Raw genomic sequence first — 56904 nt, 5'->3', positions numbered from 1 at the left:
TGCTGACGGTTTTGTTGCTCAGCAGCATGACGTCGCCAATCTCCTTGTTGCTCATGCCCACGGATAGTCGTTGCAAAATAGTCAGCTCCCGATCGGAAAGGCTCTGTATAAGCTCTAGATCCGTGGCGGTGGTATCACTGCGACGTACCGAACTGGTGGCCAGGTTGGGAAAGAATGTGTAACCGTCCATCACGGCCTTGATGGCTTTGACCAACTCGCCCATATCATTGGTCTTGGAGATGTATCCAGCCGCTCCGGCCTTCATGCAGCGCATTGAGTAAAACAGCGGTGACTGCGAAGTCAGCACCAGAATCTTGCTGGGCAGGCGTAAAGCACTGATGCGCGAAATCACTTCGAGTCCGTCAAGCTTGGGCATGGCAATATCTAGGATGATCAGCTCAGGCGTATGCTCGCGTGCCATTTGCACAGCGTCGGCACCGTTGTCCGCTTCAGCCACCACCTCGAAATTTTCCTGTTTCAACAGCATTTTAACTGCGGAACGAATGAACGGGTGATCGTCCACAACTATTGCTTTAAGCATAAAAACCTCTTTAGGACACGCCAGCGAGCGACTACGTCAAGGTCATGCGCCATGATGGACAAGTACTCAGACAGTAGTCGATATAAGAAACATCACAAAGACCAGAGCGAAGAAAAACTCTTCAGAGTTGAGCCGGTTAACAGGTCGTTATCCACGAACGCGGCGGCGTTCCTCCAGCCATCGCAGAAGCTCATGGCCCTTCATCGGTCGCGCCAAGTAATAACCTTGACCAATTTCACAACCGAGGTCATCAACTCTGTTCAGAATTTCCAGACTGCTGATGCCCTCGATAACCAGGCTCATACCCAGTGATCGCGCCAGAGATTGAGTGGTAGCAACCATCACCCGATTACGTTGGTGATCCGGGCGGTGGACGAACTTGCCGTCCAGCTTGATCTGATTGAAAGGTAACTGACACAACAATTTCAACGAAGAGAAGCCGACGCCAAAATTGTCGATTGATAGTTTGCAACCTAACAGGCGCAAGCGCAGCAAGTTTTCTTGAGTGGCAGGAGCAGTGTCCAGCAAGCCATTTTCGGCCAGTTCAAACATCAACATAGAGCCTTCGAATTCCTGGCGTTCAAGTGTCTGCTTGATATGTTCGACGAGTCCGTTGCCCACGAGTTGAGAGGCATGAAGATTAAAAGCCAGCTCAAGATTGACTCCCTCATTACGCAGAACTCCCATCAGACTCAATCCCTGCTCCAGCAGCTGTTTGAATATCTGATCAATAAGGTCATACGCCACTACGGCAGCCAGAAAGTCGGAGGGCAGCAAAACCCCCCGCGATGGATGCTCCCAGCGCGCGAGTGCTTCGACTCCAATCACCGCGCCCGTATCCAACTGAAATTGCGGTTGGAACCAGGCACGGAATTCCCCTAGCGCCAGACCTTGGCGCACCTCGTCTTCGCTGGGTAACTCCTTGTGCTGAGTGCTCAACGATGAGTCGGTTCGGGTAGGACTGTAACGCTGTAGCAGGCGATAAAGAGATCGTTGCTGAATCGGACGGCTTAACACGCCCAGCAATTGAAGCCCCGCCAGCGATTGCATCTGCCCCAGCGCACGATGCAGTTCCGGTTGCAATTCGCTGCACAGCACCACAGCACGTACCATGCCGCTCTGACTAGCGCCGCGTAAAAAACCGAGGCAATCCAGCCCACGGTTTCCCAAGTCGCACATCACGATGTCGACACCGCCATGCAGATGTATCTGAATCATTGCCTGATCGCAATCTGTGGCCTCCACTACGTTACGCACGCCTAGACGTTGCAACATCTTGACCAGCACGTTGCGCACAAAACCTTGATTTTCCAGCACCAGAATTCGTGGAAAGACCATCGTCAAACCATCGCTTAATCGACCCGAGAGGGCGAATCTTAGCGAGTGGCTTTGCTACATCGCGAAGGATTCGGCCGACAGCCTTGTAGGAAAATTCCCAGCGACTTGATCTTGGCAATATTCTGAATCGGAGAGCTCGATACGAATTTGATGGCAAAAGCGCCGAATTTGGTAGTGCCTGCTATAACTTCCTCAAGTTTCAAAGATTGTTGACGACCTAGATTCTATAATCCTGGAGCGTAAAACATGAGCAGAAGATGTCTGGCAGCCGTACTCAGCCTTTGCTTCACATCTAACGGAACCTGCTTGGCGGCATCGCCAGTATCGCAGGGCATTATCCATTTCACTGGCAGCATTACCGAACCAAGTTGTGTCGCTCAATTACTCGCTGGCGCCGTCGTGGATCTGCAAGGCTGTCCATCGACCAGCCACGGCCCGAATCTCGACGCCAAGCATGTAACGCCTCCTCTTACAGTTGTTGCGGTTGGCCAAACACAAGTAAACGTCAAGCTACTGCCTGGCAGCGGTCGAAGTGAACGGAACTACGAGAGGCAATATCAACTGGTTGACGAATATGATTCGCCGGTGCGCTCGGGAAAATACGTCGTTACCATGATCCTGCCCTGATATTGAGAAGGCACAACGGCTGAAAGTCCGGCTGGAAACATGAAAGCCGTCAATCGCGCGCGGTCCTATTCTAGACGAGCCCTTGTATCAAAAAGCTCGGCAATCATGCGTCAGGGCTGTTATGGCCAAACGCGATAGCAGGTGATTGCGTTTGGCGAAATAAACCAGATAGACCAACGCTTTCGTTTAGCCGCCGATCAAAAGCGCGCCTCGTATGTACTGATCGTCTTGATGCTCAGCAGCATTGCCTCGTTGAACTGCTGTTGCTCAACCGTTAACGAGCTACTGCAGGATCATCAAGTCGCGGCGGGGCAGCGTCTGAATGAGATTCAGCTCAAGGACATTTAAATTGCTGCGCCGTACCAAGCTGATGGCAAGATTGGGAAAGAAGATATTGCCCTTCGGGACTGTCTTAAACGCTTTACCAGCTAGTTGATGTCATTGGTCTTGGAGATCAACCACGCTGCGTCAGCTTTCATGCAACGTATCGAAGGGCTCTGCGCCGATTGTGGGGCCAGTACCAGAGTTTTTGAAAGCAGGCTCAAGTACTGATACGCGAAATAACTTCGAAGTCGTCCAGTCTTGGACATGCCTATGACCAGCACGACCACACCAGAGGCGTGCTAGCGAGCTATTTGCAGCGCATTGACGCCATTATCCGGTTCAGCAACGACGTCGAAGCTTTCCTGCTTGAGCAGCATTCAACCGAAGATCGAATAAACGGATAATTATCCACAATCGTTGCCTTAGGCATAAGTCTCTCTGTAGATATCCCTTGCCCAGTTACCCCAGCATGCGTCGCGCGCTGCTAATTCAGTAATAGATGACCTGCACCACCATTATCGCTTCAAACGGCCCGACTTTAGGGTCGCCCAGCGAAACAACCGAGGCACTGAAAGGCACATCGATATGACTGACGTCGGCCGGAAAATTGGCCAGCGGAAACGGTTCGTTGATCGGTACCAGGTTGTTCTGCGCATCCCTCACCTGAATAGCGAACTGGCTATCCCCCGCCGGCAAAATGTTGTACTCGCCCTGCTGACTGGCGGTGACGAAGGTCGCGCCGATGTTGATTGCGCTGCTGCATTTCTTCTCCAGGGCCAGGCTGAATGGCTTGGTCGGGTTGGGTGGCGAAAACCCGGTGGCGGTTTTCTGGATCACGCCGAAGTCGACGATGCCCGGTTCCGGGGTCACGGTGACATCGACCGTACACGCGGTGCCGACGATGTTCTGCAATCCGCTCAGTTGAAAGCGGAAGTTGCCGAAAGGGTTGCTCGGGCCGCCATTGAGTCCGTACAGGCCGTCAAACTGAAACACGTCGTAGGTGTCCTGGGACGGACGCTGCAGCGGCAGCAGACCTCTTTTGCGGATCACCACTTGAAACGCGATGCTTGGGGTCACGCGTGAACAGGCCAACATGTCGGCATCATTGGCCGCGCCAGGGCAGCCACGGGATATATAGCCACTGTTGACGCCCTGCGTCGGGTTGGCGCTCCAGTCGCCGTCCCACGAGGTGACCTGGCGGTACACCAGGCCGAACTCGATGCCCCAAGGCGTGGCGTCGAGGCCGGCCGGGTTGCCATAGAAATAGATCGGATCGTCTTCCTGAAAGTGAATGTCGTGCACCTTCCAGCAATCGGCGGGCACCACGTGGGTTTTCGAGCGCCAGATGATCGTGCCATCCGGCACGGTGTCAGGCACCGAGACCGGGCCGATGTACTCGCTCAGGTAGCTGCCGCCCTGCGACGACTTGCACACCAGTGCCCAGGACGCCTGGGAAAACGCCAGCAGCAACGCGACCACGCCCAGTCTGAGCAACGCGCGGTATGTCATGGCTTCACGGCCTTGCACACATTGGCTGCGCAGGTGAACAGCGAGTCGGTCTGGCCGCCGAAGTCATTCATGTTCGAAACCCGCAGTTCGCTGAAGCTGGTATTGCTCAGGGCAATCCGGGCGCCGCTGAAGGGTGCGATCATCAGCGTATCGATGGGCATTTTGGTCTGGTCCGGGCCGGTCAGCAGACCGACCACGGTGATGTGAAACGGCGAAGGATTGTCCACCAACAATTGCTTGCCGACCGGGTCGATTTTCAAGTTCATGCGCAATGCGAGATCTTCGCCGCGCTCACGCTTGGCGGCTGCCGGGCGGTAGAACAACTTGATCTTCGATTGCAGCGCAATCTGCATCGAATTCACCGCTTCGGTCTTCGGTGGAATCTCGCGCACGTTGAGATAGAACACCGACTCACGGTCGGTGGGCAACGCCACATCCGGCAGTTTGACGATGCGCAGCACGCTACTTTCATTAGGCTCTATGCGCTGCAACGGCGGCAACACCATGAACGGTGAACTGACCTTTTTGCTGTTCTGGTCTTCGATCCACGACTGCACCACGAACGGCAATTGCGGGTTCTTGTTGCTGAGTGTGACGCTCACCGACGGTGCGCTTTCTTCAAAAATGACCCGCGTGCGATCCGGCACCACGGCCGCGTTGGCGAGCAGTGGAACAGACAACCCGACCAGCAGGCTCAGGCGGTTGAATAAAGGCTGGATCTTGAAAACTGACATATGGGTTCTCCACAAAAATCAAGGAACAGGCATCGATCGATGCCCGGATTACAGGCACCGCACGGGCTTGGCGACATTGCTCAGCACGTCTTCTTCCGGCAAAACAGCCAGCGTGCAGCTCCTGGCTTCGTCCCAGCGTGCAACCAGTCGCGCGCCGCTTTTTGCGCCGAGCAAATAGGTCACGCCCGCCTCGCCGACGATTGCGACTTCCTTGTTCGTGTCCTTGTCCTGAACTGATGCGCCAAACGGCACCGGCTGACCGTTGGCCTGAGTCAACGCTACGAGGGCGTTGTGGCCCTGGCCGGTGGCGAAGTTGACATAGCCGATTGCGCCCTCGGTCAAAGCCAGGCGCTGAATCGGGTTGGTCACTTCGGTATTGAGCGGCAACTTCTCCATGTTGACCCGGGCCTCGTAGGCCTGAAACGAAGGCAAGCCATCCATTACCGCGTAGCCATCCTTGTTGGTCCGCGCCTGGCCGGTGAAGGCCACGTCCGGCACGCCGTCGGTGGACACCAGCAATCGCGTGTCGCCATTGGAACCATTTCCATGGGCCGACACGCCGTAACGGGTCACGACCAGCGAGCTGTCAAGTTCGCCGGTCAGCGAGCGATAGGTGCTGCCATCGGTGGTCGCGGAGGCGTTGGCGCGATAAGTCGAGGCACGTTTGCCGACGTAGGCATTCACGTATTTGTTGTCGCCCACGCCGCCATACAGTTGATAATTCACGCCCTGCCCGTCGTCATGGCTGTAACCGGCATTGGCCGATGCTCCACCGGAGCCAGAACGCTGGAAGTTGCTCGACAACATCGAATTGCCGCCCAACGGAATGCTCACCCCGAGATAGATCTGCGAGTCGTTGCGCTGCGCATTCTGGGTCTGGTACGCCGACAGATTGACGTTGATGTTCTTGACGTTGCCCACGGAAAAGCTGCGCGCCAGCGACAAGCCAAAACGGTCGGACGGCGCCGCGTCCCAATAGGTAGAGTGATCGTAGGAAAAACTCGTGGACAACCAGCCGAAATGCTTGGCCAGCGTCACCGAATAGCGCTGCTTGCCCGAGTTCAGGGCATAGGAATCGGGATCGCCGACGAACTGCGAGAAGTTGGTAAACGTTCGGTCGGAAAAACGGTAACCGAGGAAGCGCAGATCGGTGCCAATGCCATCGAAATGTTTGGAATAGTTGATGCGGTACGAGTTGCCCACCGCCGTCTCGCCGGTCCAGCGCAACTTGGCGCGCGAGTTGGTGATATCGGCTGAGAGCGCACCGAAAACTCCGAGGTCTTTGCCGACGCCAAACGCGTTCGACAGGTAGTCGCTGGCCGCCAGCACACCGCCGTAAAGCGTCCAGTCGTGGGGTAAGCCGTACGCCATTTCCGAAGCGACGAACCCAGGTTCGGTGCCGCCACTGCCTGTGAGTCGCGGCTGACCTGCCGAAACCTTGTAACGCAACTCGCCTTCGCGCGACAGAAATGGCACCGCCGCCGTGGACACGGTAAACGTCTGCTCGCTGCCGTCCTCTTCGCGCACAGTCACGTCGAGCGTACCCTGCACGCTGCTGTTGAGGTCCTGAATGCTGAACGCGCCCGGCGTCACGGTGGTCGAGTACAACACCCGGCCCTGTTGCGAAACCGTGACCGTCGCGTTGGTGCGCGCCAGGCCGCTGATCAAAGGCGCATAGCCACGCAGGTTGGGCGGCAACATGCGGTCGTCACTGCTCAGGGTCGCGCCGCGCAGCGCGAAAGTATCGAACACGTCGGAGTTCAAATAGTCTTCGCCGACGGACAATTTCGAACGGATCGCCGGCAACGCACGGTAGGCGTATAGACGATTGAGCTGGAAGGCCTTGTCGTTGATACCGCGATTCTGCTCGCCGGAATTGTGTTGGGCCTGATAGTCGGCGCGAACCCGCCAAGCGTCAATGTTCAGCCCGGCGGTGCCGTAACTCTGCAATGAACGCGAGTCGCCCGAGGCAGCGCTGGACTGGCGATCGTTGGCAATCAGCCGGTAATCCAGCAGCGCGCCATCGAGGCCGTCGCTCCAGGCAGCCGGAGGAATGTAATTGGGGTCGTCGTACTCGAAGGAGGCTTGCGGCAGACTGATCGACAGACGACCGAGGTTTTTCAGGTATTTGATCGTGGCGTTGTCGATGGCGCGCAAGTCCACGCACTGGCCACCGGCGAGGCGCGGCAAGCCTTTGAACAAGTCCGGTTTCAGGCCAAACATGGTCACCAGTTCTTCGTCCAGGCACGCGTAACTTTCCTGCGGGTTGTCGCCAGGTTTGAATTCGATGGAGCGAGTTCCGAAATAACGTTGATTAACCACAATATCCAGCAAGTATTTGCCCGGCACTGTGTATTGCGCATGGGTGAACTGGCCGAGGCTGATATCGTCATTTTGATCAATGTTCAGAAACTCGGTATTGAATTCCAGCGCAGACGAATAACGCGCGCAGGAGAACAATACGCAAGACACCAATAGTTTGCGGCAGTACACGGAAAGTACCCTTCAATCAGCAACGTAACGGACAAGAAAAAAGGGGCTCTCGCCCCTTTTCCTTACAACACTCGATACGGGCGTATCAGTTGTAAGCCACGGTGAAGTTGGCAACGCTGTCTGCTTCACCGGTGGTCACGGTCGCGGCGGTGGCTTCATACATGGCCGCGAAGGTGACGGTGTTGTTGCCGTTCTGCAGGACAACCGGTGCAACTTGCTCCTTGCCGTTGTCGAGCATTTCGCCGGCGCTGGCCTGCAAGCGAATACCAACGTTTTGTGCCAGACCCGTGGTGGCGAACAGTGCCGGAACTGCTGGGTCCTGGACGCCGCTGAAGGTGAAGCGGGCGTTTTTCTGGGTAGCGGTATCGCAGTCGGTCAGGATGATGTCGAACTTGGTCGGCGTCGAACGATCACCGATCGCCTTGAACTGGTTCGATGGCACCTGGCCCAGGGACACGGTCTGGTCCAGGGAGCTTGCGTCGATACCGCAAGCGCCGGAAACGATTTCACCGATGAAGCGCACAGTCCCCGGGTTGCCGCTCGCCGGCGTGGCGGCGTTGGCGAAGGAAGCAAGGCCCATGACAACAGTTGCAGCGGTAACAGCGACAATCTTCTTCATTTAATCCATCTCTTGGGATAATTATTGATCAGGCCGAGAGATCCGACTTGCAGACTATTGATTACCAGCCACTAAACTCACTGTTGATATTCAGTGACTCTCGAACAACTGCCAGCTCCCCTTCCATATGCTCGGCAGTTGTCGAAAAAGTTGTGTGGTAATAAATGATCAAGCAAGTTGCTTCTCTCTGCTCCGGGAAAAATAATGCGCGACACCCAGAAATAGAAATGTAAGAAATTTCCGCCCGAACTGTAGGACCTTTCCTACCAGACGATCTAGCCAAAAAGCCACTGCGATAAATTCTCGTTCCCAAGAGGTCCCTGCTCCTTGCGAAACTGCATCCGCCGTCTGCACTAGACAGTGCTCGTTCAAAATCCGGAGATTACCCTTGCGCGGGCTCAGCGGACGGGGCACAACGAAGTTGGTCGCTTCGAATTGAGCTGAGACGTGGCTGTACACATGAAGCCGCTACTGTTGGTGGCGAGCAGCAACGGCAGTCTTGCTCGGATCGGCAGTATCGCGGGTCAACGCTTCAATGGCCAGCACATCGACCTGCTTGCTTGCTGTTGAGAGACAGGACCAGCCAGCCGTTTTCTTACGCCCGGTCAATGTAGGTTGTTGACCGTCCGACGTGCGCGGCGAAGGCGCTTTCGAAAAGTTATGCAAATGCGTGTCTAAGCCCGTCTTTTCAGCGACTTTTCAATGAATCCTTTCAAGATTTCAATGATTGAAATTTCAGTAAGCTGGCGGGCCTACCACTAACACGATCCCGCGGGTTTCCGACCCCGTACCCTTCGAAAGTCCCCAGGGTCCCCGGCGGTTTTCTGCCCGGTCCGGTCGGTCGACTCAACATTCGAGTGCCATGCCCTGCCCCCATCCCGTTGGAAAGACGGACATCCCTGCGAAGGTTTCAGCTAGAGAGATTCCGCGAGTTCGATAACCCGTGTAGGGGGCGGCCCTCGGGGAGGACCCGTGAAATCTGCGCCCCGTCCGGCCTCCCCGCGTCATGCCTTCGGTTCCGCCTCGCTCAGATCGAGCCGCTTAGCTACCCAGCGTTCGTACAAGCCGATGGCGACATCGGCGCCGGCCATCGCTGTTAGGCAACCCAAGGCGCCCGCCGTCCAGATCGACAGGCCCGCGCTGAACAGCAACATCATTGCTGACACGCCGCAGACGATGCAGGCGCCGGACCGAAGTGCGAGGCGGCGCAACAATGCCCAGCCTCGTGCCCCATCCTTGTCAGCGCGCCACATCTCGCCGGACACACCGCCAACCAGGGACAGGGCAATCACCATCCAGATCGGCATCTCTGCCAGTGCCTGTTGCTCGTTCGTCATTGCCCTGCCCCTTAAACAAAAAGACCCGGCGCGATGGCCGGGTCAGGTGGTGGGTGGCCTGCCGCGCTTTGCGGTCGCACCCATCGAAGATGGCCCCTTTTTACAGGTCGATTCTGGTGGCAGCAAGACCGTTTTAATGCCATCCGGTGAATGTGTGGGTGATGCCCGGTGAACGGCTGACGAATGTCGGCGAATATCTATCCCGGCTGGCCTTTGCTGTTGTGGCGTCCCATGCGTCCCACTTCTCTAAAACAAGGTGGGACGTCTGAAAGCCCCGCAGATTGGGGCTTTGCCCCACCGTCCTACTTTTATCTCTCTTTTCTCGTGTATAGAGAGAATATTTAAAAGCACGCGTGCGCGTGAACACGCGCATTGATGCCCGCTACGCATACACGGGCGGGAGGCATGAAAAAGGTGGGACGGTGGGACAGCCCAACAACGACGCGGCCTGCAGCCGTCCCACCACTGCTAAAATCAGTGGGACGGCCGCAGGTCGGTGGGACGGTGTAAGCCAGAGGAATGCCCGCGATCAAGCCGCTTCCCCCAGCAGGAAGTGCTCGACCACGATGTGAGCGTCATGCAGGCGCTGGTAGTAGAGGTTGCGTGTGCAGCCACTCTCAGCCAGACGCGCAGTCAAAGGTGCATCAGGCTGGAAGTAATGCACCCGGACCACCGTCATCAACTCGGGATCGAGACGTTTCTTGACGATGCGCTCGATGTCCAGAGAGGCTTCCAGCGGCACCCTGCTCCCGCGCCTGCCGCGCACGAGTTGACCACCGCTCTCCATCATCATGGCAACCATGTTACCGCCCGAGTAACCGGCGGCGACCTCATCGCTGTGCAGTTCCTGCGCCCATTGTTTGAGGGCCATATCGATCGCCTTAATCATCGAAGCACGGCTCCTTGAACTCGGTATGTTCCAGCGCAGGCACCCTGCCCCAATCCTCCGGTTTCTTGTACGCCCAAGGCCGCTGCCGGCTCTTGGTCAAAGCTCCCAGGCGGAAACGTCGCCAGCCCAGCCGGTGCATGATCGCACCGACCCGCATCTGTTCCGGTTTGCCCCAATGACCAGGATCGAGCTTGAGTGCCTGACTCATGATCTCGCTGCCGGTGGCGGTCTCGCCGATCTGCGACTCCTCCAGCCAGGTCAGAATGGGTCCTTCCCATTCATCGACGACAAATCGTTGATCCTGAGCTTCGGCAAACATCGGCGCTTCGTCCGGAGTTACCCACCAGAGGCCACCCGCCTCGTAGCTGAAGACCGCCTCAGCCCAGAGCTGGTCGCGGATCTCACGTAGCAACGGCAGGTCGACCTTCGTACAGGCCACCGGCCAATAACGACGGTTGCCGGTGGCATCCTTGAGGTATTCGTCCTGGTTGGTGGTGCCGACGAAGACACACTGGCGTGGCACGTCCATGGTTCTGCGGCCGTAGCTCTCGCGGTAAGTGTCGGTGGACGCGGAGAAGAACTGCTTGGCCTTGGTGCTCTCGGCTTTGTTGAAGCTGTCCAGCTCACCGAGCTCAACGATCCATTTACCGCGAATCGCCTGAAAGCCGTCCTTGTCGCCCAGGGCAAACGGGGTGTCCATAAACCAATCGCCACCGAGAATGCTCATGGCGGTCGACTTACCAGCGCCCTGTGCGCCTTCGAGGATCATCACCGAGTCAGCTTTGCAGCCAGGTTTCATCACCCGAGCCACGGCGGAGATCAACCAGCGTTTGCCGACTTTGGCGGTGTAGTCGCACGCGGGCACACCCATCACATCAGTGAGCCAGGCTTCGAGGCGAGGCACGCGATCCCATTCCAGCTTTTTCAGATACTCGCGCACCGGATGAAACGCGTGGTCATGTGCCACGACGCTCACCGCCTCGATAACGTGCGAAGACTTCACACGCAAGTTGTACTGCTGCGCGAGCCACTTCATCACCCGCATGTCGTCGATGTCAGCCCACTCACCGGTACCGCCACCATAGGGTGCCGCACGAAGCTTGACGATCTTCGAGCTGAAAGCGCTGTAGCTGATGACCCCAGCCCAACGCTCGTCATTGGCCAGTATCAATTCGACGTTCTGCATGTGCGCGATCAGGGCGCCGCTTTCACTGCGAGCAAGCTGGTCTTTCCAGCCACCGGCCGCTGGTGGACGCACCACTGCCAGTACCTGACGACGAACTGCGTCGAGACCTTCGGCTACGTGCAGGTCGTTGAAGTCAGTCCACTTGTCGTGACGCTCGACCGAGAAGATCGGCGCAACCACCTGGGCACCGACAATCAGGGCGGCATTGTTGGCCTTCTCTTCACCCGGGTTCCAGGCATCGCCGTTGGGCTTGGTGGTTTTCCAGTCGTCATCGCGGCAAATAATCAGCGGGCAACCGGCAAAACGCTCACGCATGGCCTTGCATACGGCCAGCAGGTTACCGGCGTCGAAGGCGACGGCCACGGTGAGCGAGGTCGCCATGTGCAGGCTGGCACCGGTGGCATAACCCTCACAGACCAGCACCGGCTCACCTGGCTCCGGATACGAGCCAAGCAGGTGGAACGCGCCCTCCTTTGCCATGCCGTAAGGCCAGTAGGATTTGTCGCGGCCGGTGTCCTCTTGCTTGCTGGGGAAAATGACCTGCAGACCCAGGAGCTGGTTGTGCGCATCGCTCATCGGCACCAACACGGCGCCGGTGCGTGGCGCGTAACGGACCTTGATGCCAACGATCTGTTTACGGTCCAGGTAGTCGCTGCGCCCGGTGGTCGGCATGCGCTCGAACAAACTTTGCGCTCTCTTCGCGGCCCGCCGCGCAGCGTTATTCGCGATTTCGGCGGCGCGGCGCTTGGCTTCTTCCTGGCGGGCACGCATCACTTCACGTTCTTCCGGCGACATGCGACCGGCCTTGACCTTGATCTTCTGTGTCTCGCCCGAACGCCAGTCACCGAAGGCGCCGAATATCAGCGTGTCGCACTTCTCCGTGCGCTGCTCGTGAACCACGTACCAGCCGTTCTTTTCCTTGCCCTTGTCCTGCGATGTCTTGCAGCGCGTCAGCTTGCCGAACACCAGCGGTTGCGCTGGCTCCAGACCGTAATCGGCGAATTGGCCCAATACCTCATCGAGCATGCTGAATCCCCCGCTCAGAGAGGGACTGGCAGCTGATGCATTGCGAGCAACCCGGTTGAGCCAGGCGGCGTGCTTCCGGGATCGGGTCGTCGCAGGCTTCACAGAACAGCAAGGAATGGGCAGCGCTTTCGGCTTTGGAAGCGCTGCGCGCCGCCATGGCCTGATCGATGCGTTCCTGCACCAGGTCGTTAGCGAAATCGGCGATGTCAGCCACGATCAGCACCTCGCGTCGTCTGGTTGACGTAGGTGGCGCGGTTGAACAACCCGAGCAGCCCTTGAATGCCCCGGAACACCTGCAGGCGAATCGCAGCCAGTTCCTGATCAGTCACCACACCGTCGCCGATGCTCTTGGCCCACGTCTCGGCCAGATCAGCGACCTGGCGGAAGTATTCGGCGATGCCCGTCGTGAGGGTTTCCGGCATGTCATTAGTGTAGGTGTCGGCCAGTTCCTGCCAGACCGTGTCGCCGACCAGTGCATGCACCGCATCGAGAATGCGGCGATCCTTGGTCAGTTCGAGAATCTCGCCGAATTCCTGAATGTTGATGGAGTGGCTCGGGTGGGTCGGCGACAGTTTGTGCTGCAGTGTGGTCGAGTTACGACCGGTCGTGGCTGCGATGGCAGCAGCCCCGCCCGGATAATCGCGGGCAGCGTGATACAACGCTAAATCGAGCGGCAGGATTTCCCGCTGCGCCCGTTCCAGAGAACTCAGAGCAATTCGGCTCATGGCATTAATCCTAAAAGTTGCCAGTGCCGCGCGACAGAAGTTGGTGATACATTTGTCGCGTGGCTTGGTAAGGCCCAAAAGCCGGCGAGGTTCTCAAGACCAACACCGGCACCGTGCCGGGGCGAACAATCCGTTGCTCACCCCTGGCGCAACAGCTGCCAGCTCTGTGATAAGAACGGCAGCAACACCAAGGCTTCCGAGCCTTGGTAACGCGATGAAGGTCGGCGGCATGTGGTGTGCTCGCCTTTCGACATCGCGACCCGGCAGCATGTGGTGATGCTGTCGGGAGGAACAGGGCGACCTTAGGGTCGCCTTTTTTCTATGCCGTTTTATGCGGCGTAGATTTTCGAGGAAATACCTCGTCAAGAGTGCAAGATGCACCAAGCTCATTGAGCGAGCTTACGATCTCTCTACTCTCGGCGAGGCCGGGAGTCCGGCGACACGCTTCATAATTACTAATACGTGCCTGTGTCCAACCTAGTGCGTGTACCAAATCTCGTTGTTTGATGCCGGCCAGCTCCCGAAAGTGAGCGATTAGATTCATAACGTTCTCCAGTGACCCGGCACGCATCTTAAACACGATCCGCAGACATTTCAACACGTAAAGTGCTGATAAAAGATTTCACTGCGTGGTAAAAAAAGCATATGAACACACTCGGCTTACGAATCAGGCAGTACCGCAAAGCTAAGGGCATTAGCCAACAAGCTTTGGCGTTAGCATGCGGCTGGGAATCTCAATCTCGTATCGGCAATTACGAGAAAGGTGCCCGTCAACCAAACCTTCAAGACTTGGAAAAAATTGCACTCGCATTAGGCGTGCCATTTGCCGAACTGGTCGCAGGCGGAGATCATCCGGTCTCACCTGTCTCGGCCATTTCAGTGAGCCCGCAAGGTTATTCAGCCTCACGCCCTGTTAGGTCTGGAAACGCAGATCAGTCTGTCAGTAGCAGTATTGGATTGGCCAAGGACGGAAGAGTACCGGTGGTAGGAAATGCGCAGTTAGGAGATGAAGGCTATTTTGAAGCGCTTGATTTTCCGCCTGGACACGGCGACGGCTATCTGAATATCCACAGCGATGACCCCGATGCATATGGGCTTCGTGTTTCGGGTGACAGCATGATGCCTCGTATAAAGCATGGCGAATTTGTACTAATCGAGCCCAATAAAAGTTTCTACAGTGGTGATGAGGTCATGGTTCGGACGTCAGCCGGGCGCACTATGATTAAAGAGTTCATCTATCTGCGGGATGGCATGTACCGTTTAGATAGCGTGAATACTGATCATGAGATCATTCATTTGCCCGAGCATGAGGTAGAGGACATCCATCTTGTCGGCGGAATCCTCAAATCATCACGATTCATGCACAGCACTATCACGCCTTAATCACAATATGTATTGACACCAGCAAGCACGATGCGTGATATTTGCCTCACTCTTTATCACAGAGCGAGGCAATACCTATGCGCACCACCGCATCTCTGCATGTCCATCCGGCATGCGTCAGCAAACGCAAATTGATCGAACAGCTGCAGCTCTCCACGGGCTGCCTGGTCGTCATTCATAACAGCAAACCCAAGCTTGTTGCCAAGACCTGCCAGTCCTCTCCTGTTGATCCGAACGGCGGAGGGCACGCGGCATGATCAAGTACAAGATCGACAACCGCACCCTGCATTTGCTCAGCGCCCAGGTCAACCTGACCGAAACCTTCAACCACGTCTTGCGCACAGCGCCGAAGCGCGAGTGCCTAGCATTCCGTCTCAAGGCTGAACGGGGCACAGTGGAAAGCACTTTTGTCATCGAACTGGGCAGCGAACGCCACACGCTAACCCTGCCGAACGACAAGAAGATGCACCTCAAACTGGCCGACTTCATCGAAGAGATTGCCAACGGCCCGCTTGATACGAGCAACACAGGCGATCTGGCGCATCGCCCGCATGCCGATCGCCACTATGGTCGCTTCGAAGTCCAAGACAAGCAGCGGGTATTTGAGCTGATCCGCACCGGTGGTGTGTTGAGCCTCGACATGGGCTTCGACGTGCCCCTGCACGTCACTGTTCATCGGCCGCACACCCTCTCCTGCATCACCGCCATCCTCAGCATTGGCAATAAGAGTCCGCGTACCCGGTGTTTTACCGCGTGCGGTACCGATGTCGAGATCTACGGCAAGGTCAGCGAATCCATCAGCCAAATTGCTGCAGCGGCCACTCCTGCTGCACACGCAGCTTAAGGAGGACGCCGTGGAACGCACCCTCGCCCAAACAGCAACTCATCTCGGCCTGACCCGTCCCCAGCTCATCGCACGCATGCGGGAAAAAGGGCTGCTCAAGGGAAACCTGCCGGCAGACCTTAAACGCGATGGTGAGTATCTGCGGATCAAAGACAGCCCTTGGTACGACGAGAAATACGGCATGCAGTACAGCCAGTCGACCAGGGTCAAGCAATCCGGCATCCGCTGGCTAGCCGAGCAGTTGGACATTGATCTTCCCGCTCTTCCGGCAAACCGCCGTGACGTGGCCTAGGGAATACGCCCGCCAGATCGTCGCCATGCGTACACGCGAGGAGCGCAACGCCGCGCTCCTCGAAGTACCCGAACATCTGCGCGAGCTCACGAGACGCCACTGCCTGAACGCTTGGAATCATCCGAAAAGGAACAGAAATGATGAACAACGACCTTCTTGATTACCTATTGAAATCTTTACTGATACTGCCTCATGCAGATCGGACACCTCAGAACGTAAGAAACGTACTTAACCTGGCTGCTGAAGCCGCAGGCGGCACACCGCTACAGTCAGGCGAAGTCACAATCACTCCCAATCCAGCAGCGACGTTAATTCGGATTGAAGAAGTATCGAAGATTGTCGGACTAGCACGCTCGACGCTCTATAAGTTCTTAAGCGATCCCGACAATGACTTCCCGCGCCCGGTAAAGCTATCAGCAGCAACCGGAAAGGGCGCGTCCGTGGCATGGGTACTGGCAGAAGTACAACAATGGGCTCGTTCCCGACTGGCATTTCGCTGTGAATATGAAGCTCGAAAAGAGGCAAGAGCATGACTGCCAATCAGAGCGAGTTGCGCCTCATCTCTGCGCCCGAAACAGCCACCGTCGAAATGCTCTACCGCACCTTCGGGAATGTGCTGATCCCTCTGGAAAAAATACGGGAGGCCTATTTTCGCAATTTGAACTCTCAGCTATTTGTGACTGAGATCCACAACGGCAGGATTCAGCTTCCGATCACCACGGTCGACGCGAGCCGCAAGGCACTCAAATACATCCACATTCGGCACATGGCCTCGTTGATCGACATCAACGCCTACAAGGCTGATGAAGACATGCAGCGACAGCAGAACAGTCAACGCCATGTTGCGCCTACACCGCTGACGGCTTTCACCACTGGCCAACAACAATCCCAGGAGCACACCACATGATGACCCCAATACAAATCGGTGCACTCGTCATCCTGACAGTTCTGGCCGCCCTGTTGCTTTGGGGCGGTTACATCATGGGCCGCAGTGATGGTATGGAGACAGGTCTGCGCGAGGGTGAAGACATCCAGCGCGCCGCGAGCGCCAAAACCATCCGCGAGCTTCAAGCCTCCCTGCAGTTCATCCGGGCCGATCACACGCGTCTGGCACACACCTGCAAACGACTTGAAGCAGGTCCGCTGTTCGGCCCGGCCGAGCACCAGACGCTGATCGGCATCGGCGAGCTGCTGCGGATCGCCGCTGAGACCTTCAGCGCCTTTCGTACTGGCAAGAAACTCGAGCGTGATGCTTGGTCCCTGCGCGAACAGGTGCTTGCAATGACTCCGCAACCGCAGCCAGAAATCGAAGACAGCCTAGCCGGAAAACCACTCGCCATAGCCGAGAAAGTCACTGTGGAGGCTGCGTGAATGAGCTGGCTCTTTTCGCAGGCGCTGGTGGCGGAATACTCGGCGGCCACCTCCTCGGCTGGCGCACCATCTGCGCCGTTGAGCGTGATGCCTACGCCGCACAGATTCTGGCGCAACGACAAACCGATGGACTGCTCCCGCCTTTCCCGATTTGGTCTGACGTGTGCAGTTTTGACGGGCGACCATGGCGAGGCCTTGTTGACGTGGTTTCGGGAGGATTTCCTTGTCAGGACATCTCGGTTGCAGGCAACGGCCTCGGTATCGCCGGCGCCCGCTCCGGACTGTGGCGGCAGATGGCATGAATTACCGATGAGGTACGACCGCGCTACGTCGAACTGGAGAACTCACCATTGCTTGTGGGAAGAGGACTTGCCGTGGTGCTCGGTGACCTTGCCGAAATGGGGTATGACGCGCGATGGGGTGTTATCGGAGCGGCTGACCTCTGTGCCCCTCATCAGCGGGATCGGATCTGGCTCATCGCAGAAGACACGCGTCAGGCGGTGGCCAACACCGGTGGCGAGCATGGCAAAGGGATCCTCCCCTGCCGCACTGACTCGCCGATCCGGGGCCGACCGCTCGAACGATCGCTTGGATCACGCCGTGATGGCAATGGATGGTGGTCATCTGAACCCGGAATGGGCCGAGTGGCTGATGGGATGGCCCATCGGGTGGACCGACTTAAGGCCATTGGCAACGGACAGGTTCCAGTCGTGGCAGCAAGCGCATTCGAAGCGCTCCGTACACGCATAAGCGAGGGCAAATTTTATGACAAATAGCACGTTGGAAACGGTGCCTCATCCCGACGTTGATAAGGTTTCTGAGGAGGCTATGGCCCATATCTTGGGCATCTCCTTTAGGGCTCTTGCGACTCGTCGCGCACGCAAACAGATACCTGAAGGTGTCTGGAATAAGCAGGGGAACCGCATTATGTACAGCAGAAAAAGGTATGAAGAATGGCAAGAATCACAATGGATTTGCCCAGTGGAGTGGAAATCTTCCGCAAATCCCTCCGGATTCGTTTTACTTGGAATGGGGCCCGAAGATGCGAAACGCTCCCTTACCCCGCGACGCCGAAAGGTATTAAAGCTGCATCCCAACTACGCGATCAAGTAAGAAGCCTGATCAAGCTCGGCCTCTTGGATGATACCAAGTACGCCGAGCTGTTCCCCGGCTCGGTCGTTCTGCTAAACAGCATTCCGACGTTTCACGAGTACGCCCAGCTTTGGCTAGATGGTCGGGTTATTACTACCGGCACGCGCAACAACTACAAAGGCGCGCTCAACCTGTACTGGATTCCGCCACTGGCACTGATACGCCTCGATCAAATCACTCCCGCACTCCTACGCCGCGTTATTGCGGCCACGGAGTGGACGTCGCCTGGTGTTCGGCGTAACGCTCTGGTCAAACTCTCGACGATTTTGGAGGCGGCAGTTGCTGAAGATCTGATCAAGAAAAACCCGGCAACGACAATAGACCGCCCCAAGCGATCGCGAAAGGAGATCAGCCCATTCTCCCTAGACGAAGCCAACAGCATTATTGCCCACCTGTATCAGACGACACACTGGCCGAGCGGGATCTACGCCGCGTTCTTTGAGTTCGCATTCTTCACCGGGCTGCGACTGTCGGAAGTCGCGGCGCTGCGCTGGGATGCGGTCGACTTGGTGAAACGTCAGGTTCATGTCTGCCGCACCGTGGCTCTTGGCCTCGTCGAGGAGCGAACCAAGACCGGCAAGGACCGCTTTGTTCTGCTGAATGAACGAGCCCTCCACGCCCTCGAGTTCGCCCGTCAATACGCAGAGCGTCGCGCAAATGGCATCGGCAAGATCAAAACCACGCCTTACGTGTTCCCGCCTTCGAAGAACAGCGAGTACATCAAACAGACCTCGGACCTGCACAAACAATGGAGGCCAGCTCTGAAGGCGCTAGCGATGCCTTATCGGCCGCCGTACAACTGCCGTCATACTTATGCGACAATATGCTTAATGTCCAACATGAACCCCGCATTCATCGCTCAGCAACTTGGCCACAGCGTCCAAATGTTGCTGACGACGTATGCGCGTTGGCTCAACTCAAGCTCAGACTGGGGGGAGCTGGAAAAGCTCCAGATTGGTATCAAAACGGTATCAGGCAAAAAAGACCAGCTCTAAACCATTGATAGGTAAGGTAATTGATCTCCACAGCTAACATCACGATGCAGTTCGGCGCCAAGCCGCTCTTCGAAAACGTTTCCGTCAAATTTGCCGCGGGTAACCGTTATGGCCTGATCGGCGCCAACGGTTGCGGCAAGTCGACCTTCATGAAAATCCTCGGCGGTGACCTTGACCCGACGGGTGGCCAGGTCATGCTCGAGCCGAATGTACGCCTGGGTAAGCTGCGCCAGGATCAGTTCGCCTACGAAGAATTCACCGTGATCGATACCGTGATCATGGGTCACGAAGAGCTGTGGAAGGTCAAGGCCGAGCGCGATCGCATCTACTCGTTGCCGGAAATGTCTGAAGAAGACGGCATGGCCGTGGCCGAGCTGGAAACCGAATTCGCCGAAATGGACGGCTACACCGCCGAATCCCGTGCCGGTGAACTGCTGCTGGGCCTGGGTATCGGCATCGAGCAGCACTTCGGCCCGATGAGCGAAGTGTCGCCAGGCTGGAAACTGCGCGTGTTGCTGGCTCAGGCACTGTTCTCCGATCCGGAAGTGCTGTTGCTCGACGAACCGACCAACCACCTGGACATCAACACCATTCGCTGGCTGGAAAACATTCTGACCCAGCGTAACAGCCTGATGATCATCATCTCTCACGACCGTCACTTCCTGAACAGCGTGTGCACGCACATGGCTGACCTGGATTACGGCGAGCTGCGCCTGTTCCCGGGCAACTACGACGAGTACATGACCGTGGCGACCCAGTCCCGCGAGCAACTGCTGTCGGACAACGCCAAGAAGAAAGCACAGATTTCCGAGCTGCAATCGTTCGTCAGCCGCTTCTCGGCCAACGCCTCGAAAGCCAAGCAGGCCACTTCCCGCGCCAAGGCGATCGACAAGATCCAGCTGGCCGAGGTCAAGCCTTCGAGCCGCGTGAGCCCGTTCATCCGCTTCGATCAAAACAAAAAGCTGCACCGCCAGGCTGTCATGGTCGAGAAGATGGCCAAAGGTTTTGACGGCAAGCCGCTGTTCAAGGATTTCAGCTTCCAGGTTGAAGCCGGCGAGCGCGTAGCAATCATCGGCCCGAACGGTATCGGCAAGACCACGCTGCTGCGTACTCTGGTCAACGAGCTGACTCCGGATGCCGGTAGCGTCAAGTGGACCGATGCCGCCGAGCTGGGCTACTACGCCCAGGATCACGCGCACGACTTCGAAGACGACATGACCCTGTTCGACTGGATGGGTCAGTGGACTCAGGGCGAGCAAGTGATCCGTGGCACTTTGGGTCGGATGCTGTTCTCCAACGACGAAATCCTCAAGTCGGTGAAGGTGATTTCCGGTGGTGAGCAAGGCCGCATGCTGTTCGGCAAGCTGATCCTGCAAAAGCCGAACGTGCTGATCATGGACGAACCGACCAACCACCTGGACATGGAATCGATCGAAGCGCTGAACCTGGCGCTGGAAAACTACCCGGGCACGCTGATCTTCGTCAGCCACGACCGTGAGTTCGTATCGTCCCTGGCCACTCGCATCATCGAGCTGAGCCCGGACGGCGTGACCGACTTCAGCGGTACGTACGATGATTACCTGCGTAGCCAGGGTGTCGTATTCTAAAAAAGCAGCTTCGAGTTTTCAGCTGCTAGCTGCAAGTTAAGAGCCCTGTCCATGTGACAGGGCTTTTTGCATTTCAGGGTCAGTCATTTTTTGGTGCAGACACCTTCGCGAGCAGGCTCGCTCCCACAGGGGAATGCATTTCCGGAAAAATAGTTAGCCAGCTTCCTTTTATTCCACACCCACGCCATGATGCGAGTTCTCCCACCGCCGTCCGCGAACGAGTCCTCATGTCTGCGCAGCAACTGCCACCGCAACGCTCCATGGCGATCACCGTGCAGATCGTCTCTATCGTTTTCTATACCTTTATTGCCTTCCTCTGCATCGGACTGCCGATTGCGGTGCTACCGGGTTATGTTCATGAACAACTGGGTTTCAGCGCGATCATTGCCGGACTGGTGATCGGCTCGCAGTACCTGGCTACCCTGCTCAGCCGGCCGATGGCCGGGCGCATGTCTGACACCATCGGCACCAAACGGGCGATCGTGTATGGCTTGCTGGGGATTGTGCTCAGTGGCGCGCTGACACTGGTGTCAACGCTGCTGCAAAGCTATCCGCTGCCGAGCCTGTTGATTCTGATTCTCGGGCGATTGTTGCTGGGCATTGCGCAGGGGCTGATCGGTGTCGGCACCATCAGTTGGTGCATGGGCCAGGTCGGGGTCGAGCACACCGCCAGGTCCATCGGCTGGAACGGTATCGCGTCCTATGGCGCCATTGCGATTGGTGCGCCGCTGGGGGTGGTGATGGTGGCCGAATGCGGTTTCGCCAGCCTCGGTATTTCGCTGTCGGTATTGGCGGCGGGGGCGTTGCTGTTGATTCGTAACAAACCTTCGGTACCGGTGATACGCGGTGAGCGTCTGCCGTTTTGGGCCGTGTTCGGGCGGATTGCACCGTTCGGCGCGAGCCTCACGCTGGCCTCAATCGGCTACGGCACACTCACCACATTTATCACCCTCTATTACCTCAACCGCGGATGGAGCGGCGCGGCGTATTGCCTGACGGTGTTCGGGGTGTGCTTCATCGTGTCGCGGCTGATGTTTATTTCGGCAATCAGTCGATTCGGCGGCTTCACCTCGGCCATCGCCTGCATTGCCGTTGAAACCGTGGGGCTGGTGATGCTGTGGCTCGCGCCCTCCACCGCGTTTGCATTGATCGGCGCCGGACTGGCGGGGTTTGGCCTGTCGTTGGTGTATCCGGCACTGGGCGTGGAGGCGATCAAGCAGGTACCGAGTTCCAGTCGCGGTGCCGGGTTGAGTGCCTACGCGGTGTTCTTTGATCTGGCACTGGCGGTTGCCGGGCCGTTGATGGGGGCAGTGGCGTTGAATCTGGGGTATTCGTGGATTTTCTTCAGTGCGGCGCTGTTGTCGGTGACAGGACTGGGGTTGACCTTGATGCTCAAGCGCCGGGCAGTGGGTTGAAAAGCGGGATCAAAAGATCGCAGCCTTCGGCAGCTCCTACAGGGTGTACGCCATCCAAATGTAGGAGCTGCCGAAGGCTGCGATCTTTTGATCTTATGGGTTACTGATCCGCAGTCTGCATACCCGCCCGTGTAGGCCGGCCCAGGGCATGGGCGAAGAATCGGCCGGCCTCGGAAATCAGGTTGCGATGGATGTCTTTACGATCAACCCCATCGGCATCCGTGCACAACGCCGGCATGGCAATGATCTGCTCTTCGTTGCACGGCGCCATGAACACAAAGTGCCCTGCCCCGGCCAGCAATTTGAAGTCCGGTGCAGTCGGCAGTTTGCGCGCCAGTGCGGCAGCGTTTTTATCGAAAGCCACCAGCTTGTCGCCATCACCGCTGTACAGCAGCACGGGCACATGCACGTCAGCCAGCGTATGTCGGCCGAATTTCAGGCTGAGCGGCGCCATCAGCAACAAGGCATGCACGCGTGGGTCGGCCACCGGTTGCAAATCATCACGGTCAACAATGAGCTCGCCTTGGGTGTTGCAGGCATCGCGGTCGTCCGGGCGTTCCTGGCAATAGCGGCGCAGGCGATCCAGATCCGGTTGCGCCCCCGAGAGAATCAACGCTGTCTCGCCCCCGGCCGAATAGCCGATCACGCCGACCTGCTCAGCATTGACGAACGGCGCCAGCATGGGGTCGCCAAGGGTCGCAGTGATCGCTTCGGAAATCTGGATCGGCCGCCCGTAAAGATTGCTGAGGGTGCCGAGTCGGCTGTGATCCCTGGAATTGTCGCCGGGGTGAATCACCGCCACCACGACGAACCCCTTGCGCGCCAGTGACGTGGCAAGATCGTGCAGGGCCAGCGGCGTGCCGGTGTTGCCATGAGACAGCATCAGCATCGGGAATCGGCCAATGGCGACCTTGGTGTCTTCGCCGGCTTCGACCGAATAACCCTCGAGCAGGCTCAGGTGTTCACGGTCGCTGGAGGGATAGAACGCGATGGCGCGCATCGGTTGCAAGTCGAGCGGATCGAGGAACGTCATCTCGTGGTAACCAACGCTCCAGACAGGATGGCGCCCCGGCGCCGCCTGCACCGTAATCAGGCTGCCGAGCAGGCAAATCAGTAACGTTGCACAAAGACGTATCACCGGACGCCCCACCCTGTTGTGACTCAATCGTAAGATCCGTTGCAGTGTGAGACCAGAAAGCCGTGGATTCGGTGCGCAGGTCACGACATTGCACTCAGACGCTGATCGTTTGACAGCATAACCCGGGCCAGATTATGTAACAGCCAGAAACAAAAAACTCCGTATTTGGCCCTTGCGGAACCAGAATACAGAGTTTTTTGGGGACTACCTGAACATCAGCTGTTTTTTACGCAAGCCTTACGCGGCGGCGAACAGTTGCTCGCTGATCTTGGCTTGCGCGGCGGTCATGGCGTTGTTGCGCACTTCGTCACCGTACGCCAAGCCTTCGGCACGGACGATTTCGATGTCGGTGATGCCAAGGAAACCCAATACCAGCTTCAGATATTCTTCGTGGGCGATACCGCTGGCCTGGCCGGCGTGAATGCCGCCAGAGGTGGAAACGATCACTACTTTCTTGCCGCCGCACAGGCCTTCGGGGCCGGCTTCGGTGTAGCGGAAGGTTTGACCGGCAACGGCAACACGGTCGATCCACGCCTTGAGTTGGGTCGGTACGGTGAAGTTGTACATCGGTGCAGCGATCACTACAGCGTCAGCAGCGATGAACTCGGCCAGCGTCGAAGCGCTGAGGTCGGCTTCGTGTTGCTGTGCAGCGTTGCGCAGTTCAGCGGTGGTGCCGGCGGCAACCAGCGTGGTCGACGAGAAATGGCTGATGGCGTCAGCGGCCAGGTCGCGGTAAGTCACCACAGCGCTTGGCTCAGCGGCTTGCCAGGCTTTGACGACTTCGCTGCTCAACAGACGGGAAGCCGAGTTGTCGCCCAGAATGCTCGAATCGATATGCAGCAGTTTCATGTGGAATCCCCTGGAATGAATCGCCGGTGGCGACGGAATGGAGACAATCCTACGCAACAAACCAATAGCTGATTAGCCGCCAGCAATGCGATAGTTCGTCCCACTGATAGAACAGTTGGATATCAACCATGCAAGATCTCAACGATCTCTACTATTTCGCCAAAGTCGTCGAGGCTGGCGGTTTTGCGGCGGCCGGCCGTTTGCTGGGGATTCCCAAGTCACGACTGTCGCGGCGCATCGCCGAACTTGAAGAGCGTCTCGGTGCGCGTTTACTGCAGCGCACCACACGCCAACTCAACCTCACTGCGGTCGGCGAGCGTTATTTGCGTCACTGTCAGGCGATGCTGCTTGAAGCGGAAATGGCCGACGAAGCCGTCGCCAGCATGTCCAGCGAACCGCGGGGACGTTTGCGGGTGTCCTGCCCTACCGGCCTGGCGCATGAAATGCTGCCGTGGGTGATCAGCGACTTCCTCGGCAAATTCCCTCAGGTGCAACTTGAAGTGGTGCTCCTCAATCGTCGGGTCGATCTGGTCGCCGAAGGATTTGATGTTGCCCTGCGCGTGCGCGAGTTGGGCGATGAAGACCCGTTACTGGTCACGCGCCGTCTGCGTCAGGCGCAAATGGTGGTCGTGGCCAGCCCGACATTCATGCAAGGTCAGTCGATCAGCCACCCGCAAGACCTGAAGAACCTGCCGGTGCTCGGGGCGCTTGAGGCCGATCGGCTGGTGCATGTGCGTTTGCTCGATCAACAGGGCACCAGTTTCGAGCTGAGCATGGAAGCACGGCTGGGCATCGACGATTTTGTCGTGCGCAAGGCTTGTGTCCTGGCCGGCCAGGGCTTCACGTTACTGCCCATGATGTATTGCGAGGCCGAGCTGGAAAGCGGCGCGCTGGTGCAGTTGCTGCCAGAATGGTCGCTGCCCGGCGGTTGGCTGCAAGCGGTGTACCCGCATCGGCGCGGGGTCATGCCGGCGGTGCGTGCGTGGATTGATCACCTGGTCGAGTCGTTCAATGCCTGTGGGGAGCGGTTGTTATGAGCAAGGGAAAAATGAGCGAAGCGGACGTCGCCGCGTTTTGTCTGGCATTGCCCGGCGCGCGCGAGGACTACAAGTGGGGTGGCGTGCGCGTATTTTCGATTGCCGGCAACAAGATGTTTGCCTTGCAAGGGCTGCGTGGGGATTCGCTGGCGTTCAAGGTCGACAAGGATCTGTTTTTGGGCCATTGCGACCGCCCCGGGATTCATCCGGCTCCTTATCTGGCAAGGGCACAGTGGATCATCATGCATCCGCCCTACCCGCTGGGCACCGAGGAATTGCAAGGGTTGCTGCAACGGTCGCATCAGTTGGTGGTGAGCAAGTTGCCGAAGAAAACCCGCATCGGATTGCTGCTTTAACACCTCGCTATGGCTGCACGGTTGCTTGCCACTTCACCCCTGTAGGAGCTGCCGAAGGCTGCGATCTTTTGATCTTGATTTAAAAGCCAAGATCAAAAGATCGCAGCCTTCGGCAGCTCCTATAAGGGTTTGCGCGGGTTCAGATGAGGGATAACAGGTTCGAGCCGAGGAACAACTGGTCGATCCAGAACACCTGATGCAACACAACGATCACCCAGAACAGCACCTGAAACGACACCTTGCGCGTCTTGTGCCGGAACACCTGCTGGGCAATCAACGCACCCGGCCAGCCGCCAGCCAGTTCCAGCGCATGGAGGATGTTTTCCGGCGTACGCCACGCATCGTTGCGAGCCTTGCGCTTGTCCGCCCAGTACATGAAAAACGCCAACACGCTGACAATCCCATACGCCGCCAGCGGCACCAGAGAAATGCCGCTCAGCCACATCGACAGCGAGCCTGCCAACGGCAATGCGCAGACGATCAACAGGACGACCAGCTTCAGTTTCAGGTTCTGAATACCGCCACCGGACGGCCGACCTTCAGGGCGGCGCGCGCGCGAATCACTCATGCCTTGGCCGCCGACCAGTCCACCCAGCCGAACTGCCACGTCGCCAGAATCACCAGCCCGAACACAATCCGATACCAGGCGAATGCCGCGTAGCTATGGCTGCCGATGAACTTGAGCAGACCGCGCACGGCGATCATCGCGAAGATAAACGCGGTGACGAAACCGATGGCAAACACCGGGAAATCCGCCGGTACAAACAGATCGCGATACTTATAGCCCGAGTACACTGCGGCACCGACCATGGTCGGCATGGCGAGGAAGAACGAGAACTCGGTGGCTGTCTTGCGCGACAGGCCGAACAGCAGGCCGCCAATGATCGTCGAGCCGGAACGCGAAGTGCCGGGAATCATTGCCAGGCATTGGGCGAAGCCGATTTTAAGGGCGTCGCTCCAGCGAATCTCATCGACCGTTTCGGCATGCACCTCATGCTGACGCTTTTCCGCCCACAGCATGATCACCCCGCCCACCACCAACGCCGCCGCAACAGTGATCGGGTTGAACAGGTATTCGTGGATCAGGTCGGCAAAAATCACCCCCAACACCACGGCTGGCAAAAACGCGATCAGCAGATTAGCCGTAAAGCGCCGCGCACTTGGCTGGGACGGCAAGCCAATGACCACGTCGATAATCTTGCGGCGAAATTCCCAGACCACGGCGAGAATCGCGCCCAGTTGAATAATGATGTTGAACGCCATGGCCCGTTCGCCGCCGAAGTTGAGCAGGTCGGCAACAATGATCTGGTGTCCGGTACTGGAAATGGGCAAAAACTCCGTCAGCCCTTCTACAACTCCTAGTATCAATGCCTGCAAGGCGGTCCAAAGATCCATCAATCCCCCAAAGAGCGATGCACGCGGGCATGCCCCGATAGTATTTTTTACGTTCACTGCGATCAGCGTAGCTGGTTAATGCTGGATCGATTCCGCGCGCACAGGATCCCTACGAACGGGTCAAAATTCCGTGAAATATCAACTTCGATTCAGGTTTTCACGCGCGGGGCCGAAATCCTAACAGACAAGCCTTAATAGCGCTGCCGCGTTATACGACTTGGGTCGCGTAGGCCCGCTCGCGAAATCGTGATCGGATGCTGGCGGTCGTTAATTACAAGAAAAAGAATCCGGAGTGACAGCGTTATGAACAGCTTGCGCAGTGTGTCGATCAGCCGACGCTTGTGGCTCATCTTGATTGTGGCGGTGGTCATGTTGTTGACCTTGGGCGTGTTGATGCTCAAGCAGATCCACGACGACCTGTATCACGCCAAAGCCCAGAAAACCCAGCACGTGGTGCAGACCGCCAGCGGCCTGCTGACCTATTACCACGACCTGGAAACCGCCGGCACGCTGACTAAAGAGGCCGCGCAGAAACAGGCCCTTACTGCCATCCGTGGGCTGCGTTATGACCAGAGCGATTACTTCTGGATCAACGACCTGACCCCTGTGATGGTCATGCACCCGACCAATCCCAAACTCGAAGGCCAGAATCTTTCGGCCATCCGCGATCCGGACGGTTTTGCGGTGTTCAACGAGATGGTCGCGATTGCCCGGTCCAAAGGCGCCGGCATGGTCGACTACCGCTGGCCGAAACCGGGCGCCAGTGAGCCGGTGGCCAAGACCTCCTACGTCAAGCTGTTCGAACCGTGGGGCTGGGTACTTGGTTCCGGGGTTTACGTCGACGACGTGCAGGGCGAATTCCAGGGCCAGGTGATCAAGGCCACCGTTATCGGGCTGGCGATTGCCGTGATCATGGCTTTGCTGGTGATCCTGATCGCGCGCAGCATCGTGCGCCCCTTGCAGGAAACCGTGAACGCCATGGCCAACATCGCCAGCGGCGAAAGTGACCTGACCCGCAGCCTCGATACCCACGGCAAGGACGAAGTGACCGAACTGGCTCACCACTTCAATGCGTTTACCGCCAAATTGCGCCGGGTGATCGGTGAGTTGCAGGTGTCGGCCAGTGCGCTCGGTCAATCGTCCAGCGAGCTGGGCAACGATGCCTCGCAAGCCCAGCAACGTAGCCAGCAGCAATCGCAACAAATGGAACTGGTGGCCACCGCGATCAACGAGGTGACTTACGGCGTGCAGGACGTGGCGAAAAACGCCGAGCATGCGGCCACCGAAATGCGTGATGCCGAGGCGCAGGCGCAACAGGGCCAGATCAATATCGACGGCAGCCTGCAACAGATCGACAAGCTCTCGGGCACCATTGACCAAGCGGTCGAGGTGATTCGCACCTTGGCCACCGAAAGTACCCAGATCGGCAGCGTGCTGGAGGTGATTCGCTCGATTGCCGAGCAAACCAACCTGCTTGCCCTCAACGCAGCGATCGAAGCGGCACGGGCCGGTGAACAGGGTCGTGGATTCGCCGTGGTGGCGGATGAAGTGCGTTTGCTGGCGCAACGTACGCAGAAGTCGACAGCGGAAATCCAGTCGATGATCGAACGCCTGCAAAATCATTCCGAGGCGGCGGTGAAGGTCATCGGTGACAGCAGCAAGGCGTCGCAACTGACCATTGAACAGGCTGGGCTCGCGGGCGCGAGCCTGAATGCCATCGGCCAGGCGTTGCGCAACCTCAGTGGCCTGAACGCGTCGATTGCCAGCGCCACACTGCAACAGGCGCATGTGGTCGAGGACATCAACCAGAACGTTACCCAGGCGGCGGGGCTTTCTCACAGCACGGCCATGGCGGCGGAACAGTCGAGTGCGGCGAGCGTAAGACTTGGGCAGTTGAGCGAACAACTCAACGGCCTGCTGCGCCAGTTCCGCGTCTAGAACCACTCCCCTTGTGGGAGCGTGCCTGCTCGCGATAACGGTGGACCTGTCGATAGAGATGTCGCCTGCCCCACCGCTATCGCTGGCAAGCCAGCTCCCACAGGTTTTTGTGCAGTGCCATCTTCTGTGAGCACAACAAAAATCCCTGTGTGAGCTGGCAGGCTTTGGCGGCGTGCCACAAGCCTGAGCACCGCATAAATCCATGTGGCGGCTGGCAGGCTTTGCCGGTGTGTCACAAAGCCTGAGCACCGCATAAATACCTGTGGAAGCTGGCAGACTTTGGCGGTGTGCCACAAAGCCTGAGTGCCACATAAATCCCTGTGGCAGCTGGCAGGCTTTGGCGGCGTGCCACAAAGCCTGAGTGCCGCATAAATCCCTGTGGGAGCTGGCTTGCCAGCGATGGGGGCGCGACATTCAGCATCAGTGTTGAGTGGGCCGACACACTCGCCAGCAAGCTCACTCCTACAGGGTCCTTCAGTGTTCTGGCGAATACAGTACAATCCGCCACCTCTTTCAACTCCCCTCAAGGAACCCACATGTCCGGGCTTGAACTGTTTGCCGCCGCTCTCGGTGTCATCGCCGTGTGGCTGACGGTCAAACAGAATCCGTGGTGCTGGCCGATCGGGCTGGTCATGGTGCTGCTCTATAGCTGGATCTTCTTTGAAGTGAAGCTGTATTCGGACATGTTGCTGCAAGTGATCTACGCCGCCCTGCAAGTTTATGGCTGGTGGCAATGGACCCGCGCCGGGACGATGCATGACGGGCGTCAGGTCACGCGCCTGGATGCTCGCTCGATAGTTCTTGGCCTGGGTGTCGGCGCTGTCGGCAGTGTTTTGCTGGGTGCGGCCATGGCGCACTGGACTGACGCGGCGCAACCGTGGCTCGACGCGGCGCTCACCGGTTTCAGCCTGGTTGCGCAGTTATGGATGGCGCAGAAACGCCTGCAATGCTGGGCGCTGTGGTTCGTGCTGGATGTGATTTTTGTCGGCCTGTTCCTTTATAAGGGGCTTTACCTCACCGCGGGCCTGTACGCGCTGTTCACCGTGATTGCCATTCAGGGCTTTCGTGAATGGCGCGCCGACCCGGCACTGCGCACATGAAGGTCGTGGTGCTGACCGGCCCGGAATCCACCGGCAAGAGCTGGCTGGCGGCAGGCCTTGAGCAACAGTTTGGCGGTTTGCGGGTGGACGAGTACGTGCGCTGGTTTATCGAGCAAAATCCGCGTGACACCTGCCTGGCCGACATCCCCGAGATCGCCCGCGGACAACTGCAATGGGAAGATCAGGCGCGGGCGCAACAACCGGCGCTGCTGATTCTCGACACCCACTTGTTGAGCAATATTCTCTGGAGCCAGACCCTGTTTGGCGCGTGCCCGGACTGGCTGGAAGGCGAGTTGCTGGCGCGCCATTACGACCTGCACCTTCTGTTGTCCCCGGAACGCATTGACTGGACCGATGACGGTCAGCGCTGCCAGCCGGATCTGGATCAGCGCCTCACTTTCTTCCAGGCCACGCGCGATTGGCTGGAACAGCATCGGCAACCGTGCCAGATCATTCAGGGCGACTGGGCCGAGCGACAGGCCCAGGCCTTCGCGGCCGTTGCGCGCCTGTTGGCCGACTGACGGGGCGCCAGGCTCACTGTTTCACCCTGTTTTGGGGGAAGACTGTCCATTCCTGAAACACTCGCCCGAGTGCAGAGTGGCCGTTTTAACGCTATTCATCGCTTTGTCATGGCACTTGTTACGCCACTGATACACATCCCCGCAAACCCTTGTTCCAGAGCTTTGTTTAGCCAATTGACAGGCTGGCGAGACTGCGTGTGTTTCAACGCTGAAACACACTGTGCATCGACTCTGCGCGTTTTACTGATAACTCATTGGAAAATAACAACAATTCAAAAGCGGCACAGCTTTCGCTATCTCCTTCATAACGCTGACAAGGGCAGCCCACTGAAGAAGGAATTGCAGCCGTGGGGAATATCCAAAAAAGCATGACCTGCCTTCTGCTGATCGGATCAGCGGCTAGCGCGTTTATCAGTTTCAACGTTCAGGCCGAAGGCAATGGTGTGATCGTCCTAGATCGCGATGTTCAGCCTATCCCTATCGGTCGCAATGGCGGCAAAGACCCCTACCCGACGACCGTCAACGCCAACCCCTCCGCTCGAATCAATCAGACCCTGAGCAGCACTGAACTCAGTGACGGTGACTTCGCCGGGGTCGCCAGTGGTTCTTCGATACGCGGCAACATGAACACGCCTGCTTCGAACCTGCCGGGGATGAACACGCTGACCAACACCAACGGCTTGCCGGGCATGAGGACTGGCACCGGCGGCGGTGCCGGCGGCTCGATCTCCAATACCGTCAACCGTGCCATGAGCACTGGCCTGGCCCCCTTGACCCGCATGGCCGGAGGCCAATGAGATGAATCGCACTCTCCTTCTCCTCGCCGTGCTCGGTTGCACCAGCGCCATGGCTGACCCGAATTCAGTCAACAGCGCGAACATTCAGGATTCAGGCATGCAATACCGCGGCAATTTCAACGTCAACCAGGCCGCCGGTGACCAGATGCAACAAGCCAATACCAAGGCGATCGCCATCGGTACCGAATCTCAGGCCAGCACCCGCGTCATTCAGAGGATCGACACACCTGCCGATCGCTCGATGAACGCCACCGCCAACATCGGCGGCAACTCTTTCAGTAATGGCAACGGAATTCTGGGTGTCAACCAGGGCGCCGGGGCCAACAACCAAATGGCCAATGTGACGCGTGTCAGCATCAGTGCTGCCCCGCAGAGCATTGACGATAGCGCCCTTTCGCAACAGAACGTGGCGTTGTTACCGAGCTCAGGAGCAACTGGTACCTCAATCGGCAGTCGCCAGGTCACGACAAGTGATCAGGCCTTCACCGGCAGCCGCGGGGTAATCCAGGTGAACCAGAGTGCCGGGGTGGGGAACCGAATGGCTAACACCCTGAGCATCCGGGTCGCAGACTGACCCAAATAAAAAGCAGTGCAATTAGAAAGTACCAACACTTAACCAACTAATAAGCACGATGGAGAAACACCATGAAACCTACAATGGCTCTCAAACCACTGGTTTTCGCACTTGCAGCAGTGATGGCAATCGCAGCACAGGCAGGCGGTCGTGATGACGATCATGGTAATGGGCACGGCAACGGGCATGGTAATAACCAGCCTAAAGGCCCAACCCTGGAACAACTGCTGCAAATCACCGCAGGCGCCGGCGCCGCTGTGCTTGACGTGCAAGACAGCGACGGCAACGTGGTGAAAAACCAGGGCACTGTGAATAACGCTAACGCCAGTGACTCGCTCAACAATTCCAACGGCAACATGGGCGCCAACGTTGCAGCCGGCGACGGCAACCAGCAGGACAACGCTGCTGCACTGGCTACCGCTGACGAAAGCTTCATCTTCGGCAACGCTGTTGCTGCCTCGAGTGCTACTCAAGTCAACAACAACAACTATGTGAAAAACTCGTCCACCTTCAACAACGCCAATCTCAACAACGCAGGCAACAATGGTTCCGGCAACATCGGTATCAACGTCACTGCCGGCAACTTCAACCAGCAGAAAAACAACCTGGCGATCGCCGTATCCGGTGGCCGCGTAGCTCAGGCTGCTGCTTCTGCCAACCAGTCTTCCACTGGCCTGGTTGTAGAAAACAAAGGCGTGCAGGCCTACAAAACCGACACCCTCACCGGCACCTATGCCGCTGCCGGCGTGTTCAAGGCAAAAGGCACTGCAACCATCGAAGACGATAATGATCACGGCGGTTGGGGCAATCGTGGCGGCGGCCACGGCGGCAACGATGACCAGAAAGCCAAGTTCGAAGCCGTGGGTACCTTTGGCCTCGCTGGCGTAACCACTCAGCAAGTCATGACCAAAGACGGCTGGAAAGCGCCAGTGGTCAACAATGCCAACATGACCAACTCGATGAACAACTTCTCCGGCAACGGCGGAGCCAACGTCTCGGCGGGTGTGGGCAACCAACAAAGCAACTCGCTGTCCATCGCCGCAGGCTGCAGAGCCTGCATGTAATCGCGATCGAAACGAAAGCCCCGGAAACGGGGCTTTTCCTCAGTCCGCAAAGGCGTATCGATCATGCGTAAAACGGCCCTTTTCGCTTTGCTTTGCCTGTGTGGCCTGACTCAGGCTGCGCAGATGCCTGTGGCTGCCCTGCCGGGCGGCGTACTGGTCTACAAGGACGTGCAAAGCATTCGTGAGCGCAAGTTTGCCGACATCGTCGAACAGAAAACCGATTTCAGTTGCGGCGCTGCCGCACTGGCCACGGTGTTACGCCAGGCTTATTGGCTTGACGTCGATGAAGATCACATCATCAAAGGCATGCTGGTCAATGCAGACCAGGACCTTGTTCGTACTCAAGGTTTCTCCATGCTCGACATGAAGCGCTACGTGGAAAGCATCGGCATGCGTGCCAGAGGTTACCGGATACCGCCCGAGAAGCTCGAAGCGGTGACGATTCCGGTGGTGGTACTGATAGATATTCGCGGCTACAAGCATTTCGTTGTGTTGCAGCGTGCAGACAAGGAGTGGGTTTACATCGGAGACCCTGTCCTGGGACATAAGCGCTACAAACACGATGACTTTGTCAAAGGTTGGAACGGCATTGTCTTCGCCATCGTCGGCCCCGGGTACGACAAGGCCAACGCCTTGCGCAGTCCACCGGTACCGTTGACGGCCAAGAACCAGCTGGATGGCTTCAACCCTGTCAAAGATGCTGAATTGATGGATTTCGGGTTCATACAGAGCGACTTCTTTTAATCGCCGATTATAGAAATGGGACTGGATGTCCCGGGAGCAGCAAATGAAAACCTCATACTGGCTGGCCGCCGCCTGCCTGGCGGCGAGTGCTTCAGGCTATGCCAATGCAGGATTCACACCTATAGAAATCAACGACCATGAGCTCGCCGAGCTGCGTGGCCGTTATGTCATGCCGGGGCGAATTATCAGCTTCGGCATTGTCATGAGCAGTACCTGGCGCAACGCCAGCGGTGACTTGATCGGGGCCGCGACCTCGATGCAGATTCAGGCCGCGACGGTCAAACCGGAATTCTACGTCTCGACCATCAAAGAGACCGGCAACGGCAGCGTCCCTGTGCTGGGTACGGGCGCCGTTATCGGTGGCGCGGGACTCAACAGCAGCCAGGGCGTGACGCAAAGCGTACGTGCCGCCGGCGACAGCAATACCGCCAACAACAATGTTGCAATCAACGTCAAAGAAGCCAGTCAGGCACCTGCATTGGCACCTTCCCAAGGCCAGGCGCTGGTCGCCGGACAAACCATCAATGGCAGCAACGCTGCGGGCAGTGTCGCGGTTTCGGCCACTGGCGGCGGCGTTCAAATGGCAATTCAAGCCAGCGGCAATCAGGGAACTGCACTGCAACAGGTCGCCCAGGGCGGTTTGCTGCAGAACACTCGATTGCTGGGCAGCGCCAACGTGGTCAACAACCTGACTCAACTCAACGTCGTACTCAACAATAACGGCAGAAGCGCCGGTGCACTGGACTGCAACCTGACCCAACTCGGTGCCCTACGCAGTATTGGATATTGAACTACGCTGATTCTCGATCATTGGGCTTAAAGGGACGGCTTATTCATGTATCGATCAGTATCACTGCGCGCAGCAGTGTGTTTGAGCACTCTTATCCCTGCCGCGATGCTGCAAGCGGCTCCTAACGCGGATGTAGAGGCCCTGAAACAGGAACTTCTGGAGCTGAAGCAACGATACGAAGTACAACAAAAAGCCCTGGCGGTACTCGAGCAACGGGTTCGCCAGGTAGAAGATCAACCCTCTGCCCCACCACCAAAACGGCTGGCGAAATCGCCGTCGGACATGAAAGGCAATCGCGTCGCCACCGGCACCGGTGCCGCCGCAGCATCAGGAGGAGCCGCCGGGGGCAGCGGCGCCTCTTACGGGCAATCGCTGGCTGACGATTCACAACCGGCGCAAAGCGTATCCAACCTCTATGACGAGGCCAGCGGCTTTTTTGGCGGTGGCAAATTCAGCGTTGAAACCGGCATCACTTATTCGCGCTATGACACTCGCCAGCTGATTCTCAACGGCTTTCTGGCACTGGACTCGATTTTTCTCGGCAACATCAACCTCGACCGGATCAAGGCCGATACCTGGACGCTCGACCTGACAGGCCGCTACAACTTCGACAATCGCTGGCAGTTCGATTTGAACGTGCCCGTGGTGTACCGCGAGTCGACGTATCAGTCGGGCGGCGGCAACGAGGGTGCGGCGGGCGTCACCACCGAGGAAACCGTCACCAAGGATCCAACCATCGGCGACGTCAACTTCGGTATTGCGTACAAGTTCCTCGACGAGTCGGTCAACACGCCGGATGCGGTAGTCACCTTGCGGGTCAAGGCGCCAACCGGCAAGGATCCGTTCGGGATCAAACTGCGCCAGACCGACGCCAACTCCAACCTGTTCGTACCTGACACCCTGCCGACCGGTAACGGCGTCTGGTCGATCACACCGGGCATCTCGCTGGTCAAGACGTTTGACCCGGCCGTGCTGTTCGGCAGCCTGTCCTATACGCACAACCTCGAGGAGTCGTTCGACGATATCAGCTCCACCGTCAACCAGAAAAACCCGGGCAAGGTGAAGATTGGCGACAGCTTCCAGATCGGCGCGGGTATTGCCTTCGCACTGAACGAGAAGATGAGTATGTCGTTCTCGGTATCCGACCTGGTGCAGCGCAAGAGCAAATTGAAGCAGGATGGCGGGGATTGGGAATCGGTGGTGTCCAGCGACGCCAACGCCGGTTACTTCAACGTCGGTATGACCATTGCGGCCACCGACAACCTGACCATCGTGCCCAACTTGTCCATCGGCATTACCGAGGATGCGCCGGACTTTTCCTTCAGCCTGAAATTCCCGTACTACTTCTAAACTTGCCTACATGAAAAAGGCCCGCTGCGAGATGATCGCAGCGGGCCTTTTTTATGCTCTCCGCCCTAGCGGATCTGGTGTTTGTGCAGCAAACGGTAGAACGTCGGTCGGGAAACGCCGAGCACTTTGGCTGCAACGCTGAGATTATCGCTGTGCCGGTTCAAGACGTCGCACAGGGCCTGGCGTTCGGCGCGGGTCTTGTAGTCTTCCAGGGTGCCCATGGGCGTGGCGATCGAATGCTGGCTGATCAGCCCCAGATCCCGCGCTTCGATCTGCCGGCCTTCGGCCAAAACCAGCCCCCGACGCACGCGGTTGGCCAATTCACGCACATTGCCCGGCCAGTCATGCTTGCCCATGGCAATCAACGCATCTTCGCTGAAGCTGCGCGGACGGCGGCCAGTTTCGTGGCTATAGAAATGCGAGAAGTGGTTGGCCAGCATCGACAGATCACCATGCCGTTCGCGCAACGGCGCGGTGACGACTTGCAGCACGTTGAGCCGGTAATACAGGTCTTCCCGAAAGCGCTTCTTCTCGATTGCCGCCTCAAGATCGACGTGGGTCGCCGCCAGCACGCGTACATCCACCGCAATAGGCTGACTGCCACCCACTCGCTCAATGTGTTTCTCCTGCAGAAACCGCAGCAGATTGGCTTGTAATTCCAGCGGCAGATCGCCAATTTCATCCAGAAACAACGTACCGCCGTTGGCCGCTTCAATGCGCCCGACCTTGCGTTGATGGGCGCCGGTAAACGCACCTTTTTCGTGGCCAAACAGCTCGGACTGAATCAAATGCTCGGGAATCGCCCCGCAATTGATCGCCACAAAAGGCTTGCTGTGGCGTTGGGATTGGCGATGCAGTGTGCGCGCAACCAGTTCCTTGCCAGTGCCGCTTTCGCCACGGATCAACACTGGCGATTCGGTGGGCGCCAGTTTACTGAGCAACTTGCGCAGTTCGCGGATCGGTTTGCTGTCGCCAAGCAGTTCATGCTCAGGCTGATCGACGTGGATCGTGCCCTGCCCGCGCAGCCGCGCCATGCCGAAGGCCCGGCCGAGGGTGACCTGCACCCGTGACACGTCGAACGGCAAGGTATGGAAATCGAAAAACCATTCGCAAACGAAGTCGCCAACGTTCTGCATTCGCAGAACTTCCTGATTGAGCACAGCGATCCATTCGGTGCCGCTGCGGCTGATCAGTTCTTTAACGGCTTCGGGTCGTTCCAGATGAAAGGGCTGCAAACGCAAGAGCCCGACATCACAGCTGCGGTCGGCAGCGTTTTCCAGGGTACAACTGTCGACATCCCACCCTACCGCGCGTAAACCCGGTAACAGGCGATGGCAGTCGTCGCACGGATCGACCACCAATAAACGTCGTAACGCAGGCGCTTCGCTCATGACTGTTCCTTGGCGCCAAATTTTAGGAAAAGGTTGAAAAAACAGTCATTTGGCAGACCTGGCTGTAACACTAGCAAGATTTTGACAGCGCCTTGTATCGTTTGCTTATAGGTGTACAACCAAACTCGTTATAAGAACGTTAGTTGTTAGTTAGCTATCGACTTATGTCTGTTTTTTACTCGCCGTTAACAAGCTTTCGCCAAGCTTTCAAAACTGACTTAAAACCGGGTGTATGAAAGAAAGTCGAAATTTCTTTGCCAAGAGTGTGACCTGCTCCCCGGTTGCGTGCATCAGTACAAGTAACCAGCCGAACGGTCAGCCCAACCGACGGCAAATCACTGATTGGGCACTATAGAGAGAAGACCCCATGACCGCCCCGCTCCGTATCAACGAAGCACTTTTGATTGCCAACCACGCCTTCAAGCCTTTCCAGTGCGTGGCCTGGGCGCCGCAAGACGGCAATGGCGAACTGAGCCTGACCGTTATCGACCGCACCAACTCCCACATCGGTCGCAAACAGATTCCCAGCAGTGCCTACTCCGATCCAGCACAACTTGAGCAACTGCTGCAGCAGGCGCGTGCTGAACTGAGCGAAGAAGGTTACGCGCTGCAATCCTGGTCGATGCCACACTGATAACCGGATGATGCGGATGACTTCCTGGTCATCCGCCCTCCTCTTGTTAGTTGCTGTTTCTGATGAGTCCTCGGTACTTTTGTACAACTTCGGGGATTACGCTCCAGCGTAAACTGCTTGGCACGCTTGCAATTGGTTCAAAAAGACACTGTTCTGGCACAGTGCGACCCTCCACCTGTTAGTTCTTACAGTTGTACTTCCCTCAGTTCAGGTTTTGAATGTTCCGCTCATGCAGTTACCAGCCGGTTTTCGGTGTTGGTCAACTCGCAAGGAGATGCGTGCATGTCCACACTGAACGCCTTTGCGCTCCCAGCGTTATTGAATGACGCGGGACAACTTGACCAAACCTTTGCCCACGGCGGCGTTGCCCAGGTGTATTTCGCCGGCAGTTTGTCCAGCCTGACCGAGGATGTCGCGCTCGATGCGCAGGGGCGGATTCTGGTGGCGGCGAAAGTCGGCGTTGCCGAAGGCAGCCGTTTCGGCCTGGCGCGGTTACTTGAAGATGGTTCTGCGGATTTGTCCTTTGGCAATCAGGGCAGCGTGATTGACACGTTTACCCATGGTTTCGAAGCAATGGCCGGCAAAGTCCAGGCGCTCGCCGATGGACGCATCCTGCTGGCCGGTTTGCACTATGAAAACAGCCATCGCACCTTGCCCGCCCTGGCCTTGTTCGACGCGCAAGGCAATCCGGATCAGACGTTCGGCGACAATGGCCGGCAAGTCGTGCGTCTGCCGGGCGATTTGTCCATGGGCACCCGCGATACCTGGCTCCCGCCCGGTGTACCCGGTGCCGAAGCCTGCGACTTCGCGGTTCAGGAGGACGGGCATATTCTGCTGATCGCCAACCATCACTTCGAACTCGCCGATCATGCCGGCATGCTGATCCGTCTCAAACCCGACGGTAGTCTGGATGAGACTTTCAACGGTCGCGGCTTCGTGATGATCCGCCATTTGCTGCTCAATACCTGGCTCAACAGTCTATTGTTGCAGGCCGACGGACGGATCGTGGTCGGCGGATCGATCGACTTTCCGCAGCAAGGTCTGTTGGCGCGATATCTGCCCGAGGGTTGTCTTGATGAAAGCTTCGCGGTGGATGGTTTCATGGCGTTCACCGCCCAAGGCAAAAGTGCACTGGTCAGTCAGATTCTTGAGTCCACCGAATCACTGCACTGTTTCGGCAGCAGTCGCGACCCGATCCGCTGCCTGGCGCTCACCCTGCACCCCAATGGTCGCCCGGATTCGCACATCAACAATGGCCAGCCGCAACTGCTCGAAATCGGACCCAGCGGCTGCCAGTGGAGCGCTGCGCAACGCATGGCAGACGGTCGGATGATTGCGGTGGGAGCAACCCTTGGCGGTGTCGAGGCAGACTTCATCGTCGCTCGTTATCGCACCGATGGCAGCCTCGATCCAAGCTTCGGTCATGGCCGCGGCTGGCTACGCACACGCCTTGGCCGCAGCCTCGACACGGCCAACTCACTGGCCGTGCAACCAGACGGCGCGATACTGGTGGGTGGCTATTCGCTGGATGGCAACTACCGGGCGATGGTTGCGCGGTACCTCAATCACTGAACTTCCCCTGACACAATTACGCCTCCTGCAGGCGCTGCCGAAGGCTGCTATTTTTTGATTTTAGAAACAGGATCGAAGGATCGCAGCCTTCAGCAGTTCTAAAGGGGCGTGTTTCAGGCAGTTAGAACTTGAACTCGGCTGAAACATCCGGCAACTTGCGCGCTTCTGAATACAAGGAGCAACCGATGTCCGGTTCAATCGCCCAGGCGCTCGCGCACAACTTTCTCGGGCACTCGCCACGTTGGTACAAGGCGACCATCGTCGGCTTCCTGATCCTCAATGCGCTGGTGCTCTTCACCGTCGGCCCCGTCGCGGCGGGCTGGCTGTTGGTGATCGAGTTCATTTTCACCCTGGCCATGGCCCTCAAGTGCTATCCGCTGATGCCCGGTGGTTTGCTGTTGATCGAAGCCCTGCTGCTGAAGATGACCACGCCGCAGGCACTCTACGATGAGCTGGTGCACAACTTCCCGGTAATCCTGCTGTTGATGTTTATGGTCGCCGGCATCTACTTCATGAAAGACCTGCTGCTATATCTGTTTTCGCGACTCCTGTTGGGCGTGCGCTCCAAAGCGATACTGTCGCTGATGTTCTGCTTTTTGTCGGCGTTTCTCTCGGCGTTCCTCGATGCCCTGACGGTAACCGCAGTGATCATCAGCGCAGCGGTAGGCTTTTACTCGGTCTACCATCGGGTGGCCTCGGGCAACGATCCGCGCAAGGACAGCGAATTCGGCAACGACCAGCATCTGCCGGCCCTGCACTATGACGACCTGGAACAATTTCGCTCGTTTTTGCGCAGTCTGTTGATGCACGGCGCGGTCGGTACAGCGCTTGGCGGCGTCTGTACGCTGGTGGGCGAACCGCAGAACCTGCTGATCGGCCATGAAATGGGCTGGCATTTTGCGGAGTTCTTCCTGAAAGTCGCGCCGGTGTCCCTGCCGGTATTGGCAGCGGGCCTGGTGACCTGCGTGTTGCTGGAGAAACTGCGCTGGTTCGGCTACGGCACCCTGCTGCCGGACAACGTACGCGCCGTACTGGCCAACTACGCCGCCGAAGACAACGCCGAACGTACCGCGCGTCAACGCGCTGCGCTGCTGGTGCAAGGCGCCGCCGCGCTGATCCTGATTGGCTGCCTGGCCTTTCACGTGGCAGAGGTCGGCCTGATCGGCTTGATGGTGATTGTGCTGATCACCGCATTTACCGGGATCACCGACGAGCATCGTCTGGGCAGCGCGTTCAAGGACGCCATGCCGTTCACTGCATTGCTGGTGGTGTTTTTTGCCGTGGTGGCAGTGATTCACGATCAACAGCTGTTTGTGCCGCTGATTACATGGGTACTGGCGCTGCCGGTGGAGCAACAACCGGGGATGCTGTTTATCGCCAACGGTCTGTTGTCGGCCATCAGCGACAACGTGTTTGTCGCAACCATCTACATCACCGAAGTGAAGCAGGCATTCCTCGCCGGCCACATGAGCCGCGAGCATTTCGAGACGCTGGCGATTGCGATCAACACCGGCACCAACCTGCCGAGTGTGGCGACGCCGAATGGTCAGGCCGCGTTTCTGTTCCTGCTGACGTCGGCGATTGCGCCGCTGGTGCGCTTGTCTTACGGGCGGATGGTATGGATGGCAGTGCCTTACACCGTGGTGATGGGCCTGCTGGGCTGGTATGCGGTGAGTTACTGGCTGTAACCACGATCCCCGTGTAGGAGCTGCCGAAGGCTGCGATCTTTTGATCTTTTTTTTAACAATCAAGATCAAAAGATCGCAGCCTTCGGCAGCTCCTACAGGGGTTCGGTGATTCAGGGCTCAGCGAGGGAGGATGTATTTCTCGATCGCCTGGGCTACACCGTCCTCGGTGTTCGGCGCCGTCACCACGTCAGCCTGACGCTGCACCGCCTCTTCCGCCTGGCCCATGGCAATCGACAATCCCGCGCAATGGAACATCGCCGGATCATTGCCGCCATCGCCAATCGCCGCTGTGTGCGCAAGCGACACGCCCAGATGCGCAGCCAGTGTCGCCAGTGCCGTGCCCTTGTTCGCCTCCAGCGCCGTGACGTCGAGGTACACCGGTTGTGAGCGCGAGACTTGCGCCATGCCGTTGACCTTGGACAACAGGCGCGCTTCCAGCTCGATCAGAAACTCGGTGTTGTCACTGGTCGCGACGATCTTGTCGATGCGCTCCAGATACGGCTCAAAACTCTCCACCACCACCGGCGGATAACCAAGGCCATGCTGCTCGCGCGGCACCATCGGCCCGTGCGGGTCTTTGAGCAGCCAGTCACCGCCGCTGAACACCCAGACTTCAACATCAGGCTGGTCCGCGAACGTCGCCAGTGCAATCAGTGCGGTTGTCGCCGGCAGGTAATGCGCCACCAGCAGACTGCCGTCCGGATTGACGATCGTGCCGCCATTGAACGCCGCCGTCGGCAGGTCGACGCCCAAGGCTTCGATCTGCTGCAGCATGGCTTTGGGTGGACGACCCGTGGCGAGGCTGAACAGCACGCCCGCCTCGCGCAACGACCGAACAGCATCGATGGTGCGCTGGCTCAGACTGTGATCGGGCAACAACAGCGTGCCGTCCATATCGCTCAGCAAAAAACGGACAGGCTCGCTCATCCCAGACCATGCCAGACGCGGCCATCGCGAGTCAGCAGATCTTCGGCAGCCTGTGGGCCGTCTTCACCGGCGGCATAGCTTTGCACGCTCGCATCCTGCTGCCAGGCGTCGAGGAACGGCTGCACGGCACGCCAGCCATTCTCGATGTTGTCGGCGCGCTGGAACAGTGTCTGATCGCCAGTCAGGCAGTCGTAGATGAGTGTTTCGTAGCCGGTCGACGGCTGCATCTCGAAGAAATCCTTGTAAGCGAAACCCAGCTCGATGTTGGCCATGTTCAACGCCGGACCGGGACGTTTGGCCAGCAGATCGAACCACATGCCTTCGTTCGGCTGGATCTGGATGCGCAGGTAGGTCGGCTGCAACTCGTCGACTTCGGTGTCGCGAAACTGCGCATAAGGCGCCGGTTTGAAACAGATAACGATTTCGGTGTCGCGCACGCTCATGCGCTTGCCGGTGCGCAGGTAGAACGGCACGCCGACCCAGCGCCAGTTGTCGATCATCACCTTGAGCGCGACGTAGGTTTCGGTGCTGCTGTCGGGTGCAACGTTGGCCTCTTCGCGATAACCGGCCAGTGGTTTACCGCCCACTTCGCCGGCGCTGTACTGCCCGCGTACCGAGTTGGCCCGCGCTTCTTCGACGGTCCATGGGCGAATGGCGCCGACCACCTTGGCCTTCTCGCCCCGCACCGCATCGGCGCCGAACGCCGCCGGAGGTTCCATGGCCACCATCGCCAGCAACTGGAACAGGTGATTGGGCACCATGTCGCGCAGCGCGCCGGTGTGTTCGTAAAAACTGCCACGGGTTTCAACGCCAACGGTTTCCGCGGCGGTGATCTGTACGTGGTCGATGTAGTGATTGTTCCAGAATGCTTCGAACAGGCTGTTGGAGAACCGGCTGACCAGAATGTTCTGCACGGTTTCCTTGCCAAGGTAATGGTCGATCCGATAGATCTGCTTCTCGGACATCACCTTGAGCAAACAGGCATTCAGTGCTTCGGCAGTTTGCAGATCGGAGCCGAACGGCTTCTCGATCACCACCCTTCTGAACGCTTCAGGAGTTTCCTCGAGCAAACCGGCGCTGCCGAGACGGCGCACCACTTCGCTGAAGAAACGTGGCGCGGTGGCCAGATAGAACACCGCATTGCCGGTGCCGCTGTCGGCGATTTTCGCCGCCAGCGCGGAATAAGTGCTGTCGTCCAGGAAGTCGCCCTGGACGTAGCTGATACCTTTGGCGAGCTTGGCCCACAAGGCCGGATCAAGCATCTGATCGCCCTTACCGACCTTCGCCGCTACTTCGGTACGGATGAAGTCTTCGAGTTTTTGCGCGAAGGCTTCATCGGTAATGGCGTTGTGATCAACGCCGACGATCCGCAGACCCTCATCAAGCAGGCCGTCGCGACTCAGGTTGTACAGCGCGGGCATGAGCAAGCGCTTGACCAGGTCACCGTGGGCACCGAACAGAAACAGCGTGGTCGGTGGTGCGGGTTCTGCCTTGGATTTTCTGCGGATCGTATGGGTCATTTTTTCGCAGTCTCTACGTGGCCGCCGAAGCCGAAGCGCTGGGCCGAAAGAATCTTGTCGCCAAAAGTACCCTGACCGCGTGAGCGGTAGCGCGAGAACAGCGAGTTCGACAGCACCGGCACCGGCACCGCTTGTTCCATGGCGGCTTCGATGGTCCATTGACCTTCGCCACTGTCTGCCACCGAGCCGGAGAAACCGTCGAGTTTCGGGTCGCTGGCCAAGGCGTCGGCAGTCAGGTCGAGCAACCAGGACGACACCACGCTGCCACGACGCCAGACTTCAGCGATGTCAGCCACGTTGAGATCAAAACGCTGATCTTCCGGCAGACGCTCGCTGGATTTGGTCTTGAGGATGTCGAAACCTTCTGCGAAGGCCGCCATCATTCCGTACTCGATGCCGTTGTGAATCATCTTCACAAAATGCCCGGCACCGGCGGGACCGGCGTGGATGTAACCGTGCTCGGCACGCGGGTCATCGGACTTGCGGTCCTTGGTGCGCGGAATATCGCCCATGCCCGGCGCCAATGCGGCAAACAGCGGGTCGAGACGTTTTACGGTCTCGGCATCGCCGCCGATCATCATGCAGTAACCGCGCTCCAGGCCCCAGACGCCACCGGAGGTGCCGACGTCGATGTAGTGCAGGCCTTTCTCGGCCAGGGTTCTGGCGCGGCGGATGTCATCCTTATAGTTGGTGTTGCCACCGTCGATAATGGTGTCGCCAGCTTCCAGCAGGTTGCTCAGCGTTTCGATGGTGTCTTCGGTCGGCGCGCCGGCCGGCAGCATGACCCACACGGCCCGTGGTTTGGCCAGGCCTGCAACCAGTGCCGGCAAATCGGCAACGCCCGTGGAGCCCTCGGCGACCAGGTTATCGATGAAAGCGGTATTGCGGTCGAAAACAACGGTGGTGTGACCGTTGAGCATCAGACGCCGCGCAATATTGCCGCCCATACGGCCCAGTCCAATAATCCCGAGTTGCATGTGCTGATGCTCCTTACTACAAATAATGTGTGTCAAAAGGTATAGCCCAACGCGACTAATGGAGGTTAGTCCAGAGCACCGGGATGAAGTTTCCGGGCATTGTGCCCGATCTAGACTGATAACGCCCTCAAACCTGTCGAAGACACACCGACAATGAAAAATAAAAAAGTTCCATTCAGTAGCAAAAGAAAACAAAATTGATGCCGATAGTAAGTCAGCACCTCAAAACGGGGGCTATTTACAGTTGAGACATACCATTTGCGAGGTGAGCAATGGGCACAGTACACACAGCAATGCCGGCACAAACCCTGTACGTCACGATTCGTCGCGATGAATTGCGTCAGTTGAAAGACGAGCGCGACCAATTGAAGCAGGAGTTGGCGCAACTGCGCGCGTTGACCCATGGCGCTCAGTCCAAACCGCTGCCGGTTGTCCAGCGTCACCCGCACGCCTGATCTTCCCCGCTGTTTTCGGGAGCAGCCGACGCTGTTCCCGTCACGATGTACCCATGGCCGTTTAAGCACAGACAAGCGCGCCGATTAACAAAACTTTCACATTCCCTTCGTGATACTGCGCCGCATTCTGGCCGTACCTGCGCGTGCGGCGTCCGTTCGTCGGTTTCATGGATGTTCCGGCGGTAGTTGTAACGAGTGAGCTGGAGCGCCGAATGGCATTGTTCAAACGCAGCAAAACGACTGCGGCAGGTTTCGATTGGGCCGGTGTTCTCTGGCTGTTTGTATTCTTCTGGTACTTCTCCGGCATTACCCAACTGCTGATTCAGATAACCGGTACCTCCGGCTTCACGGGGTTTCGCCAAGCGTTCGTGATGAGCGCGATCTGGCTGGCACCGATGCTGTTGTTCCCCAAACGCACAAAACTGCTCGCCGGCCTGATCGGCGTGGTGCTGTGGGCCTGTTCGATGGCCAGCCTGGGTTACTTCTTCATTTATCAGCAGGAATTCTCCCAGAGCGTCATCTTCATCATGTTCGAGTCGAACGTGTCTGAAGCCGGCGAGTACATGACTCAGTACTTTGCCTGGTGGATGGTGGCGGCGTTCCTGGCGCATACCGCATTCGCCTGGTTCCTGTGGACTCGCTTGCGCCCGGTGTACATGCCCCGTGGCCGCGCAATGGTCGCTGCCGCGGCTATCGTGATCGCTGTCGTCGGTTATCCGCTGGTCAAGCAAACGCTGCGCATGGGCTCCTTCGCTCAAGGCTTCGAGAAATTCGAAACCCGTATCGAGCCGGCGGTGCCATGGCAAATGGCAGTGGCTTATCACCGTTATCTCGACACCCTGGAAGACATGCAGGGCATGCTGGACAGCGCCAGCAAGATCCCGCCGCTGCATAACCTCAAGGCTGCCGGCGCCGATCAGCCGTCAACGCTTGTGCTGGTAATCGGCGAGTCGACCAACCGTCAGCGCATGAGCCTGTACGGCTACCCGCGCAACACCACGCCGGAACTGGACAAACTCAAGGATCAACTGGCGATTTTCGACAACGTCGTGACCCCTCGCCCTTACACCATCGAGGCGTTGCAGCAGGTACTGACTTTCGCTGACGAAGAAAACCCGGACCTCTACCTGTCCACGCCATCGTTGGTCAGCATGATGAAACAGGCGGGTTACAAGACCTTCTGGATCACCAACCAGCAGACCATGACCAAGCGCAACACCATGCTCACGACCTTCTCAGAACAGGCCGACGAGCAGGTGTACCTCAACAACAACCGCAACCAGAACGCTGCCCAGTACGACGGCGACGTGATCGAGCCGTTCAACAAGGCGCTGGCCGATGCGGCGCCGCGTAAGTTGATCGTCGTACATTTGCTCGGCACCCACATGAGCTACCAATACCGTTATCCGCCGACCTTCGACAAGTTCAAGGATCGCAACGGTGTTCCGCCGGGTGTGCGTGATGATCAGGTACCGACCTACAACAGCTATGACAACGCCGTGCTGTACAACGACTTTGTCGTCTCGAGCCTGATCAAGGATTACGCCAAATCCGATCCGAATGGCTTCCTGCTGTATCTCTCGGACCACGGCGAAGACGTGTTCGACTCGGTAGGCCACAGCACCCTGGGCCGCAACGAAAACAAACCGACCGCGCCGATGTACACCATTCCGTTCATGGCCTGGGCCTCGCCGAAATGGCGCGAAAACCATGACTGGAATCTGGCCGGTGACTTGCAGCGACCGTACAGCAGCTCGCATCTGATCCACACGTGGGCAGACCTGGCCGGTTTGAGCTTCGACGAACTGGACCGCAGCAAAAGCGTGGTCAGCGACAGCTTCAAGGTTCGTCCACTGCTGATCGGCGATCCGTATCAACGTGAACAACGGGCGCTGATCGATTTCAGCCTGATGAAGCCCAAGCCCGTCGCGGGCTCAGAGTCGAAAGTCGTACAACAGTGACATCGCAAAGGGGCCGAAACCGGCCCCTTTTTCATGCCTGCAACATTTTCAAATGAAAGTATTTCGCGTTTGATACTAAATCGCAGTTTCGCGCTTCGTCTTTGAACAAACGGATTTTTTCCCCTCGAAGACAAGGAGTCGGCTGCGATGTTCGCGCCCATCACCCGTTCCATGACCCTTACCCTGGGCCTCTGCGGAGCCGCCCTGAGCCCCGATCTGCTGGCTGAATCCGAAGCCGAAAAACCACCGGAGCCCACCGCTCCGGCGCTGGAACTGGCATCGACCAACATCTCCGCGCAAGGCCTGGGCAGCAGCACCGAAAACACCCACGCTTACACCACCGGTGCCATGAGCACCGCTACGCGGATGAACCTGTCGATCAAGCAAACGCCACAGTCGGTGTCGGTGGTCACCCGCCAGCAGATGGATGATTTCAAGCTCGGTACATTGTCCGAAGCCATGAGCCAGACCACTGGCGTGGTGGTCCAGCACCTTGACTCGGATCGGGTCAGCTATTCCTCCCGGGGTTATTCGATCAACAACTTCCAGATCGACGGGATGCTCAACACGTTCGACCGCATGAAGTCCGACGCCGACACCATCATCTACGACCGCATAGAAGTCGTGCGCGGTGCCACTGGCCTGACAACGGGTGCGGGCGATCCGTCGGCGACCATCAACATGGTGCGCAAACGGCCGACGGCCCAGCTTCAGGCGTTGGCCGGGGTCAGCGGTGGCAGCTACGACGATTACTACAGTTACGTCGATGTCGGCGGCCCGCTGGCCTTTGATGGACGTTTGCGCGGGCGTACGGTGCTGGCTTATCGCGACAGCCAGTCGTTTCGCGACAAGTACGCGCTGCAACGGGAAGTCGGCTACGGGATTCTTGAGGCCGACCTGACCGATTCCACGGTGCTCGCCGTGGGTTATGACTATCAGGACAAGCAGGTGCAAGGTTCGGCTTGGGGCACCGTACCTTACTGGAACGCCGACGGCGGCAAGGCCGGACTGGGTCGCTCGACCAATATGGCGACTTCCTGGAGTTCGTGGCCGCTCAAGGATAAAACCGCCTTCGCCACCGTTGATCAGGCACTGGCTGGAGGCTGGCACCTGAAGGCGGCCTACACCCATCGCCAAAGCGATATCGACGGCAAGGTCTACTATGGCGGCGAAGGTTTCCCCGACGCAGACCGCAGTGGCATGGTCGCTTACTCTTCGCACATGGTCGGCACGCAGAAAATGGACGTCTATGACTTCAATCTCTCCGGTCCCTATTCGTTGCTCGGTCGTGAGCACGAGATGATGTTCGGCTATGGCGAAGCAGAACACCGCTCCTACTCCCCGAAGACCGTCAACGGACCGCGTGCCGCCGGTTACGGCAGCATCCGCGACTGGAAATACATGGGCGATATCGCCAAGTTCCCCGACACCGTCACAGGCCTCACCAGCTCCAGGGGCAACACGCGACAGAAGGCGGGCTATATCGCCACGCGCCTGAGCCTGACCGATCAGTTGCACGCCGTGATCGGCAGCCGCTACGGCAGTTGGGAAGGCGAAAATGCCGACTACTCGTATGACAAAAGCCTGCGATTGACACGCGTTGAAACAACTCGCCAGCAACAAAATGACGTCTGGACACCCTATGCCGGCCTGCTCTACGACCTGACGCCGGAATACACCGCTTACGTCAGCTACACCGATATTTTCAAACCGCAGAGCAACCGCGACAGCAGCCGCAAGTACCTCGATCCGGTCGTCGGCAGCAACTATGAAGTGGGCCTCAAAGGCAGTTTGCTGGAAGAGCGGCTCAACGTGGCCACGGCGCTGTTCTGGAGCAAGCAGGACAACGTTGCCGAGGTCGACAATTCGGTGCCGCCAGATCCGGTCACCCGCGAAAAGTTCTACAAGTCAGGCGGTAAAGGCAACAAGGTCAATGGTTTCGAAGCCGAGGTCTCCGGCGAAATTCTCAACGGCTGGAACATGACCGCCGGCTACACCTACACCCATTCGGCCAACGGTGAGCAACAACGCACCAATGAAAACCAACCGCTGAACATGCTGCGGCTTTCCACGGCGTATCGTTTGCCGGGTGAATGGCAGGCGTTGACCGTCGGCGGTGCAGTGAATTGGCAGAGCCGTATTTTCAGAGATTCGAATCGCCCGATCGGCCGCGATGCCGAGGGCGAATTCATCACCGAAAATGCCAAAATTCACCAGGGCGCCTACACCGTGGTCAAGCTGATGTCGCGCTACGCGATCGACAAAAACCTCTCGGCCTCGCTGAACGTCGATAACCTCTTCGACAAGAAGTACTACGAAAACGTCGGTTTCTACAACGGCGTGTATTGGGGGGATCCGCGCACAGTGACGGTGAGCCTGGACTGGAAGCTCTGACTTTCTTTTATGCACCCATCACCTGTAGTGCAGGAACAAGCGTCCTCGCTACAGGTATGGCACGCCGTCAAAGGGTGTTAACCCCGAGTTAATTCGCTCCGCACACAATTGCCTCCGAGATCTGCTTCATGGACGAACGGCTCCGACTTGTTCAGTAGGAGGCACCATGAAAATCAACACCGCAATGCTTGCCGGGCTACTCGCCCTTGGTTCCGCCAGCGCTTTCGCTGAAGGTGGCGCCGAACGCATGCGTCATTACTTCGACAATTTCCCGGTCCATCACGCGCAAAGCGAACAGGCGAACGACGCCAACGCGAAAGAGATTCGGGTTCCCGCCGATCAGACGGCGCAAGTGACCGAGTCCTACCGCGACTGAGTTTTTACAGAGCAACCGATGAACCTCCCACGGCTGCGCTCCGGCCTGGGGGAAGACAGTTAGGCGCCCTTTTCGGGCGCCTTTTTTTATGCCTGAAGATCCTTGATCCAGAACAGCATGCGCCCGTGATCAGGGTTGAACATGCCGGGCGCAAAGCCGAATTTGCTGTAGGCGTTCTGCGCCACGGCGTTGCCTTCCAGTACTTCGAGAGTGATCTTGCAGCAGCCGCGCTGACGGGAGATTTCCTCGACCTTGCGGAGCATTTTCTGGCTCAACCCCAAACCGCGAAACTTGCTCATCACCGCCACATCGTGGACGTTGACCAAGGGTTTGCATGCGAACGTGGAAAACCCCTCAAAGCAGTTCACCAGCCCTGCGGGTTCACCGCCGACGAACGCCAGCACACTGAAGGCGTGCGGCCGGCGCGCCAGCTCTTCGGGCAGTCGTCGCAGCAACTCAGGGTCGATCGGCTGCTCGCCGCCCATGGGATCTTCTGCATAGTGATTGAGTACAACGCCAATGGCCTCGGCATGCACTGGATTGGTGTAACTGGCCTGAAGCACAAGAATTTCTGCGGAATCCATTTCCATCCCCGAACACAAAAGCCCCAGCGCGCAAAGTGCTTGCTGAAAGGCACAGCAAGACCTTAGCGCGAGCGCGGTGCGGCCGACAACCCGCAGGGAAAGCAAAAGATCACAAGGTCGCTCAACGACCCCAGATCAGCTCCTCGGTCCAGCCCAGCTCAGCAAAATCCCCGGCGCGCAATCGCGCCTCACCCACACAGAAAAACTCGTCGAGTTGTGGCGGTTTCACGGCGGTTTCGCTGAGCATCGCGTGCACCTGCCCACGGTGATGAATCTGATGCTCAAACAGGTGTGAAAGCATGCGCAAGCGGCTGTCGTGCTGCGGTGTCTCGCGGGCGATAGTGACGAGTCGGCCCAGATCGGCATCGCGCAGTTGTTCGCAATAAGCGATCAGCCGACGATCGACATGGGCCTGTTCCTCACGCAATGGAAGTGGGTCGGTAAAGGGTTCGGCGGCGTTGAAAAACACGTAGCAGTCAGGATGCGGTTCGTCCCCGCGCAGTTCGCGCTCCAGCGCATCCACGTAGAACCAGTCACAGGTGAGAATGTGGTTGAGGGTCAGCCGCAGGCTCGGAAAAAAACTCACCCGAGGGGCCGACAGGTCGCTGTCGTCGAGTTGCGTCCAGGCCTTGGCCAGTCGGTGATTGGCCCAGGCGTTTTGATACGCCATGGTCAATAGATGATGGGACAGCGGCTGGTTCATGTGGGCGCCCTCTTCTTTCAAGCCTCGGCAAAGCGCTGCAATTGCATTTCCTGCAAGCGACTGAGGGTGCGGCGGAACGGGAACTGCAGATAGCCCTCGGTGTAGAGCGTCTCCATCGCCACGTGCGCCTCCATGTACAGCGGCACCTTGCGGTCGTAGCACTCGTCGACCAAGGCAATAAAACGCCGCACGCCATCGTCGTGCACCGATAACTGCGGCAACTCACGATCCCCCGCCACCACTTGCGCGCTGCCATCCTCGGTGCCGCGAGCGATGCGTCCTTCGCGCTTCTGTGCGCTGAGGTTCGGCACCTCGCTCAACAGAATAGCCCGGTAGTTGTCGCACAGCGCGATGAAATCCATGGCGGCGAACGGTTGCTCGCACAGGTCGGCGTAACGACACCAGAGCACAGTCGGACTGGCCTGCACCACGTTGAGCACTCGATGGCCGACCGTTACCGGTTCAGCGCTGGCCGATTGCCCGGCCGTCAACGCGTCAAAGACCTCGCCCAGCGCACTGGTGCTTCCGGCATTGGCGACAAAATAGCGCTGGTGGATCGCGCCCGGATGCAGGCGATGATCCTCGGCGCCGTTCACCGGGACCACCTGCATATGCGCCTTGATCGCGGCAATCGCCGGGACAAAACGGTCGCGATTGAATCCATCGGCGTACAAATCATCCGGCGGCAGGTTGGAGGTACAGACCACAACCACGCCTTCGTCGAACATCACCTGGAACAGGCGCCCGAGAATGATCGCATCGCCTATGTCGTTGACGAACAGTTCGTCGAAGCACAGCACCCGCACTTCGCTCGCCAACTCCTTGGCCAGCGCACGCAGCGGATCGGCGATGCCAGTCAACTGGAACGAACGCTGGTGCACCCAGCCCATGAAATGATGGAAGTGTTGCCGCCGCGCCGGCACTCGCAAGCTTTGATAGAACTGATCCATCAGCCACGTCTTGCCGCGCCCGACGGGGCCCCACAAGTACACGCCGCTGACCGAGCGGGCGCCGGCGTGCAAGGCTTCGTGGCATTTTTGCAGCGCCCATACGGCGTGTTCCTGAGCTTCATCCTGGATGAAACCCTTGTGCTCGATGGCATGCTGCCAGGCGCTTAGCGGAGAGTCGAAAGTCATGCGCGGCAGTATGCCATGGTGTCCCCCGAAAAAATGTGGGCTTTTTGCCGACGTTTTTAACTCTTCCCAATCCCTTGTAGGAGCTTCGAGTGAAACGAGGCTGCGATCTTTTGATCTGGCTTGTGATCTGAACAACCAAAGTCAAAAAAACGCAGCCTTCGGCAGCTCCTACAGGATCGGGGCTGTATTCAAACCTTCCACACCCAATAAAACCTGACCTTTCAGGCAGTTTTATTGCGTTGCCCTCGCCGCCCTCTTCCGGCATCCTGCGCCTCCATTTTCTGACCCGGCCCCGCCTCACGGCGCGCAAATCATCATGACCGCCTCCGAAAAAGCCCTGCGCAACAACGATCTGATCTACGGCCTCAACGACCGCCCGCACCTGACCGCCACTGTGTTTGCAGCGTTGCAACACGTGTTGGCGAGTTTCGTCGGCATCATCACCCCAACCCTGATCATGGGCGGCGCCCTCGGTCTGCAAAGCGAAATCCCTTACCTGATCAGTATGGCGCTGTTCGTCTCGGGCCTGGGCACGTTCGTTCAGGCCAAGCGTTTCGGCCCGGTAGGCTCTGGTTTGCTGTGCCTGCAAGGAACAAGTTTTTCCTTTATCAGCGTGATTCTCAGTGCCGGGTTTATGGTCAAGGCCCGCGGTGGCGGCACCGATGAAATCCTCTCGACAATCTTCGGCGTGTGCTTTTTCGCCGCGTTCATTGAAGTAGCGCTGAGCCAGTTCATCGGCAAATTGCGCATGCTGATTACCCCGGTGGTCACTGGCACGATCATCACGCTGATGGGCCTGTCGCTGATCAAAGTGGCAATGACCGACATCGCCGGCGGTTTCGGCGCGGCGGACTTGGGCGGCGCCAGCCATTTGTTTCTGGCGGCGCTGGTGCTCGGCACCATTGTTGTGCTGAACCGAGTCGACGTGCCGTTCCTGCGTCTGGGCGCGATTGTTATCGGCCTGACCCTCGGCTACGTCGTTGCGTGGTTGATGGGCGCCGTCGACTTTGCCAATTTGCCCGACGTGCCAGTGGTCAGCGTGCCGGTGCCGTTCAAGTACGGCTTCAATTTCGACTGGGTAGCGTTTGTACCCATCGCAGTGATTTTCCTCGTCTCGCCACTGGAAGCTGCCGGTGACCTGACTGCCAACTCGATGATTTCCCGGCAACCGGTCAAAGGCCCGTTGTACATCCGCCGGATCAAGTCCGGTTTGCTCGCCGATGGTCTCAACTCGGCAATGGCAGCGGTGTTCAACAGCATGCCGATGGTGACTTTCGCGCAGAACAACGGCGTGATTCAGCTCACTGGCGTTGCCAGCCGTTACGTCGCCTTCTTCATTGCCGGGCTGCTGGTTTTGCTGGGGCTGTTCCCGATGATTGGTGCGGTGTTGCAACTGATGCCCAAACCCGTGCTCGGCGGCGCCGAACTGGTGATGTTCGGCACCGTGGCCGTGGCCGGGATCAAGATCCTCGCCGAGGCTGGCCTGCACCGGCGCAACATGCTGATCGTGGCCATTTCCCTGGGCATGGGCCTGGGCATCGCCGCCGTGCCGGAAGTCCTGCGCGAACTGCCCCAGGCGCTGCGCAACATCTTTGAATCGCCGATCACCGTGGGCGCGTTGTGCGCTATCGTGCTGAACATCTTCCTGCCGGAAGAATTCATCGAACTTGAGGAGGACGACTTCGATCCGGAAGCCTCTATCCTGCAAGTCATGGAAAACCCGGATGTCCCGGCCAAGGGTGAACCTGCCTCGCCTGCGGCTGTCGCACAGTTGAACCGCTAACGCTGCGCTCTGAATAAAAAAGGGCTGATCCGGTAGCGGCTCAGCCCTTTTTTGTTGAGAGACTGTTTATGCGCCGCTTGCACGCTTTGATCCTGTCGCTACTTTTGCTGTCGCTCAGTGCCTGCGCGCTGTTTCCCAATCGTGACCCGGTCAACATCAACGTGGTCGGGATCGAACCGCTGACCAGTCAGGATCTGGAAGTGCGTTTCGCGATCAAACTGCGCGTACAGAACCCCAACGAAACCGCTATCGATTACAACGGCATCGCCCTCGATCTGGAGGTCAACGGCCATGCGCTGGCCTCGGGCGTCAGCGACCAGCGCGGGACGATCGGGCGGTTTTCCGAAACCGTGGTCAGCGTCCCGGTCAGCGTTTCCGCGTTCTCGGTGTTGCGCCAGACCCTCGGCCTGAGCCAGACGCAAACCCTCGACAACCTGCCCTACGTGCTGCGCGGCAAACTCGCCGGCGGACTGTTCGGAACCATGCGTTTTGTCGACAGCGGCAAGCTCAGCCTGCCCAAGGCCAGCGCCGCGACCTGGTGAAAATGCGTTAGCCTCGCTGATCAACCGATCTGACCTTGCCAGGCCGGCGCAATCCCGGATCCCGGTTGTTGTCCTGTGGGGATTCAGATACGACCCAGGCCAGGCTTTGCCACAAGGGTTATGTATTGAACCGCACGCCCGGTTTGGCGCGCCCATCAACGCTCAACTCGAACACATCCGGCCGCGCATAATGGCCTACCACGTCGAAGTCATAGCGCGCCCGGATCAGGTCATCCGTATCGATTTCAGCCGTCAGCAGCCCTGCCTCGCCGCGTAACGGCCCCGCCAGCACATCACCCATCGGCCCGACGATCACGCTGCCACCGGCAATCAATGGACGATCCTGCGGCCAATTGGCGATCTCTAAACCCAGCTCATTCGGCGACGCCTGCACCTGACAGGCGCTGACCACAAAACAGCGCCCCTCATGAGCGATGTGGCGCATGCTCACCTGCCACATCTCGCGCTCATCCACGGTCGGTGCGCACCAGACCTCAATACCCTTGGCGTACATCGCCGTGCGCAGCAAAGGCATCATGTTCTCCCAGCACACCACCGCGCCGAGTTTGCCGACCTGGCTGTCGAGCACCGGCAGCGTCGAGCCGTCGCCCTTGCCCCAAATCAGCCGCTCGGTACCGGTGGGCATCAGTTTGCGGTGTTTGGCGACAAGTCCTGACTGCGGATCGAAATACAGCGCCGTGCAATACAGCGTGCTGCCCGAGCGCTCGATCACGCCGATCACCAGATTGGCCCCGGTGCGCGCCGCCAAAGCCGCCAACGCGTCGGTCTCCGCACCCGGCACATCAATGGCATTGGCAAAATAACGCGCATACGCTTCACGACCTTCTGGCAATCGATAACCCAGTTGCGTGCCGAAGCCCTCACCTTTCGGATAGCCACCGAGCAAGGCTTCCGGCATCACCACCAAAGCCGCGCCTGATTCAATGATGGCCGCCTCCCAACTGAGAATCTGCGCCAGGGTTGCGTCTTTGCCGCCGGGTAATGCACCGATTTGCAGCGCAGCAACGATTGATTTTGGCATCGCGGTCACTCCATCCGATTCAAGTGTTGCTGATTCTCCGGCGTCACGGGATCATGAATAAAGCCCCGTTCGCTGTTGAATGATATGAGCCAAATGAATATCGCCACGGTCGACCTCAACCTGTTGAAAGTCTTCGAAGCCCTGCATGAAGAATCCAGTGCCAGCCGCGCAGCGTTGCGTCTGGGCGTGACGCAATCGGCAGTCAGCGCGGCATTGCGGCGTCTGCGTGAGGTTTACGGCGATCAATTGTTTGTGCGCACCGGCCGCGGATTGGCGCCGACGCTCAAGGCCAATCAGCTGAAACCGGTGGTCAGCGAGGCGCTGAACAAATGCAGGCAAAGTCTGGCGATGGTTGATCCGACGGCCAATCACTACGACGGTCGTTCGGTCACTGTTGGCCTTTCGGACGATTTTGAAATTGCTTACGGCCGTCGCTTGATCGAGGAAATCGCCCGAAGTGCACCGAAACTGCGGCTGATCTTCCGCCAGACCCACAGCCAGATCGTCGCCCGCGCGCTGATGGAACGCAGCATCGACTTGGCGATCACTGCCGGCGGCTTTGCCGAACGTTTGCTCAGCCGTCAGGTGTTGGGCGAAGGGGGTTATGCGTGCCTGGTGGACCCGGTGAGCCTTGCGCCCGGCCAGCTACAAATCGATCTGCAGGAGTTTGTTGCCCGCGAGCATCTTCTGGTGTCGTCGGGTGGTTTTATCGGCATCACCGATGAAGGGCTGGCGGCATCAGGCCTGAGTCGACGAGTGTGTGCGTCGACCACGCATTTTGCCGCGCTGCCTTTTCTGCTCAAGGGCAGTCACGCGGTAGCGACGATCCCGGCGCATGCCGCCGCGAGCATCGCCGCCCTCAGCGGCCTGGCGTTGTTGCCCTGCCCGCTGGCCTTGCCGCGTTACCCGATCGAACTGGGCTGGCGCACCAGTACCCAGCTCGACCCTGTGGTAGTGAAAGTCCGCGAAGCCATTGTTGCGTGTTTCAAGCGCGACTGAAGCGGCGTTACTTCGCCGCCATCAAGCGGTTGACCTCACTGCGCACCATGTTGGCGAACTCCGGCGGTGACATGCCGTCCAGTTCCGCACGGACCCACTCGGCCCATTTGCCTTTGCGCTTGGCCCGCTCGCCGAACAACCGTGCGGCTTCGCCTTTGGC

At 58.2% G+C, this 56904-nt stretch carries 56 protein-coding genes and 1 pseudogene (2 of these 57 only partly in view); 33 read left to right on the top strand and 24 right to left on the bottom strand.

What is annotated here, in order from left to right; translation table 11 throughout:
* Together AB4P97_RS09220 and AB4P97_RS09215 are read right to left on the bottom strand one after the other, a co-directional pair.
* On the bottom strand, positions 1 to 541 hold the 5' portion of the coding sequence (locus AB4P97_RS09220; RefSeq protein ID WP_395602507.1) for a response regulator. It extends 86 nt beyond the left edge of the window; 541 of the gene's 627 nt are visible here — the first part of the coding sequence; its start codon is at positions 539 to 541; its stop codon lies off the left edge, out of view.
* A gap of 147 nt (positions 542 to 688) precedes the next feature.
* On the bottom strand, positions 689 to 1879 hold the full coding sequence (locus AB4P97_RS09215) for an EAL domain-containing protein (RefSeq protein WP_395602506.1): 1191 nt from the start codon (positions 1877 to 1879) through the stop codon (positions 689 to 691).
* 306 nt (positions 1880 to 2185) lie between these two features.
* Between AB4P97_RS09215 and AB4P97_RS09210 the strand changes: the two genes are divergently transcribed.
* A complete protein-coding gene (locus AB4P97_RS09210) occupies positions 2186 to 2506 on the top strand; it encodes a type 1 fimbrial protein (protein WP_395602505.1) in 321 nt (106 codons plus the stop codon).
* A gap of 813 nt (positions 2507 to 3319) precedes the next feature.
* On the opposite strand, the gene AB4P97_RS09205 is transcribed toward AB4P97_RS09210, so the two are convergent.
* From AB4P97_RS09205 to AB4P97_RS09165, 9 genes are all read right to left on the bottom strand, one after another.
* On the bottom strand, positions 3320 to 4339 hold the full coding sequence (locus AB4P97_RS09205; RefSeq protein ID WP_395602504.1) for a fimbrial protein: 1020 nt from the start codon (positions 4337 to 4339) through the stop codon (positions 3320 to 3322).
* On the bottom strand, positions 4336 to 5073 hold the full coding sequence (locus AB4P97_RS09200) for a molecular chaperone (RefSeq protein WP_395602503.1): 738 nt from the start codon (positions 5071 to 5073) through the stop codon (positions 4336 to 4338). Before AB4P97_RS09200 ends, AB4P97_RS09205 begins: the two co-directional genes overlap by 4 nt.
* Positions 5074 to 5121: 48 nt before the next feature.
* Positions 5122 to 7566 (bottom strand): fimbria/pilus outer membrane usher protein, encoded by a 2445-nt coding sequence (locus AB4P97_RS09195; RefSeq protein WP_395602502.1) that lies wholly within the window; start codon positions 7564 to 7566, stop codon positions 5122 to 5124.
* A gap of 85 nt (positions 7567 to 7651) precedes the next feature.
* Entirely contained in the window at positions 7652 to 8185 is a 534-nt protein-coding gene (locus tag AB4P97_RS09190; RefSeq protein ID WP_261735259.1) for a fimbrial protein, read from the bottom strand.
* Between the two features lie 1004 nt (positions 8186 to 9189).
* Positions 9190 to 9522, bottom strand: a complete 333-nt coding sequence (locus AB4P97_RS09185; RefSeq protein ID WP_395602501.1) for a phage holin family protein — start codon at positions 9520 to 9522, stop codon at positions 9190 to 9192.
* Between the two features lie 529 nt (positions 9523 to 10051).
* Complete coding sequence (locus AB4P97_RS09180; RefSeq protein WP_008086750.1) at positions 10052 to 10411, bottom strand: hypothetical protein; 360 nt, start codon at positions 10409 to 10411, stop codon at positions 10052 to 10054.
* Positions 10404 to 12623 carry a VapE domain-containing protein gene (locus tag AB4P97_RS09175; protein WP_395602500.1) on the bottom strand — a complete coding sequence of 740 codons (2220 nt, stop codon included), beginning with the start codon at positions 12621 to 12623 and terminating at the stop codon, positions 10404 to 10406. The genes AB4P97_RS09180 and AB4P97_RS09175 overlap by 8 nt, the downstream gene beginning before the upstream one ends.
* A complete protein-coding gene (locus tag AB4P97_RS09170; protein WP_395602499.1) occupies positions 12613 to 12837 on the bottom strand; it encodes a TraR/DksA family transcriptional regulator in 225 nt (74 codons plus the stop codon). Before AB4P97_RS09170 ends, AB4P97_RS09175 begins: the two co-directional genes overlap by 11 nt.
* Complete coding sequence (locus tag AB4P97_RS09165) at positions 12830 to 13348, bottom strand: phage regulatory CII family protein (RefSeq protein WP_139053677.1); 519 nt, start codon at positions 13346 to 13348, stop codon at positions 12830 to 12832. The genes AB4P97_RS09170 and AB4P97_RS09165 overlap by 8 nt, the downstream gene beginning before the upstream one ends.
* Positions 13349 to 13993: 645 nt before the next feature.
* Here AB4P97_RS09165 and AB4P97_RS09160 point away from each other — a divergent pair.
* From AB4P97_RS09160 to AB4P97_RS09110, 11 genes and pseudogenes are all read left to right on the top strand, one after another.
* Positions 13994 to 14731 carry an XRE family transcriptional regulator gene (locus tag AB4P97_RS09160; protein WP_395602498.1) on the top strand — a complete coding sequence of 246 codons (738 nt, stop codon included), beginning with the start codon at positions 13994 to 13996 and terminating at the stop codon, positions 14729 to 14731.
* A gap of 77 nt (positions 14732 to 14808) precedes the next feature.
* A complete protein-coding gene (locus AB4P97_RS09155) occupies positions 14809 to 14988 on the top strand; it encodes a hypothetical protein (RefSeq protein WP_395602497.1) in 180 nt (59 codons plus the stop codon).
* Positions 14985 to 15575, top strand: a complete 591-nt coding sequence (locus AB4P97_RS09150; RefSeq protein WP_395602496.1) for a hypothetical protein — start codon at positions 14985 to 14987, stop codon at positions 15573 to 15575. Before AB4P97_RS09155 ends, AB4P97_RS09150 begins: the two co-directional genes overlap by 4 nt.
* Positions 15576 to 15585: 10 nt before the next feature.
* Positions 15586 to 15867, top strand: a complete 282-nt coding sequence (locus AB4P97_RS09145) for a phage antirepressor KilAC domain-containing protein (RefSeq protein WP_395602495.1) — start codon at positions 15586 to 15588, stop codon at positions 15865 to 15867.
* Between the two features lie 137 nt (positions 15868 to 16004).
* On the top strand, positions 16005 to 16400 hold the full coding sequence (locus AB4P97_RS09140) for an AlpA family phage regulatory protein (protein ID WP_395602494.1): 396 nt from the start codon (positions 16005 to 16007) through the stop codon (positions 16398 to 16400).
* Positions 16397 to 16774, top strand: a complete 378-nt coding sequence (locus AB4P97_RS09135) for a pyocin activator PrtN family protein (RefSeq protein WP_395602493.1) — start codon at positions 16397 to 16399, stop codon at positions 16772 to 16774. The genes AB4P97_RS09140 and AB4P97_RS09135 overlap by 4 nt, the downstream gene beginning before the upstream one ends.
* Positions 16771 to 17238: a hypothetical protein gene (locus tag AB4P97_RS09130; protein ID WP_395602492.1), complete on the top strand. Its 468-nt coding sequence runs from the start codon at positions 16771 to 16773 to the stop codon at positions 17236 to 17238. Before AB4P97_RS09135 ends, AB4P97_RS09130 begins: the two co-directional genes overlap by 4 nt.
* Positions 17235 to 18014: pseudogene (locus tag AB4P97_RS09125) on the top strand (DNA cytosine methyltransferase). The gene AB4P97_RS09130 and the pseudogene AB4P97_RS09125 overlap by 4 nt, the downstream one beginning before the upstream one ends.
* A gap of 177 nt (positions 18015 to 18191) precedes the next feature.
* The gene (locus AB4P97_RS09120) at positions 18192 to 19385 is read left to right on the top strand and encodes a tyrosine-type recombinase/integrase (RefSeq protein ID WP_395602491.1); all 1194 of its coding nucleotides are present in this window, start codon (positions 18192 to 18194) and stop codon (positions 19383 to 19385) included.
* 20 nt (positions 19386 to 19405) lie between these two features.
* Positions 19406 to 20992: an ABC-F family ATPase gene (locus AB4P97_RS09115; RefSeq protein ID WP_080896013.1), complete on the top strand. Its 1587-nt coding sequence runs from the start codon at positions 19406 to 19408 to the stop codon at positions 20990 to 20992.
* A gap of 227 nt (positions 20993 to 21219) precedes the next feature.
* Complete coding sequence (locus AB4P97_RS09110) at positions 21220 to 22407, top strand: MFS transporter (protein WP_395602490.1); 1188 nt, start codon at positions 21220 to 21222, stop codon at positions 22405 to 22407.
* Positions 22408 to 22507: 100 nt separating this feature from the next.
* On the opposite strand, the gene AB4P97_RS09105 is transcribed toward AB4P97_RS09110, so the two are convergent.
* Positions 22508 to 23545: a dienelactone hydrolase gene (locus tag AB4P97_RS09105; protein WP_200614542.1), complete on the bottom strand. Its 1038-nt coding sequence runs from the start codon at positions 23543 to 23545 to the stop codon at positions 22508 to 22510.
* Between the two features lie 237 nt (positions 23546 to 23782).
* Complete coding sequence (locus tag AB4P97_RS09100) at positions 23783 to 24394, bottom strand: FMN-dependent NADH-azoreductase (RefSeq protein WP_047301015.1); 612 nt, start codon at positions 24392 to 24394, stop codon at positions 23783 to 23785.
* A 128-nt stretch (positions 24395 to 24522) separates the two neighbouring features.
* Between AB4P97_RS09100 and AB4P97_RS09095 the strand changes: the two genes are divergently transcribed.
* Positions 24523 to 25431: a LysR substrate-binding domain-containing protein gene (locus AB4P97_RS09095; protein ID WP_047301013.1), complete on the top strand. Its 909-nt coding sequence runs from the start codon at positions 24523 to 24525 to the stop codon at positions 25429 to 25431.
* The gene (locus AB4P97_RS09090) at positions 25428 to 25787 is read left to right on the top strand and encodes an MmcQ/YjbR family DNA-binding protein (RefSeq protein ID WP_042559061.1); all 360 of its coding nucleotides are present in this window, start codon (positions 25428 to 25430) and stop codon (positions 25785 to 25787) included. The genes AB4P97_RS09095 and AB4P97_RS09090 overlap by 4 nt, the downstream gene beginning before the upstream one ends.
* Positions 25788 to 25926: 139 nt before the next feature.
* Here AB4P97_RS09090 and AB4P97_RS09085 read toward each other — a convergent pair whose 3' ends face one another.
* Both AB4P97_RS09085 and AB4P97_RS09080 read right to left on the bottom strand, forming a co-directional pair.
* Positions 25927 to 26355 carry a DUF1294 domain-containing protein gene (locus AB4P97_RS09085; protein ID WP_047301011.1) on the bottom strand — a complete coding sequence of 143 codons (429 nt, stop codon included), beginning with the start codon at positions 26353 to 26355 and terminating at the stop codon, positions 25927 to 25929.
* Entirely contained in the window at positions 26352 to 27182 is an 831-nt protein-coding gene (locus AB4P97_RS09080; protein WP_395602489.1) for an undecaprenyl-diphosphate phosphatase, read from the bottom strand. Before AB4P97_RS09080 ends, AB4P97_RS09085 begins: the two co-directional genes overlap by 4 nt.
* Positions 27183 to 27485: 303 nt before the next feature.
* On the opposite strand from AB4P97_RS09080, the gene AB4P97_RS09075 reads away from it, so the two are divergent.
* From AB4P97_RS09075 to AB4P97_RS09035, 9 genes are all read left to right on the top strand, one after another.
* Complete coding sequence (locus AB4P97_RS09075) at positions 27486 to 29120, top strand: methyl-accepting chemotaxis protein (protein ID WP_273877006.1); 1635 nt, start codon at positions 27486 to 27488, stop codon at positions 29118 to 29120.
* 536 nt (positions 29121 to 29656) lie between these two features.
* Positions 29657 to 30220, top strand: coding sequence for a nicotinamide riboside transporter PnuC (gene pnuC, locus AB4P97_RS09070; protein WP_210703564.1), 564 nt, complete (start codon positions 29657 to 29659; stop codon positions 30218 to 30220).
* Positions 30217 to 30741, top strand: coding sequence for an AAA family ATPase (locus AB4P97_RS09065; protein WP_395602925.1), 525 nt, complete (start codon positions 30217 to 30219; stop codon positions 30739 to 30741). Before pnuC ends, AB4P97_RS09065 begins: the two co-directional genes overlap by 4 nt.
* Before the next feature lie 347 nt (positions 30742 to 31088).
* Positions 31089 to 31538 carry a hypothetical protein gene (locus tag AB4P97_RS09060; RefSeq protein ID WP_047301003.1) on the top strand — a complete coding sequence of 150 codons (450 nt, stop codon included), beginning with the start codon at positions 31089 to 31091 and terminating at the stop codon, positions 31536 to 31538.
* A 1-nt stretch (position 31539) separates the two neighbouring features.
* On the top strand, positions 31540 to 32112 hold the full coding sequence (locus AB4P97_RS09055; protein WP_042559054.1) for a hypothetical protein: 573 nt from the start codon (positions 31540 to 31542) through the stop codon (positions 32110 to 32112).
* Positions 32113 to 32183: 71 nt separating this feature from the next.
* Complete coding sequence (locus tag AB4P97_RS09050; protein ID WP_042559053.1) at positions 32184 to 33176, top strand: hypothetical protein; 993 nt, start codon at positions 32184 to 32186, stop codon at positions 33174 to 33176.
* 63 nt (positions 33177 to 33239) lie between these two features.
* The gene (locus tag AB4P97_RS09045; protein ID WP_042559052.1) at positions 33240 to 33920 is read left to right on the top strand and encodes a C39 family peptidase; all 681 of its coding nucleotides are present in this window, start codon (positions 33240 to 33242) and stop codon (positions 33918 to 33920) included.
* 43 nt (positions 33921 to 33963) lie between these two features.
* Entirely contained in the window at positions 33964 to 34710 is a 747-nt protein-coding gene (locus AB4P97_RS09040; protein ID WP_395602488.1) for a hypothetical protein, read from the top strand.
* Positions 34711 to 34755: 45 nt separating this feature from the next.
* Entirely contained in the window at positions 34756 to 36060 is a 1305-nt protein-coding gene (locus AB4P97_RS09035; protein WP_115148041.1) for a hypothetical protein, read from the top strand.
* A gap of 65 nt (positions 36061 to 36125) precedes the next feature.
* Here the strand turns inward: AB4P97_RS09035 and AB4P97_RS09030 are convergent, their stop codons facing one another.
* Positions 36126 to 37451, bottom strand: a complete 1326-nt coding sequence (locus tag AB4P97_RS09030) for a sigma-54 dependent transcriptional regulator (protein ID WP_042559049.1) — start codon at positions 37449 to 37451, stop codon at positions 36126 to 36128.
* Between the two features lie 367 nt (positions 37452 to 37818).
* Between AB4P97_RS09030 and AB4P97_RS09025 the strand changes: the two genes are divergently transcribed.
* The 3 genes from AB4P97_RS09025 to nhaB all read left to right on the top strand — a co-directional run bounded on the left by AB4P97_RS09025 (position 37819) and on the right by nhaB (position 41345).
* Complete coding sequence (locus AB4P97_RS09025) at positions 37819 to 38085, top strand: hypothetical protein (RefSeq protein ID WP_042559048.1); 267 nt, start codon at positions 37819 to 37821, stop codon at positions 38083 to 38085.
* A gap of 282 nt (positions 38086 to 38367) precedes the next feature.
* Positions 38368 to 39657, top strand: a complete 1290-nt coding sequence (locus AB4P97_RS09020) for a hypothetical protein (RefSeq protein ID WP_395602487.1) — start codon at positions 38368 to 38370, stop codon at positions 39655 to 39657.
* Between the two features lie 185 nt (positions 39658 to 39842).
* Positions 39843 to 41345: a sodium/proton antiporter NhaB gene (gene nhaB, locus AB4P97_RS09015; RefSeq protein WP_042559046.1), complete on the top strand. Its 1503-nt coding sequence runs from the start codon at positions 39843 to 39845 to the stop codon at positions 41343 to 41345.
* A 117-nt stretch (positions 41346 to 41462) separates the two neighbouring features.
* Here nhaB and AB4P97_RS09010 read toward each other — a convergent pair whose 3' ends face one another.
* From AB4P97_RS09010 to gnd, 3 genes are read right to left on the bottom strand one after another with little or no spacing between them, the layout of a single operon-like run.
* Entirely contained in the window at positions 41463 to 42272 is an 810-nt protein-coding gene (locus AB4P97_RS09010; protein WP_395602486.1) for an HAD family hydrolase, read from the bottom strand.
* Positions 42269 to 43792: a glucose-6-phosphate dehydrogenase gene (gene zwf, locus AB4P97_RS09005; protein WP_042559044.1), complete on the bottom strand. Its 1524-nt coding sequence runs from the start codon at positions 43790 to 43792 to the stop codon at positions 42269 to 42271. Before zwf ends, AB4P97_RS09010 begins: the two co-directional genes overlap by 4 nt.
* The gene (gnd, locus tag AB4P97_RS09000) at positions 43789 to 44769 is read right to left on the bottom strand and encodes a phosphogluconate dehydrogenase (NAD(+)-dependent, decarboxylating) (RefSeq protein WP_042559043.1); all 981 of its coding nucleotides are present in this window, start codon (positions 44767 to 44769) and stop codon (positions 43789 to 43791) included. The genes zwf and gnd overlap by 4 nt, the downstream gene beginning before the upstream one ends.
* Positions 44770 to 45041: 272 nt before the next feature.
* Here gnd and AB4P97_RS08995 point away from each other — a divergent pair, with 272 nt between their 5' ends.
* From AB4P97_RS08995 to AB4P97_RS08980, 4 genes are all read left to right on the top strand, one after another.
* Complete coding sequence (locus tag AB4P97_RS08995; RefSeq protein ID WP_042559042.1) at positions 45042 to 45224, top strand: DUF6026 family protein; 183 nt, start codon at positions 45042 to 45044, stop codon at positions 45222 to 45224.
* 212 nt (positions 45225 to 45436) lie between these two features.
* Positions 45437 to 47185, top strand: a complete 1749-nt coding sequence (locus AB4P97_RS08990; RefSeq protein ID WP_395602485.1) for a phosphoethanolamine transferase CptA — start codon at positions 45437 to 45439, stop codon at positions 47183 to 47185.
* A 147-nt stretch (positions 47186 to 47332) separates the two neighbouring features.
* A complete protein-coding gene (locus tag AB4P97_RS08985; RefSeq protein WP_395602484.1) occupies positions 47333 to 49579 on the top strand; it encodes a TonB-dependent siderophore receptor in 2247 nt (748 codons plus the stop codon).
* Between the two features lie 166 nt (positions 49580 to 49745).
* Positions 49746 to 49955 (top strand): hypothetical protein, encoded by a 210-nt coding sequence (locus AB4P97_RS08980; RefSeq protein ID WP_395602483.1) that lies wholly within the window; start codon positions 49746 to 49748, stop codon positions 49953 to 49955.
* An 86-nt stretch (positions 49956 to 50041) separates the two neighbouring features.
* On the opposite strand, the gene AB4P97_RS08975 is transcribed toward AB4P97_RS08980, so the two are convergent.
* From AB4P97_RS08975 to zapE, 3 genes are all read right to left on the bottom strand, one after another.
* Positions 50042 to 50539, bottom strand: coding sequence for a GNAT family N-acetyltransferase (locus AB4P97_RS08975; RefSeq protein WP_115148045.1), 498 nt, complete (start codon positions 50537 to 50539; stop codon positions 50042 to 50044).
* 121 nt (positions 50540 to 50660) lie between these two features.
* Positions 50661 to 51242, bottom strand: coding sequence for a DinB family protein (locus AB4P97_RS08970; protein WP_395602482.1), 582 nt, complete (start codon positions 51240 to 51242; stop codon positions 50661 to 50663).
* A gap of 17 nt (positions 51243 to 51259) precedes the next feature.
* Positions 51260 to 52378: a cell division protein ZapE gene (gene zapE / locus AB4P97_RS08965; protein WP_395602481.1), complete on the bottom strand. Its 1119-nt coding sequence runs from the start codon at positions 52376 to 52378 to the stop codon at positions 51260 to 51262.
* A 316-nt stretch (positions 52379 to 52694) separates the two neighbouring features.
* Here zapE and AB4P97_RS08960 point away from each other — a divergent pair, with 316 nt between their 5' ends.
* Positions 52695 to 54161, top strand: a complete 1467-nt coding sequence (locus AB4P97_RS08960) for a nucleobase:cation symporter-2 family protein (protein ID WP_042559035.1) — start codon at positions 52695 to 52697, stop codon at positions 54159 to 54161.
* Positions 54162 to 54229: 68 nt separating this feature from the next.
* Positions 54230 to 54703: an LEA type 2 family protein gene (locus AB4P97_RS08955; protein WP_395602480.1), complete on the top strand. Its 474-nt coding sequence runs from the start codon at positions 54230 to 54232 to the stop codon at positions 54701 to 54703.
* Between the two features lie 118 nt (positions 54704 to 54821).
* Here the strand turns inward: AB4P97_RS08955 and AB4P97_RS08950 are convergent, their stop codons facing one another.
* Positions 54822 to 55745 carry a carbon-nitrogen hydrolase family protein gene (locus tag AB4P97_RS08950; RefSeq protein WP_395602479.1) on the bottom strand — a complete coding sequence of 308 codons (924 nt, stop codon included), beginning with the start codon at positions 55743 to 55745 and terminating at the stop codon, positions 54822 to 54824.
* Between the two features lie 84 nt (positions 55746 to 55829).
* Between AB4P97_RS08950 and AB4P97_RS08945 the strand changes: the two genes are divergently transcribed.
* The gene (locus AB4P97_RS08945) at positions 55830 to 56744 is read left to right on the top strand and encodes a LysR family transcriptional regulator (RefSeq protein WP_115148050.1); all 915 of its coding nucleotides are present in this window, start codon (positions 55830 to 55832) and stop codon (positions 56742 to 56744) included.
* 7 nt (positions 56745 to 56751) lie between these two features.
* Here AB4P97_RS08945 and AB4P97_RS08940 read toward each other — a convergent pair whose 3' ends face one another.
* Positions 56752 to 56904 carry the 3' portion of a hypothetical protein gene (locus AB4P97_RS08940; protein WP_042559031.1) on the bottom strand. Its footprint extends 99 nt past the window's final position, so 153 of the gene's 252 nt are visible here — the last part of the coding sequence; its start codon lies beyond the right edge, outside the window; its stop codon occupies positions 56752 to 56754.

This window comes from Pseudomonas sp. A1230 (genome assembly GCF_044218825.1).
Lineage (GTDB): Bacteria > Pseudomonadota > Gammaproteobacteria > Pseudomonadales > Pseudomonadaceae > Aquipseudomonas > Aquipseudomonas iridis.
The sequence above is the reverse complement of the archived record's forward strand: the minus strand, read 5'-3'. Positions and strand labels throughout refer to the sequence as shown.

Coding starts and splice junctions, on each gene's coding strand:
- zwf (WP_042559044.1), bottom strand. CDS start 43,792: ATGACCCATACGATCCGCAGAAAATCCAAGGCAGAACCCGCACCACCG.
- AB4P97_RS09160 (WP_395602498.1), top strand. CDS start 13,994: ATGAACACACTCGGCTTACGAATCAGGCAGTACCGCAAAGCTAAGGGC.
- AB4P97_RS08945 (WP_115148050.1), top strand. CDS start 55,830: ATGAGCCAAATGAATATCGCCACGGTCGACCTCAACCTGTTGAAAGTC.
- AB4P97_RS09185 (WP_395602501.1), bottom strand. CDS start 9,522: ATGACGAACGAGCAACAGGCACTGGCAGAGATGCCGATCTGGATGGTG.
- AB4P97_RS09045 (WP_042559052.1), top strand. CDS start 33,240: ATGCGTAAAACGGCCCTTTTCGCTTTGCTTTGCCTGTGTGGCCTGACT.
- AB4P97_RS09055 (WP_042559054.1), top strand. CDS start 31,540: ATGAATCGCACTCTCCTTCTCCTCGCCGTGCTCGGTTGCACCAGCGCC.
- AB4P97_RS09080 (WP_395602489.1), bottom strand. CDS start 27,182: ATGGATCTTTGGACCGCCTTGCAGGCATTGATACTAGGAGTTGTAGAA.
- AB4P97_RS09020 (WP_395602487.1), top strand. CDS start 38,368: ATGTCCACACTGAACGCCTTTGCGCTCCCAGCGTTATTGAATGACGCG.
- AB4P97_RS09175 (WP_395602500.1), bottom strand. CDS start 12,623: ATGCTCGATGAGGTATTGGGCCAATTCGCCGATTACGGTCTGGAGCCA.
- AB4P97_RS09155 (WP_395602497.1), top strand. CDS start 14,809: ATGCGCACCACCGCATCTCTGCATGTCCATCCGGCATGCGTCAGCAAA.
- AB4P97_RS08995 (WP_042559042.1), top strand. CDS start 45,042: ATGGGCACAGTACACACAGCAATGCCGGCACAAACCCTGTACGTCACG.
- AB4P97_RS08980 (WP_395602483.1), top strand. CDS start 49,746: ATGAAAATCAACACCGCAATGCTTGCCGGGCTACTCGCCCTTGGTTCC.
- AB4P97_RS09075 (WP_273877006.1), top strand. CDS start 27,486: ATGAACAGCTTGCGCAGTGTGTCGATCAGCCGACGCTTGTGGCTCATC.
- pnuC (WP_210703564.1), top strand. CDS start 29,657: ATGTCCGGGCTTGAACTGTTTGCCGCCGCTCTCGGTGTCATCGCCGTG.
- AB4P97_RS09050 (WP_042559053.1), top strand. CDS start 32,184: ATGAAACCTACAATGGCTCTCAAACCACTGGTTTTCGCACTTGCAGCA.
- AB4P97_RS09010 (WP_395602486.1), bottom strand. CDS start 42,272: ATGAGCGAGCCTGTCCGTTTTTTGCTGAGCGATATGGACGGCACGCTG.
- zapE (WP_395602481.1), bottom strand. CDS start 52,378: ATGACTTTCGACTCTCCGCTAAGCGCCTGGCAGCATGCCATCGAGCAC.
- AB4P97_RS08950 (WP_395602479.1), bottom strand. CDS start 55,745: ATGCCAAAATCAATCGTTGCTGCGCTGCAAATCGGTGCATTACCCGGC.
- AB4P97_RS09085 (WP_047301011.1), bottom strand. CDS start 26,355: ATGAGTGATTCGCGCGCGCGCCGCCCTGAAGGTCGGCCGTCCGGTGGC.
- AB4P97_RS09120 (WP_395602491.1), top strand. CDS start 18,192: ATGGCAAGAATCACAATGGATTTGCCCAGTGGAGTGGAAATCTTCCGC.
- AB4P97_RS09200 (WP_395602503.1), bottom strand. CDS start 5,073: ATGTCAGTTTTCAAGATCCAGCCTTTATTCAACCGCCTGAGCCTGCTG.
- AB4P97_RS08970 (WP_395602482.1), bottom strand. CDS start 51,242: ATGAACCAGCCGCTGTCCCATCATCTATTGACCATGGCGTATCAAAAC.
- gnd (WP_042559043.1), bottom strand. CDS start 44,769: ATGCAACTCGGGATTATTGGACTGGGCCGTATGGGCGGCAATATTGCG.
- nhaB (WP_042559046.1), top strand. CDS start 39,843: ATGTCCGGTTCAATCGCCCAGGCGCTCGCGCACAACTTTCTCGGGCAC.
- AB4P97_RS08975 (WP_115148045.1), bottom strand. CDS start 50,539: ATGGATTCCGCAGAAATTCTTGTGCTTCAGGCCAGTTACACCAATCCA.
- AB4P97_RS09165 (WP_139053677.1), bottom strand. CDS start 13,348: ATGAGCCGAATTGCTCTGAGTTCTCTGGAACGGGCGCAGCGGGAAATC.
- AB4P97_RS09040 (WP_395602488.1), top strand. CDS start 33,964: ATGAAAACCTCATACTGGCTGGCCGCCGCCTGCCTGGCGGCGAGTGCT.
- AB4P97_RS08990 (WP_395602485.1), top strand. CDS start 45,437: ATGGCATTGTTCAAACGCAGCAAAACGACTGCGGCAGGTTTCGATTGG.
- AB4P97_RS09065 (WP_395602925.1), top strand. CDS start 30,217: ATGAAGGTCGTGGTGCTGACCGGCCCGGAATCCACCGGCAAGAGCTGG.
- AB4P97_RS09025 (WP_042559048.1), top strand. CDS start 37,819: ATGACCGCCCCGCTCCGTATCAACGAAGCACTTTTGATTGCCAACCAC.
- AB4P97_RS09100 (WP_047301015.1), bottom strand. CDS start 24,394: ATGAAACTGCTGCATATCGATTCGAGCATTCTGGGCGACAACTCGGCT.
- AB4P97_RS09215 (WP_395602506.1), bottom strand. CDS start 1,879: ATGGTCTTTCCACGAATTCTGGTGCTGGAAAATCAAGGTTTTGTGCGC.
- AB4P97_RS09035 (WP_115148041.1), top strand. CDS start 34,756: ATGTATCGATCAGTATCACTGCGCGCAGCAGTGTGTTTGAGCACTCTT.
- AB4P97_RS09095 (WP_047301013.1), top strand. CDS start 24,523: ATGCAAGATCTCAACGATCTCTACTATTTCGCCAAAGTCGTCGAGGCT.
- AB4P97_RS09205 (WP_395602504.1), bottom strand. CDS start 4,339: ATGACATACCGCGCGTTGCTCAGACTGGGCGTGGTCGCGTTGCTGCTG.
- AB4P97_RS09030 (WP_042559049.1), bottom strand. CDS start 37,451: ATGAGCGAAGCGCCTGCGTTACGACGTTTATTGGTGGTCGATCCGTGC.
- AB4P97_RS09180 (WP_008086750.1), bottom strand. CDS start 10,411: ATGATTAAGGCGATCGATATGGCCCTCAAACAATGGGCGCAGGAACTG.
- AB4P97_RS09150 (WP_395602496.1), top strand. CDS start 14,985: ATGATCAAGTACAAGATCGACAACCGCACCCTGCATTTGCTCAGCGCC.
- AB4P97_RS09130 (WP_395602492.1), top strand. CDS start 16,771: ATGATGACCCCAATACAAATCGGTGCACTCGTCATCCTGACAGTTCTG.
- AB4P97_RS09190 (WP_261735259.1), bottom strand. CDS start 8,185: ATGAAGAAGATTGTCGCTGTTACCGCTGCAACTGTTGTCATGGGCCTT.
- AB4P97_RS08960 (WP_042559035.1), top strand. CDS start 52,695: ATGACCGCCTCCGAAAAAGCCCTGCGCAACAACGATCTGATCTACGGC.
- AB4P97_RS09135 (WP_395602493.1), top strand. CDS start 16,397: ATGACTGCCAATCAGAGCGAGTTGCGCCTCATCTCTGCGCCCGAAACA.
- AB4P97_RS09140 (WP_395602494.1), top strand. CDS start 16,005: ATGATGAACAACGACCTTCTTGATTACCTATTGAAATCTTTACTGATA.
- AB4P97_RS08985 (WP_395602484.1), top strand. CDS start 47,333: ATGTTCGCGCCCATCACCCGTTCCATGACCCTTACCCTGGGCCTCTGC.
- AB4P97_RS08955 (WP_395602480.1), top strand. CDS start 54,230: ATGCGCCGCTTGCACGCTTTGATCCTGTCGCTACTTTTGCTGTCGCTC.
- AB4P97_RS09090 (WP_042559061.1), top strand. CDS start 25,428: ATGAGCAAGGGAAAAATGAGCGAAGCGGACGTCGCCGCGTTTTGTCTG.
- AB4P97_RS09110 (WP_395602490.1), top strand. CDS start 21,220: ATGTCTGCGCAGCAACTGCCACCGCAACGCTCCATGGCGATCACCGTG.